Genomic DNA, 56,251 nt, shown 5'->3' with positions numbered 1-56,251 from the left:
CCGAGCGCGAGCAGCCGTTTCGGGAACTGGGTGTCCAGCGCCGCGGAGGCGACGGCGATGGCGACAGCGAGGTCGACGGACGGCTCGGTGATCCGGGCGCCCCCCACTGTCGAGACGTAGACGTCGCGCTGCGACAGCGGGAGTCCGGCCTTTCGCTCCAGCACCGCCAGCACCATCGCCATCCGCGAGGAGTCCAGGCCGTGCGTGGCGCGCTTGGGGGAACCCTGGTTGGGTGAGGGAGCCACGAGGGCCTGTACTTCCGCGAGCAGCGGACGCCTGCCCTCCATCGTCACCGTCACGCACGTGCCGGGCACGGGCTCGCTGTGGACGGTCGTGAACAGGCCGGACGGGTCCGGTACCTCCACGATGCCGCGTTCGTTCATCTCGAAGCACCCCACCTCGTCGGCCGGTCCGAACCGGTTCTTGGTGGCGCGAACCATCCGGAAGCCCGAGTGCCGGTCACCCTCGAAGGTGAGCACGACGTCAACGAGGTGCTCCAGCGTGCGCGGCCCGGCGATGGAGCCGTCCTTGGTGACGTGGCCGACGATGAGCACAGACATGTCCTCGCGCTTGGCCACCCGTGCCAGGGCACCGGTCACCTCCTTGACCTGGGTGGTGCCTCCGGGTGCGCCGTCGGCCTCCGCGGTTGCGATGGTCTGCACCGAATCCACCACCAGCAGGCTGGGGCGTACCGCCTCGACGTGGCCGAGCACGGTACCCAGATCCGTCTCGGAAGCCAGGTAGAGCTCGTCGTGGAGCGCGCCGGTGCGCGTCGCCCGCAGCTTCACCTGCGAGGCCGACTCCTCGCCGGAGATGTAGAGGGTGCGCTCACCCGAGGCCGCCCACTTGGCGGCCACGTCGAGCAGCAGGGTGGACTTGCCCACCCCCGGCTCCCCGGCCAGCAGCACGACGGCGCCCGGCACCAAGCCGTCCCCGAGCACCCTGTCCAGTTCCGCGATGGTGGTCAGGCGACGCTTGGCGTTGTCCGTCGAGACCTGGGAGATGGGCAACGCGGGGGCGGAGGGTGCCGACGAGGACACCTGCCTGAGCTTGGGCGCACCCCGTTCCGCGACGCTGCCCCAGGTCTGGCACTCCCCGCAGCGTCCGACCCAGCGCACGGTGCTCCAGCCGCACTCGGTGCACTGGTATGAATCCTGTTGTTTCGCCACGCTGCGACTCTACGTGCCCGCCCTGACAAGACGCCGGGCTGACTCAGATGCTGACGCGACCCCTGGTGGGTGAGTTGAACGTGACGCGGTTGATCCCGGGATGGCCATTGGGTGCCACCAGGTTGAGCCGGACGCCGTCCAGTTCGTCCCCGACAGGGACGTTCAGCCAGTCCGACAGCCGATCCGCGGAGCCCGAGATCTCGATCTCCTCGAGCTTCACCTCCGCGGGCAGCGCGCTGGGCCGCAGGCTCTCGTCGGAGACCCACTCCAGGAAGTAGGGCAGCTGGGGATCGGCCATCAGGCCCTTGATCCCGATCTGCTTCCACTCGAGCTTGCGGCCGTCCGGGAAGTGCCGCGAACCGGGGACCGAGGAGCGCTCGAGGCGCGCCTCATAGGGGGACAGGTCATCCACGCTGACGACCCAGCCGAGCCAGCCGCCGCCCATCTCGGAGCGGGCGCGCACGGCCTGTCCGAAGGGCGCCTTCTCGGCTGCGGGGTGGTCCAGGACCTCCACGACCTCGATGTAGCGGGCATCCGCGAGGGGGATGATGTGGTTGCGGGTTCCGAACCTGGGATGGAAGCCACCGTCCTTGTAATTGGCACCCAGCTCAGCGGCGAGCCGCTCGGCATCAGCTTTGAGTCCGTCGGGCCCGATTGCAAAGATCAAATGGTCGACATGCATGCGCACATTCTGCCCCCAGCCTGCCCGCATCTCCCAATCCGCGGGTGTCGTGACCCCGGGTACCCGCGAGCGGTGCGCGTGTACTGTTGCAGGGTGTCCACGTCGAAAGTGCTCCTGTCGACCACATCCGTGTATCCGGAGTCGACGGCGAGTGCCTTCGAACTCGCTGCCGCACTCGGTTACGACGGCGTGGAACTCATGGTGGGAATCGACCCGCTCGCCGCCGACGTCGAGGCGGTGGCCAAGCTCTCGGACTACCACGGGGTACGGATCTACTCCGTGCACGCGCCGGTCCTGCTGGTGACGCAGAACGTGTGGGGCACCGACCCTTGGGAGAAGCTGGAGCGCTCCGGCGAGGCCGCCGCGCGCCTCGGCGGGGACACCGTCGTGGTGCACCCGCCCTTCCGCTGGCAGCGTGAGTACGGCAACGGCTTCGTCGACGGGATCCGTCGCCTCAACGACAAGCACGAGGGCGTGACGTTCGCCGTCGAGAACATGTTCCCCTGGCGCACCCCCGGCGGCAGTTTCCAGGCCTACCTCCCGCACTGGGACCCGACGGGGCTGGACTACGACCACCTCACTCTCGACCTGAGCCACGCCTCGACCGCCCGGATGCAGTCCATGCACCTGGTGCACTCGTGGGGGGAGCGGCTCCGCCACGTGCACCTGACCGACGGCCGGGGCTCCTTCAAGGACGAGCACCTCATGCCGGGGGAGGGGGACCAGGACGCCTGGGACGTGCTCGCCGAACTCGGAACCGCAGGTTTCGACGGCCACACCGTGCTCGAGGTATCGACGCGCCGCGCCCGCAGCCGCCACGAGCGCGAAGAGCTGCTGGGCCAGAGTCTCGAGACCTGCCGGAAGGTGCTGGCGAAGGGAGCACGGACGGATGCGTAGGACGCAGAGTGCGGTCAAGAGCCTGATCCGCTCACCCCGCCTCAGCAGGCTGGCCCAGGAGTCGGCCGTGCGGGACCTCGCGCTGCCCTACTTCGCGGGCGAACACCTGGAGGACGCCGTCGCCGCGGCCGCCGACCTGCGCCGGAAGGGACTGTGGGTCAGCTTCGCGCACCTGGCCTCCGAGGAGGCCGAACTGGACACGGCCGTCGAGCTCGGGCGGCTGCTGGAGGCACTCGGCGACGGCGCCCAGGACGCCGAGCTTTCGGTGCGCCCGTCGGACCTGGGGCTCAGGGAGTCGACGCAACTGGCGCGCGAGACCCTCACCGACCTCTGCGTGGAAGCCGCCGACGCCGGAACCAGCGTCACGCTCGAGATGCAGGGGCACGCCGAGTACGCCGAGACCCTGGCCCTCTACCGCACCGTCGCGGCGCACCACCCGAACCTCGGGCTGACCCTGCCGGTGGACATCAGGCGCGCCGAGCGCGACGCCAGGGACCTTGCCCGCGACGCGGCCCGGGTCCGCATCTGCGTCGGCTCATACCCTGCGCCCGCCCAGGTGGCCTACCGTTCCGAGCACGAGAAATCCCTGGCCCTGGTGCGGTGCCTGCGGATCCTGCTCGAGTCGGGGGCCTACACCATGCTGGCCACCCACGACCCCAGGGTGATCAACATCGCCCAGGAGCTCGCCCACCGCAACAACCGCACGCCGCAGGACTTCGAGTTCCAGATGTTGATGGGGGTGCGTCCGCTGGAGCAGCGCCGCCTCGTCGACATCGGACTGAAGTGCCGCACCTACATCCCGTTCGGCCCCGCCTGGTACGAGTACCTCGCCGTCCGGATCGCAGCCCGCCCGCGGACACTGTGGAGCTACGCACGCGCGGTGCTGGACAAGAGATGACCGCGCCAGTCCTCGAACCGACGGGAACCCCGCCGGGCCTGAGCAGACGGATCCGCATCGAGATCCTGGTGGTGCTGGGGATCTCGCTGGGACAGTCGGCCGTGTACTCGGTGCTGTCGATCATCAACAAGCTGACCCGTGAGGTGCCGCTGAACCGGCAGACCACCACCATCAACACCTCCACCACCCCGGACCGCCCCTGGCTGGACCTCGCCTACCAGGTGGCGGGCACGGTCTTCCCCCTGATGCCGGCGCTGCTGGTGCTCTACCTCCTTTGGTCGGTCAACCGACCCGACGGCGGCCCCTTCCGCGCCATGGGCTTCGACCTCCGACGCCCCGGCCGCGACCTCGCCGTCGGTTTCGCCACCTTCGCCGGCATCGGCGTGGCGGGCCTCGCGTTCTACCTGATCGCGCGGGAGATCGGGATCAACACCAGCGTCTCCCCGGCCAACCTCGCTGCCGCCTGGTGGACGGTCCCGATGCTGGTCCTGCGCGCCATCATGAACGGTGTGCTGGAGGAGGTCGTGATGATCGGCTACCTCTTCGTGCGGTGGCAACAGGCCCGGGGCGGGATCCTCACCATCCTGGTGGTCTCGGCCCTTCTCCGTGGCGGCTACCACCTCTACCAGGGCTTCGGCGGCTTCATCGGCAACGCCGTGATGGGCGTGCTGTTCGGCCTGATCTATCTCAGGACCAAGCGGGTCATGCCTCTGGTGATCTGCCACACGCTGCTCGACATCGCGGCCTTCGTCGGCTACGCGCTGTTGGCCCCCTACCTCACCTGGCTGTAGTCCTCCCTCCGGCCGGACGGCGATTCGCCCGCCGCGCCACACGTCGTAGACTCACCCCATGCGTGTTGGAGTATTCGGAGCGACGGGCCAGGTGGGCGCCGTCATGCGGTCCCTGTTGGCGGAGCGGAACTACCCCGTGGAGGAGATGCGCTACTTCGCGTCCTCGCGGTCGGCGGGCAGGACCCTGCCGTGGAAGGGTGCCGAGATCACGGTGGAGGACTGCGCCACCGCAGACTTCTCCGGACTCGACGTCGCCCTGTTCTCCGCAGGCGGCGCCACTTCGAAGGCCTTCGCCGAAAAGGTGGCCGAGGCCGGCGCCACGGTCGTGGACAACTCCTCCGCCTGGCGGATGGATGATCGCGTCCCGCTGATCGTCTCCGAGGTGAACCCCGGGGACGTGGAGCGCGCTGAGATCGGCATCATCGCCAACCCGAACTGCACCACCATGGCCGCGATGCCGGTCATGAAGGCCCTGCACGAGGCCGCGGGGCTGCTCGCCATGCAGGTGACCACCTTCCAGGCCGTCTCCGGCTCGGGCCTGGCCGGCGTGCAGACACTGGCGACCCAGCTCACCGAACTGGAGTCTCCCGAGCGGCTCGCGCATGACGGCTCGCTGTTCCAGCCGTCTGCGCTCGGCCCCTACGTCGAACCGATCGCCTTCAACGTCGTGGCTCTCGCGGGCAATCTGGTCGACGACGGCCAGGGCGAGACCGACGAGGAGAAGAAGCTGCGCAACGAGTCCCGCAAGATCCTGCACCTGCCGGACCTCCGCGTGGCCGGGACCTGCGTGCGCGTCCCGGTGTTCACCGGTCACAGCCTCAGCGTCCACGCCCAGTTCGAGCGCGAGATCACTCCCGAGGAAGCTGCCGAGGTCCTGGCCGCGGCCCCCGGCGTCGCCCTGGCCGACGTGCCCACCCCGCTGAAGGCGGCCGGTGGTGACCTGAGCCTGGTCGGCCGGATCCGGCAGGACCAGTCGCAGGCCGACGGCAGGGGGCTGGTGCTCTTCGTCAGCAGCGACAACCTTCGCAAGGGTGCCGCCCTGAACGCGTTGCAGGTCGCGGAACTGCTCGTCCGATGAGGATCGCCGTCGTGGGTGCCGGAGCCATGGGCGGTGCCCTGCTGCGCGGCTGGATCGCAGGCGGGCAGGATCCCGCCGACGTGCTCGTGGTCGACGCCTACTCGCCCAGGGTGAGCGAGCTGGTCTCGGAACTCGGCGTCACGGGCGCGGAACTCGCCGACGCCGCGGAGGCCGACGTCGTGGTGCTGGCTGTGAAGCCGCACCAGGTCCACACCGTGGCCGTGGCGTTGGGCGCCAACCTCGCACCTGGGACACTCGTCGTCTCGATCGCCGCGGGGGTCCCGCTCGCGAAGCTGGTCGAAGCCCTCCCGGACAGGCAGCCCGTCTTCCGGGTGATGCCGAACACCCCCGCGCTGGTGGGCAAGGGCATGGCCGGCGTGGTGCCGGGCCCGGGCACCACGGCGGCGCAGCAGGTGCTCGTCGTGGGGCTGATGGAGGCCGTCGGGCGCGCCGTCGTGACCGACGAGGACCACATCGACGCCCTCACGGCGCTGTCCGGCTCCGGGCCGGCATACCTCTTCTACGTCGCAGAGGCCATGATCGAGGCCGGAGTGCACCAAGGACTGACCCGCCAGGAGGCCACGGCGCTGGTCAACCAGACGTTCGTCGGTGCCGCGGCGATGCTCGACGACTCCGGCGAGACCGCGACCACGCTGCGGGAACGGGTGACCTCGCCGGGAGGAACGACCGCCGCCGCGTTGCGGACCCTCGATGAGCGTGGCGTCCGATCCGCGTTCCTGGCCGCCGTCGAAGCCTGCAAGCTGCGCGGTCAGGAGATGTCGGGCGCCAGCTGAGCGCCCGGACACAGTCGCCCCGGGGTCCGTTTCGATTGGTCCACCCCGGCGGCGCAGGTTACCATTGGGAGTCTGCCAGTCTCTCTGGCAGCCGACTTCACCTCACCGCGGGCCAACACCCGCGAACCGAAAGGCAAACATGGGCTCTGTCATCAAGAAGCGCCGCAAGCGGATGGCCAAGAAGAAGCACCGCAAGCTGCTGAAGAAGACGCGTATCCAGCGTCGTCGCGCCGGCAAGTAAGTTGCCAGCGCCCTCGCGGGTCCTGCTGCTGACCCGGCCCGGCTGTCACTTGTGTGAAGAAGCCGAGTCGGTGGTCGCAGCGATCTGCGAGGAGGTCGGGGCCGGATGGCGCAAGGTGGACGTCGACTCCGACGACGCCCTGCGTGCCCAATGGACGGACCACGTGCCAGTGACCTTCGCTGATCAGTCGCTGCACGGCAGATGGTTCGTTGACCCTGACAAACTCAGGCAGGCGCTGCTGGACGGGGCTCCACACCCCATGCCTGCGGACTGGCGACCCCCCGCCCCCGGACCGAGTTGAGACCAGGAGATGTCTGTGAGCGAGATCGAAGACACCGACGCGCACGAGAGCGAGCACGTCGATGCCCCCCGGCGCCATGGCTCCTTGACCTTCGTCGGGTCCGGATCGGCTGACATCACGCTCGTCCCCTACGCGGGTGAACGCGCGATAGCCCAGGCCGACCTCGTGGTCGTCGACTCCCCGGACGTGGCCGAGAGCCTCGCCAGTTCAGGCATCCGGACCCACGCCCAGGTCGTCTGCGTGGATTCCGACGAGCCGACGCAGCTGATCCGTGAGGTGGACGCGGGCAAGCGCGTGGTCCGCCTGTCCGCCGGTGACTTCTACGACAGCCATTTCCGGGAGGTGACTCTCCCCGCGGTCCTGGGCGAGCACCGGGTGCGGACCCACCTGATCCCCGGCGTCAGCCGCTGGGTCTCGGCGCTCACCTACGGGGCGGTCGCTCCCACAGCGTCATTCGCCACCCTCGACGCGTCCCGTGGAGTCGGGGGCGAGGATTGGCCGCAGGCCGGCACGTTGGTCGTCTGGACCAACCCCGAGCGCCTGGTGGAGGTCGCCGAGCAGGGGGCGCAACGATTCGGGGCGAGCAGCCCGGTGCTGGTGCTCACGAATCTCGGAACCTCGTCGCAGACCACCCAACTCGCCAAGTGGCGTGAGCTGGCCAACGGCAAGGTCGACGTCGACTCCGAGTGCTACCTCGTCGTCGGGCCCGGCATCGTGGAGGCCGAGCGGCAACGACTCGACTGGTTCGCCTCCAAGCCGCTCTTCGACTGGCGCATCGTGATCCCGCGCACCAAGGACGACCTGGGCGAACTCACCGGTCACCTCGCGCGCTTCGGCGCCACGAGCGAGATCGTGGCCACGATCTCCATCGAACCCCCGCGCACCGAGCAGGCCATGGAGAAGGCCGTCCGCGGCATCGTCGACGGCCGGTACCTGTGGATCGTGTTCACCTCCCCGCACTCCATCGGCGCCATCATGGAGCGGCTGGCCGAGTACGGTCTGGATTCCCGCGCCCTGTCGGGAATCAGTCTGGCCGCCGTCGGCCGCGGCACTGCGGAGGCCCTGCGGAAGTACGGGCTGCGGGCGGACCTGACGCCCGTCGGGGACAACACCGTGGCGGGTCTGGCCCTCGAGTTCCCCGCCTTCGATGACCTGATCGACCCGATCGAGCGCGTCCTGGTGCCAACGGCCGACGTCAGTGTGCAGCCCCTCATCGACGGCCTCGTCCCGCTTGGCTGGGACGTCGAGGAGGTCACCGCCTACAGGACCGTGCGTGCCGCGCCGCCCCCGGCGGACACGAGGGAGGCCATCAAGACCGGCCTGTTCGACGCCGTCGTGTTCACCTCCTCCACCGCCGTGCGCAACATGATCGGCATCGCCGGGAAGCCGCACGCGGCCATGGCCGTTGCGGCCATCGGACCGGCGACCGCCCAGGCGTGCGAGTTGCACGGGCTGAAGGTGGACGTCGTGGCGGAGTCACCCACCTACGAGTCGCTGGCCGAGGGGCTGGCGCGCTTCGCGGAGAACCGCCTGGCGGACCAGATTGCCCGCGGAGTTCCCGTCAAGAAGCCCTCGGAACGTCGGCGCCGTCGGCGCAAGGTCGCGGCCGCGCCGGACGCGTAGGCTGGCAGGGGAACCAAGGAGGTCAAGGTGGCAGACGCGCGCATCGTGCACGTGATGCGGCACGGCCAGGTGCACAATCCCGACGGCGTGCTCTACGGGCGCATCGCCGGCTTCGGGCTCTCCGAGCTCGGCCACCAGATGGCTGCGGAGATCGCCGGGTTCTGGGCAGATGTCCCGCTCACCCACCTGCGCTGCTCCCCGTTGCAGCGTGCCCAGGAGACGCTGGCTCCCACGGCTGCGCTGTTCCCCGACCTTGACATCGTGACCGACGAGCGGCTGATCGAGGCGGCCAACGTCTTCGAGGGCAAGGTCTTCGGTCCCAGCAACCGCGCACTGCGGGATCCGCGCATGATCCGCCACGTCCTCAATCCGCTGCGGCCCAGCTGGGGCGAGCCCTACCGAGACATCGCCGCTCGGATGCGAGCCGCCATCGCGGACGCCGCCGAGGCCGCGGGGGAGGGTGGCCAGGCCCTGGTCGTCAGCCACCAACTCCCGATCTGGATCGCGCGGCAGGAGGCGGAAGGACGCCGCTTCGCACACGACCCGCGCACCCGCAGGTGCACCCTCGCGTCGGTGACGTCGTTCACCATGCGCGGTGGCCGCGTCACCGCGGTCGACTACCGCGAGCCTGTCGCGCACCTGCTGCCCCCCAAGCGCGGCCGCAAGTTCCGGGTCGGCACATGAGGCGCCGGTCCTTCCTCGCCGGCCTGACCTCACTGCCCCTGCTGGCCGCCTGTGCCGCGCCCGATGGGCCTGGCATCGACGACGACACCATCGGGTTCCAGGCCGGCGACGGTTCCGTCGTGATCGTGCCGGCGGCCGAGCGGGAACCGGCTCCCGAGTTGCGTGGTGAAACCCTCGACGGTGAGGAACTCTCGACGGCCGACTTCGCCGGTCAGGTCATGGTCCTCAACGTCTGGGGATCGTGGTGCGCGCCCTGCCGCGCCGAGGCGCCCCACCTGGTGGAAGCGGCAGCACAGTTGCCCGAGGTGGCCTTCATCGGCATCAACACCAGGGACCTGGACCCGGCGCCCGCGAAGGCGTTCGTGCGCGCTTTCAAGGTTCCCTACCCCAACATCTACGACCCGGACGGCGCGCTGCTGCTCAAGTTCGGACAGCTGCCTCCGAAGGCCATCCCCAGCACCCTCGTCATCGACGAGCAGGGGCGCGTGGCCGCGCGGATGCTGGGCGAGATCACCGCCTCGACGCTGACCGGCGTCATCTCCGACGTCAGGGGCGCCGGGTGATCCTGCTCGAGTCCTGGGTGAGCGACGCCCTGTCCTCCTCGCTGCTGCTGGCCATCCCCGTCGCGCTGCTGGCGGGTCTGGTCTCCTTCGTGTCCCCGTGCGTGCTGCCCCTGCTGCCCGGTTACCTTTCCTACGCCTCGGGGCTCGGGGCGTCGGAGATCTCCGAGGGGACGGGGAACCGTCGGCTCCTGGTCCTGGGAACCGCAGGATTCGTGCTGGGGTTCGCCGTCGTGTTCGTCCTCACTGGCGCCTTCATCGGTGGCCTGGGCGGGGTCCTGCTGGCCAACCAACGCCTGATCACCCTGATCGCGGGCCTTCTGATCATCGTCATGGGACTCGGCTTCATCGGCTGGCTGCCCATGCCGGCCCAGTGGCGGCCCAAGGCCCCCAGGATGGGAGCCGCCGCCTCGCCCCTGCTCGGCATGGCCTTCGGCCTGGGTTGGACACCATGCATCGGACCCACCCTGTCGGTGGTCCTCACCCTCGCCCTCACCGAAGGCTCCGCCGCCCGCGGCGGCTTCCTCGCCTTCGTCTATGCCATCGGCCTGGGCCTGCCCTTCCTCGCCTTCGCGGTGGCCTTCACCAAGCTCAACAAGCACTTCGAATGGCTCAAGCGCAACCAGCGCAGGCTGACCGTGGCCGGGGGAATCCTTCTGGTGGCCGTCGGACTGGCGATGGTCTCCGGGCTGTGGGACATCGTCGTGGGCTACCTGCGGCAGTGGGCGTCGTCGTTCGGGACCATCCTGTGAGCCGCGGCGCCACCGAGGCCCGTGCCATGAACGCGCGGGAGTTCCTGCGCTGGTGCTGGACCCAGCTCACCAGCATGCGCACGGCACTGGTGCTGTTGTTCCTCGTGGCGCTCGCCGCGGTTCCCGGGTCGATCTTCCCCCAGAACAACATCTCCCCGGTGGAGGTGTCGCTCTACCAGCGGGACAACCCGGAGCTGAGCGCCGTCCTCACGCCGCTCGGGATGTTCGACGTCTACACCTCGCCGTGGTTCTCGGCCATCTACCTGTTGCTGTTCGTCTCGCTGATCGGCTGCATCCTGCCCCGCGTCGCGCTGTACGCACGAAACGTGGCCAAGCCACCCCCCAAGCTTCCCGCTCGTCCCGAACGCCTCGCCGAGAGCCGCACCGGCCTCGTCGACGACGCACCCGCCGCCATCGCGCGCGCCGACGCGTGGCTGAGGGCCAAGCGCTACCGCACGCTCGTCACTCCCAAGGGTGTGAGCGCCGAGCGCGGCTACTCCCGCGAGGCCGGGAACCTCGTGTTCCACATCGGGCTGCTCGTCCTCCTCGTCGGACTCGCGTGGTCCAGCCTGCTGGGGTTCCACGGCAGCGCCGTCGTCGTCGAGGGCAGGAGCTTCAGCAACGCGATCACCCAGTACGACGAGTTCAGCGCCGGTGCCCTCGTGGACACCGACGCCCTCAACCCCTTCACGGTCAAGGTCGACTCGTTCACCGCCGAGTTCGAGACCGGGGACGTGCAACGCGGGGCGGCCCGGCGGTTCGACACAGACATGACCGTGACCGCGGGGGGCCGGTCCTGGGACCAGCTCATCCAGGTGAACCATCCCCTCACGCTGCCTACGGGGGAGCAGGTCAACGTGATGGGCCACGGCTACGCGGCCCACGTCACCGTCAATGACGGCTTGGGCGACGTCGCCTTCTCCGGCCCCGTGGTGTTCCTGCCGCAGGACGGGAACTTCGCCTCCATCGGCGTGATCAAGGTCCCCGACGCCCGGCCCCAGCGGCTGGCCTTCGAGGCGTTCTTCTTTCCAACCGCCGTGCTCAACGAGCAGGGTCCGCACTCGGTCTTCCCCGACGCCCTGAACCCGGAGCTGTTCATGAACGCGTGGGTGGGGGAGCCCGCTGTGGAAACAGGCATCCCGGAGAGCATCTATGTGCTGGACACCGCGGGCCTGGAACCCATCACCGGCGACGGCGGGGAGGTGCTGCGCATGCGGCTCACCCCCGGCACCGGCATGGAGCTTCCCGACGACCTGGGCACCATCACCTTCGACGGCTGGTCGCGCTGGGTGAAGTTGCAGGTCAGCATCACGCCCGGGAACACCCTGACCCTGATCAGCCTCGCCGTCGCGGTCGCCGGCCTGTGCGTCAGCCTGTTCGTCCGGCCGCGCCGGATGTTCGTCCGCATCGGCGCCGGCCGGGCAGCCATCGGCGGGCTCGACCGCACCGACGCCGCCAGCGGTCTGGACGACGAGGTGGCCGGCCTGAGCGAGGCGGTACTCGGCGTCCCGATTACCGAACCCCCCACCGACGGGGCAGAATGGGCCCGCAGCCCGGTTGGAGTGGAGGAGACCAAGTGACAATGTCAGGAGCCTCGGAGACTGCGATCGTGGTCGCCGCCGTCGGCTACCTCATCGCCTTCGCCCTCCACAGCCTTGAGTGGTCCTCTGCGCGGGGGCTCGCGCCCGTGCGCCCCGTGGACGGGTCCGAGGACAGGGCGAGGGTGCGGGTGGACCTCTACGGACGGCTGGGCATCGCCCTGACCGCCGTCACCGCCATCGTCCACGTCACCGGCGTCGTCCTCCGCGGCGTCGCGGCCAACCGTGCGCCCTGGGGCAACATGTACGAGTTCGTGACCTCGTCCCTGGCGTTCGCCGTTGTCGTCTACCTGCTGGCGGTGTGGCGGCTGGGGGCCCGGTGGCTCGGGCTCGGCGTGACGTTGCTGGGCACCGTCGGCCTGGGGCTCGCGGCCACCGTCTTCTACGTCGACGTCGCCCCGCTGGTGCCCGCACTGCACTCGGTTTGGTTCATCATCCACATCGTGGCCGCCGCCATCGCGGGGGCCGCCTTCAACGTCGGTGCCGTGGCAGCGGTTCTCTACCTCCTCAAGCAGCGGGCGGAGGCCAAGGGCGGACCGATCCGCGGCTACCTGGCACGGCTGCCGCAGGCCAGCAGGCTGGACCTGTTCTCCTACCGGCTGCACGCTTTCGCCTTCCCGCTGTGGACCTTCACCATCGCGGCCGGTGCCATCTGGGCGCAGTACGCCTGGGGCCGGTTCTGGAACTGGGATCCCAAGGAGACCTGGTCCTTCGTGACCTGGGTGATCTACGCCGCCTACCTCCACGCCCGTGCGACGGCGGGCTGGAAGGGTCGCCCCGCGACCGTCATCGCACTGATCGGCGTGGCGTCGTTCTGGTTCAACTTCATCGGCGTGAACCTCCTGTTCAGCGGCTTCCACTCCTATGCGGGGATCTGACCGGGAGTACCCATGGCCGCCCCGGACACCGAGATCGAACTCCTCGTAGAGCTGTACGAGGAGCACGGCACCAGCCTGCACAGGCTGGCGGTGATGCTGGGCGCCGAGGCCGCCTCCGGTCACATCCTTCGCACCGCGCTGCTCTCGCTGGGCAGGCGTGTGAACAGCGTCATCGATCCCCTGGAGCGTCTGGAGTACCTGGAGGAGCAGGTGGTCCACCAGGCCCGCAGTGCGCGTCGTCCGGGGGAAGGACTGCACCTGCCCGACGTCGAGGACCGGCGTCAGCAGGAGATCCTCAACGGCATCAGGGCCCTGCCGATCCGCGACGGCGAGGTGCTGGTGATCAGCCACTACCTCTCGGTCTTCGGCCCGGAGCTGGCGAGCATCCTGCGCATGACGATCCGGGCCACGAACGCGCGCCTCGAGGATGCGCTCGACCGGCTCCGGCTCGTCGTGGGGGACCCCACACCGGGTTCCATGCCGGGAGTCATCGAATCGCTGTCCCAGGAGGTGACCGCCGCACTGCGCGCGTCCGCCCGGGGAGTGCAGCCCTCCGGCACCGACACCCTCGCGGCCGAACTGCTGAGTCTGGGGGACTCGTCCAACCGGGGGGTGTCGGCCTGGCTCGTCGCACCTCTGGTGGCCGCATCGCTGCTGCTCGGGATCTGGCTCGCCACCATGACCGCGCCCGGTCGCGGAGCGGTCCCGGCGCCGTCGGTGTCCGCGAGCGCGACGGCGGACTCGCCCAGCCCGTCGGCCACGGAGTCGCGCTCGTTGCCCGCCCAGGTGCGCGAGGTCCCGGTCTACTACGTCGGCCGCAAGGACGGGCTGCTGTACCGCGAGCTCCGCGATCTTCCCGCGGGTCGCGTGCTGGTCGAGGCGGCACTGGAGGCGACGATGTCGCTCGCCCCCCTGGACCCCGACTACGACTCGGCCTGGGGGGCGGGCTCACTGATCAGTGCCGACGTCACCGGCGACACCCTCACCGTGGACCTGACACCCGAGGCCTTCGAGGGCCTCACCGCCGGTCGCGGTGCGCGGAGCGCGGTCGACCAGATGGTCTACACCGCCAGTGAGCTGGGTGGCAACCCCAACCTGCGGCTCAAGTTCACCTCCGACGGCGGCCCGCCCCCGGAAGCCCTCGGCCAGCCCGAGGACGGATTCGGTCGCAACGGGCTGACGCCGATGGGGGCGGTGTGGGTCTCCTCGCCCAAGAACGCATCGACGTTGGAGGCGGGCCAGGTGGTGGTGGTCGGGACCGTCAAGCCGTCGGCGACGACCCCCGTCGTCAAGATCGTGCGTGACGACGGCGAGGAAGTGGCCAGCGTGACCGCCCAGACCGCAACCACACCCGACGCCGACGGGTGGCGCGTCTGGTCGGTCGTCGTTGCGCTGGAGCCCGGCGGCTATCTCATAACGGCCACCACGGAGCTGACACCACCCGAGACGCAGGAAACCCAGGTCTATCAGGAGACGAAGAGCATCACAGTCGCGTGAGGCCGGTCAGTGGTTGACCACCCAGTTCGCGAGGCGGATCGCCAATGACGAAGGGACGAACCGATTGGCGTGCGCCAGCACCCGGTTGCCCAGGCCGTCGATCACGTAGGGCTGGCGCCGGGCGAGGCCCTCGAAGGTGGTGTTCACCACCTGCTCGGCGCTACGGCGTCTGGTCATCACGCGCGCGTTGCCGGTGTTGGCCCAGAAAGCCGTTTCGGTCGGGCCGGGACAGACGCAGACCACTCGCACTCCGGTGCGCCGGGTCTCGCCCCAGAGGGCTTGGGAGAAGCTGAGCACGTAGGCCTTGGTGGCCGCGTAGGTGGCCATCTCCGGGATGGGCTGGAACGCGGCGGTGCTGGCGACGTTGATGATGGCACCCCGGTCCCGCGACAGCATCTGCGGGAGTACGGCGTGGGCCAGCTCGGTGACGGCCGCGACATTCAGCTGCACCTCGCTGGCGATCCGCTCGCGCTCGAGGTCCACCAATTCGCCGTGGCTGCCGAAACCGGCGTTGTTGACGAGGGTGTGGACGTCGAACTGGTCGAGGCGACTGATCAACTCGAAGCGTTCCTCGGGTACGGTCAGGTCCACTGGCAGGACGAGCGTCGCGACGCCGTACTCCCGCTCGAGTTCGACGGAGAGCGCGAAGAGCTTGTCCTCGCTGCGGGCCACGAGCACGACGTCGGCGCCACGCTGCGCCAGGTACCGTGCATAGGCGTCGCCCAGCCCTGACGAGGCCCCGGTCACCACTGCCCACGAAGTTGTCATGCCCACAGCCTAGTTCTCGGTGCTCGTCACCGAGCGCGGCGTGCGGGAGGGGCCGCCACAGGGTCATGACATGATGGGGTCATGCAGCATTTCGACGTTGCCGTCATCGGCTCGGGGTCCGGGAATTCACTGATCGACGAGCGGTTCCTCGGTCTCGAGGTTGCCCTGGTGGAGCGGGACGAGGTGTTCGGCGGTACCTGCCTGAACCGCGGCTGCATCCCCACCAAGATGTTCGTCGTGCCGGCGGATCTGGCCGCGAGCCCGGCGGAGGCCCGGCGGCTCGGCGTCGACCTCGAGTTCCACCGCGCCAACTGGCCCGCCATCCGGGACCGCATCTTCGGCCGGATCGACCCGATCTCCGCGGGTGGCCTGGAGTGGCGCGAGCGCAGCAGCAACGTCACCGTCTTCCACGGTGAGGCCAGCTTCGTCGACCCGCACACGCTGCGAATCGGCGAGGACACCATCAGCGCAGACCAGATCGTGATCGCCACCGGGTCCCGGCCACGTCCGCTGCAGGTGGAGGTGCCAGAGGCCCTCCGGCCGCTGGTCCACACCTCCGACACCGTGATGCGCATCGACGAGCTCCCTGAAAGGGTGGTCATCATCGGCGCCGGGTACGTCGCGGCCGAGTTCGCACACGTCTTCGCCTCCTTCGGCAGCGAGGTGACCCTCATCAACCGCTCCGACGTCGTCCTGCGCGGTGAGGACCACGAGCTTTCCGCCGCGTTCGCCGAGCAGCTCGGGCAACGCGTCAAGATCCGGCTCAACCAGGTGGTCTCCTCCCTCGAGGAGGGCGACGACGGCGAGGCGCAACTCATCACCACCGACCGCAACGGGGTGGAGTACCTCTATTTCGCGGACCTGGTCCTGAACGCCACCGGCCGGATCCGCAACTCCGACTCCCTGAACCTGGCCGCTGCCGGCGTCGACGTCCGGGCCAACGGCCAGGTCATGGTGGACTCCAACCAGCGCACCAACGTGCCCCACATCTGGGCGTTGGGAGACGTTTCCTCGGACCACCTCCTGAAGCACGTGGCCAACGCCGAGATGCGGACGGTTGCCCACAACCTGCTCAACCCCGACAACCTCGTCGAGACCGACCATCGCTACGTCCCTCATGCCGTCTTCTCAGACCCGCAGGTGGCCTCGGTCGGGGCCACCGAGCAGCAGTTGCGGGAGTGGGGCACCCCGCACGTGATCGCCCGGCAGCGGTTCGCCGACGTCGCCTACGGCTGGGCGCTGGAGGACCGGGGCCACTTCGTCAAGCTCATCGCGGACCCGCGCAACTGGCGCCTGCTCGGCGCCCACATCATGGGACCGCAGGCCTCGACGCTGATCCAGCCGCTGATCCAGGCCATGAGCTTCGACCTGGCTGTGCCGGACATGGCACGTGGCCAGTACTGGATCCATCCCGCCCTCCCGGAGGTCGTCGAGAACGCGCTGCTCGGCCTGCTGTCGGCCTACGAACCCGAGCAGCTGGAGCATCCAGTGGCAGAGAACTTCTGACCCCGCGGCGCATTGCCGGCAGGTAGGGTCGAGGTGTGCGATCGCGAAGTCTGGTCCTGTGCGGCGCCCTGACGAGTCTGTCCGCGCTGGTCCTCGCGGCCTGCGCCCCGGCGCCGCTCACCGGAACCCGGACACCGTCCGAGGAGCCGGTGGCCACCTCGAACGTGCGCGTGGTCACCCCGACGGCCTCCACCCCGGCTCCCAGGACGATGGCTCCCCAGCCCATCAGCTGTGTCAGTGCGGCCGCTGAGCTGCCCCTGCAGGCACAGGTGGGGCAGCTGTACATGGTGGGCGTCTCGACCGCCGGACTGGATGAGGTGACTTCGGCTGCGATCACCCAGACGCAGGTCGGGTCGGTGGTGCTGCTCGGCAACTCGACGGCAGGCTCCGAGGCGATCCTTGAGCTGACCGGCGCCGTCGGCGAGCTCGCTGATCCGGCACTGCCGATCCTGGTCGCCGTGGATCAGGAGGGCGGTGCCGTCCAGCGCCTGCAGGGACCGGGGTTCAGCGACCTCCCCACGGCACTCGACCAGGCGCGATTCGCGGAAGGCGAGCTCGAGAAGGCCGCCAACGAGTGGGGGGAGGAACTCGCGGCGACGGGTGTGCTGTTCAACCTGGCCCCCGTGGCGGACGTGGTCCCAGCCGACAAGCAGGAGAGCAACGCCCCCATCGGCGCGCTCCGGCGCAACTACGGCAACGACGCGGACACGACGTCGGGGAAGGTCGCCGAATTCGTCACCGGGATGACCGATGCCGGCGTTGCCACCTCGCTCAAGCACTTCCCGGGCCTCGGGCAGGTGACAACCAACACGGATTTCGACGTCGCCGTCGACACCGACGTGGCACCGGGGGACTCGGACTGGGCGCCGTTCGTCGCGGGTATCGACGCCGGCGCGAAGTCGGTGATGGTGTCCTCGGGCATCTTCAAGCTCATAGACCCGGCGCAGGAGGGCGTGTTCTCGCCAACCATCATCACGTCCTACCTGCGCGAGCACCTGGCCTTCGACGGCGTGGTGATCGCCGACGACCTGGGCGCGGCGGGCGCCGTCGCCGACACCCCGCCTGCGGACCGGGGAGTCAGGTTCATCACAGCCGGAGGCGACATCGTCATCAATGCCGACCCGGCCATCCTGCAGGAGATGGTCGCGGCCACCGTCGCGAAGGCTCAGGCGGACCCGGCGTTCGCGGAGCAGGTGGCTGCCTCTACCGCGCGCGTGCTGACGTTGAAGGCCTGGCTCGGGCTGGTGCAGTGCTCCTGATGGGGAGGGATTCGCTCAGCCGAAGCGGCCGGTGATGTAGTCCTCGGTGGCCTTCTGGTCCGGGTTGTGGAAGATCTTCTCCGTGTCCCCGAACTCGACGAGCTCGCCGGGCTGCCCCTGTGCCTTCAGGTTGAAGAAGGCGGTCTGGTCAGAGACTCGCGCGGCCTGCTGCATGTTGTGGGTGACGATGACGACGGTGTACTGCTCCTTCAGCTCATGGATGAGCTCCTCGATGGCGAGGGTGGAGATGGGGTCAAGGGCCGAACACGGCTCGTCCATCAGGATCACGTCCGGCGAGACCGCGATGGCGCGGGCGATGCAGAGGCGCTGCTGCTGACCTCCGGAGAGGCTCGACCCCGGGCGCTCGAGACGATCCTTGACCTCGTTCCAGAGGTTGGCGCCGCGCAGGGCCTTCTCGGCCAGCTCGTCGGCCTCCTTGCGGCCCATGCGGGCGTTGTTCAGCTTCACGCCGGCCAGCACGTTGTCCTTGATCGACATCGTCGGGAACGGGTTGGGGCGCTGGAACACCATGCCGACCTGGCGGCGCACGCGGACCGGGTCCACGCTCGGTTCGTACAGGTCGAGCCCGTCCAGCAGCACCTTGCCCTTGACGTAAGCGCCGTCGATGACCTCGTGCATGCGGTTCAGGGAGCGAAGGACGGTGGACTTCCCGCAGCCGGACGAGCCGATGAAGGCGGTCACCGCCCGTGGCTGGATGGTCATGTTGACGTTCTGGACGGCGTGGAACTTCCCGTAGAAGATGTCCACGTCCTGGAGCTCAATGCGTTTCGACATGATTCCTAGTTTTCCTTGTCTGTCTACTGGTCAGCGGCCGGGCTTGGGTGCGAATCGCCAGGAGAACAGGCGGCCCAGCAGGTTGAGGCCCATCACGATGAGGATCAGCACCAGCGCGCCCGCCCAGGCGCGGGCGTAGTAGGGGTCCTGCGGCACTCCCGGCGTCACGTACTGGTAGTACACGAAGACCGGGAGCGTGGTCATGGGGGAATCCATCGGGTTCAGGTTCATCGACGGATTCAGCCCCGCGGTGACCAGCAGTGGGGCGGTCTCGCCAATGACTCGGGCAACGGCCAGGACCGCACCGGTGATGATTCCCGCGATCGAAGTGGGCAGGACCACCTTGAGGATGGTGCGGTACTTGGGCACGCCGAGAGCGTAGGAGGCCTCTCGGAGCTCGTTCGGCACCAGGCGGAGCATCTCCTCCGTGGAGCGCACCACCGTCGGGATCATCAGCACGCTCAGCGCGACGGCGCCGGACAGGCCGATCCGGGTGCCCGGGCCGAAGATGGAGGCGAAGATGGTGTAGGCGAACAGGCCGGCGACGATCGACGGGATGCCCGTCATGACGTCGACGAAGAACCGGATGGCGCGAGCGAGCCGACCGTTGCCGCCGTACTCCTGCAGGAAGATGGCCGTCAGAAGTCCCACGGGCACGGAGATGAGCGTCGCGATCCCCGTGACGATCAGCGTCCCCCAGATGGCGTGCGAGGCGCCACCGCCCTCCCCAATGACGTTTCGCATCGAATAGGTGAAGAACTGCACGTCGAAGCGCTCGAGACCCTTGGAGACCACCTGCCACACGAGCGAGACGAGGGGGGCCAGGGCGAGCAGGAAGAAGGAGGTGACGACGTACTTGGCGAGGCGGTCCTTGGCCCGCCGGGGCCCCTCCACGGCGCCGGACAGCGCGAACATCACGGCAAGGAACAAGACAGCGCCGAGCAGGAGGACGGTGGCGACGTTGGCAAGGTTGAACAGCGCGAGCACCCCTGCGACTACGGCGACGGAAACGACGAGCACCCCCAGCGCGGAGTGCTTCGGCAGCTGTCCCGCGGTCAGGGAGGAGGCTCGGCTGTTCAACGTGTCGGTGGTGGACATCAGTTGGCTCCCGAGAATTCCCTGCGGCGGGAGATTACCCACCGGGCGGCCACGTTGACGATCAGCGTGATGACGAACAGCACCAGGCCGGTGGCGATCAGCTGGTTGACGCCGAGGCCGTAGGCCTCCGGGAACGCCAGGGCGATGTTCGCGGCGATGGTGTTGGGGTTGTCAGAGGTGAGCAGCATGAAGTGGATGGTGGAGCCTGGCGACAGGACCATGGCCACGGCCATGGTCTCACCGAGCGCCCGCCCCAGGCCCAACATGCAGGCCGAGATGATGCCGGGCGTGCCGAAGGGCAGCACCGCCTGCCGGATCATCTCCCACCGCGTGGCGCCGAGGGCGAGCGAAGCTTCTTCGTGCAGGCGCGGGGTCTGGAGGAACACTTCGCGACACAGTGCGGTGATGATGGGCAGCACCATCACCGCCAGCACGAGCGCCGCGGTCAGGATTGTCCGGCCGGTGCCGGAGACCGGCCCGGCGAACAGCGGGATCCAGCCGAGGTTCTCGCTCAGCCACACGAACAGTGGGCGCATCAGCGGCGCGACGGTGTTGATGCCCCACAGACCGAAGACCACTGACGGCACCGCCGCGAGGAGGTCGATGATGTAGCCGAAGGTGGACGCCACCCGCTTTGGTGCGTAATGGGTGAGGAACAGCGCGATTCCGATGGAGACCGGGACCGCGAACAGCATGGCCAGGAAGGCAGCCCACACGGTGCCGAAGGCGTACGGGGCCACATAGGACCAGAACTCGCCGTAGGGCAGGTCCTCGACGTCGGCCGTGAGCGCGGGGATCGACAGTCCGATCAGGAACAGCGCCACGGCGGCGAGAATGGCCAGGATGGCGATGCCGGATCCGGTCGAAAGGCCCTTGAAGAGGGTGTCACCGAACCGCTTCGAGCTGTGCCTGAGTTCGTGGTCCGCGTCGTCGGCCGTGGGTGGTGGGCCTGACGCCTCGGCTCGTGAGGTCCGTGTCGACATGGTGCTCCTGGTGATCGCTGAACTGGCCTGCTTCAGACATGGGAACCGCGCCCGCCCCGGATTCGGAGGCGGGCGCGGTTGGTTTCAGGTTAGGACATCCGTCACGCGATGGCGTCGATAGCTGCCAGAACCTTCTCGGAGAGAGCGTCGGACAGGGGAGCGGAACCCGCACCTGCAGCGGCGACTTCCTGGCCCTCAGGGCTCGCGATGTAACCGAGGTACTCCTTGACCAGGGCACCCTGCTCGTCGTCGGCGTAGTCCGCGCAGGCCAGTGCATAGGCCACCAGGACGATGGGGTAGCCGCCGGCGTTGCGGTCCAGTTCGAGGGCCAGGTCGTGCTCCTCGCGGCCCTCCTCAACGGGGGAGGCCTCGACGGCTGCCGCAGCGTCCTCGGCGGTGGGGCCGAAGAACTCGCCGTCCTTGCCCACCTTGGCGATGGAAAGGCCCTCTGCCTGCGAGGCGTCGGCGTAGCCGATGGCCCCGACACCGTTGGTGACGGCCGCCACGACACCGGAGGTGCCCTTGGCAGCTTCGCCGCCCTGGATCGGCCATTCGCCGTCGGCCTCGTTGGTCCAGACGTCGCCGGCTGCCTTGTTGAGGTAGTCGGTGAAGTTCTCGGTGGTGCCCGAGTCGTCGGAGCGGTGCACCGGGGTGATGGCGAGGTCAGGCAGTTCTGCGCCCTCGTTGAGTTCAGCGATCTCGGGCGCGTTCCAGTTGGTGATGTCACCGGCGAAAATGCCTGCGAGCACGGCCGGGGTGAGGTTGAGTTCCTCGACGCCCTCGACGTTGAAGATCACGGCGATCGGGGAGATGTAGACCGGCAGGTCGTAGGCGATCGACTCGGGGGTGCAGTTGGCGAAGGCGCCGGCGACGTTCTCGTCGGCCTTGAAAGCGCGGTCAGAGCCAGCGAAATCGGCGCCGCCGCCCGTGAAGGCGTCACGGCCTGCGCCGGAGCCATCAGGGGAGTAGAGGACGGTCACGCCGGGGTTGGCGGTCTGGAATTCTGCGATCCAGTTCGTCTGGGCCACGTTCATGGCCGAGGAACCGATGCCGTTCAGGCTGCCCGACAGGTCGGACGGGGCCTCGGACTCGGTCGCATCGGTGGTTGCTTCGGAGTTGCCATCAGTGGCGACCGCGGTGGTGTCTGCGGTGGTTTCCTGATCGGTGGGCTGCTCGTTGGCGGCGCATGCGGAGAGCAGCAGGGCAGCGCTCAGGCCAAGGGCTGCGGACAGACGCAACTTCATTTGTTTCCCTTCCGGGGTTTGACGTACTGGGCGGGCCTCAGGCCCGTGGAACGGACGTTCTACATCCGTGAAGCTATTCCGGGAAGGTGAAGCATCAGCGCACTCTTGGTTAACGGAAGGTGAACTTTCAGCGAGTTCTGTGTCCCGGGTGCGACGAGGGGGTAGTTGTTGTCAGTTCGTTACCTTGCTCGCCCGCAGCCCGCCCCGTGCCGGTCAGGCAGTCGGTTTGAGCACTTCGGAACGCAGGACGGTGCCGTCGGGCAGGAGATGCACCGCCAGCGCCTCGCCCACCACCATCGGGCGCGGCTCCAGACCGAGGCCCCTGTACATGGCGGGCAGCACCGGACGGTGGCCGCACAAGGCAGTGGGGCAGGTGAGCGACGAGGCGAGTTCAGCCATTCGCTGGGCGACCCTCTTGGGGTGCTTCGTCCCCTCCTCCTCGGTGAACAGGTCTATCCCCTCCACCTCCAGCCCGTACTCGTCGGCGTACGGCTTGAGCGTGTCCATGCAGCGGCGGGCCGACGAACTGGTCAGGCGTCCGACGCCGAAGGTCGTCAGCAGTCCGACGAGGTCCTCTGCCTGCCGCCTCCCGCGGCCGGTCAGCCGGCGCTTCTGGTCGGGGCCCGTCCAGTCCTTGCGGAGCATCGCCTTGCCGTGGCGAACCAGCAGCAGGACGTTGGTGTGCGGCTGCTCCACGGCCTCCCGGATGACCGGGCGCTCGTCTTCGTAGGTGACCTTCTCCATGGCCTCATCCACGGGGAACCATTGCGCCTGCTCAACCTCGTCGTCGGGGGCGCGGACAGCCTCGCTGAGCACGCTCGCCCGCCAGTAATGGGTTGCCTTGGGACCCTTCGCGACGTCGTAGCGGACGGTGGGCAGCCGGAGGTCCAGTTTCGCCTGGACGCCTGTCTCCTCCAGGATCTCGCGGACCGCCGTCTCGGGGAGGTACTCGTCCACCTGCCCCTTGCCCTTCGGCAGGGACCAGTCGTCGTACCTGCGGCGGTAGACCAGCAGGACCTGCTGCTCGTCGCCCTGGCGCCGCAGCACCACGCCGCCGGCCGCGATGACCTTCGGCTGCTTGGTCATCGCGCCCGCCGGGACGCAGCCTGCCGGATCAGGGTCGACTGCAGGTCCACCAAGGGGTTGCCGTCGGAGTCGTGGGTGTGGGCCGTCCAGGTGGTGTCCACGAGCTCCCAGTGAACGGTGTCGGGCGCGAAGGCCAGGTCGAACAGCTCTTCGATCCGCCGGACGTGCGAAGGGTTGGTCAGCCCCACGACGGCCTCCACCCGGCGGTCCAGGTTGCGGTGCATCAGGTCGGCCGAACCGATGCCGACCGTTGGCCTGCCGGCGCCCGCGAACCAGAACACGCGGGAGTGCTCCAGGAAGCGTCCAAGGATGGAGCGCACCCTGATGTTCTCGCTCAGGCCCGGGACGCCCGGACGGATGGTGCAGATGCCGCGCACCCACAGATCCACCGGCACCCCCGCCTGGGAGGCCCGGTAGAAGGCGTCGATCAGGGCCTCGTCAACTGCGGAGTTGACCTTGATGCGGATCCCCGCGGGCTTGCCGGCTCGGTGGTTGGCGATCTCCCGGTCGATGTAGGCCAGCAGACCCGACCGGATGCCGTGCGGGGCCACCAGCAGGCGCCGGTAGTTGGTCTCGGCGGTCATGCCCGAGAGGTGGTTGAACAGCCGGGCGACGTCGTCGGTGATGATGGGATTGCTGGTGAGCAACCCCATGTCCTCGTAGGTGCGGGCCGTCTTGGGGTTGTAGTTGCCAGTGCCGATGTGGGCGTAACGCCGCAGCCCGTCGCTCTCGGTCCGGACCACCAGGCACAGCTTGCAGTGGGTCTTGAGCCCGACCATGCCGTAGACGACGTGGACGCCCGCCTGCTCCAGCTTGCGGGCCCAGCCGATGTTGGCCTGCTCGTCGAAACGCGCCTTGATCTCCACCACGGCCAGGACCTGCTTGCCCGCCGCCGCGGCCTCGATCAGGGCGTCGACAATGGGTGAGTCGCCCGATGTCCGGTAGAGGGTCTGCTTGATGGCCAGGACATGGGGGTCCGCCGCCGCCTGTTCGACGAACCTCTGCACGGAGGTGGCGAACGAGTCGTAGGGGTGCTGCACCAGGACGTCGCGCCTCTTGAGGGCCTTGAACATGTCCGCCGGGCTGGCGCTCTCCACCTCGGCGAGGTCCGGATGCGTGATGGGCAGGAAGTTGGGGTAGAGCAGGTCCTCGCGGGAGGTGTCCGCCAGCGCGAACAGCCCGGTGAGGTCAAGCGGCCGCGGCAGGTGGAAGACCTCGTCCGGGTGGATCTCCATCTCCGCCATGAGGAGTTGCAGGATCTTCTCGTCGATGTCCTCCTCCACCTCAAGCCGGACCGGCGGGCGACCCACCTTGCGGCGCAGGAGCTCCTTCTCGAGGGCGAACAGGAGGTTCTCCGCGTCGTCCTCCTCAACCTCGATGTCCTCGTTGCGGGTGACGCGGAAGGTCGTGTAGCTCAGCACCACCCTGCCGGTGAACAGCTGCCCGAGGTGGCGGCCGATGACCTCCTCCAGCGGTACGAACCGGCCCTCGGCGAGCTTGATGAACCGATCGAGGATGGCAGGCACCTTGACGCGCGCGAACTGTTCGGCGCCGGTGGTGGGGTGTTTCAGCAGCACGGCCAGGTTGATGCTCAGCCCGGAGATGTAGGGGAAGGGGTGGGAAGGGTCGACAGCCAGCGGCGTGAGCACGGGGAAGATGCGCTCGGCGAACAGCGTGCGCATCCTGTCCTTCTCCGCAGCGGTCAGTTCCGCCCACGTCAGGATCTCGATCCCCTGGGCCTTCAGTTCGGGCCGCAGCTCGTCCTGGAACACGCGCGACTGCTCGGCCACCAGCTCCGCGGTCCTGCGCAGGATGGCGGAGTGCAGTTCGCCGGGCATCTGGCCCGTCACGGTCCGCACGGCCACACCCGCCTGGATGCGCCGCTTCAGGCCTGCCACGCGCACCATGAAGAACTCATCGAGGTTGCTGGAGAAGATGGCGGCGAACTTCGCGCGCTCGATCAAGGGGACGCGAGGCCCGTCCTTGGCCAGGTCCAGCACCCGGTTGTTGAACTCGAGCCAATCCATCTCGCGATCGGCGAACCGGTCCTCGGGCAGGTAGGGGGCAGGCTGCGTGCTCATGCGTCCTCGCGTCTGTAACTGGTGTCAAGGTTGATCTGTTCAAAGTTAGCCGAACGGTACATCCGCACCACCCGCTGGGCCTCGGCCTCCACGTAGAGGTGCACGGCCTTGCAGCCGATGTCCTCCAGGTGTGCGAGTCCCGTCTCCAGCAGGACCCTGCCCAGGCCGACGCCGCCGTGATCAGGGTGCACGGCCAGCACGTAGACCTCTCCGTTGTCGGCATCGTGGCGCTTCGTCCAGTGGAACCCGGCCACCTCGTCGCCCTGCCTTCCCACGAACAGGCCCTCGGGAGAGAACCATGGTTGCAGGGTGAGTCCGTGGAACTCCTCGACGGTCAGCTTGCCCTGTTCGGGATGGTGGGCGAACGCCGCTGCGTTGACTGCCACCACCTGTTCGGCGTCGGAGTCGTGGTAGGTGGTGATCCGGTACCCCTCCGGGATGGGACCCACGCGCTCTTCCCCCAGGGCGCGCCCCAGCTTGAGCAACCCGCGCGCGGCCACGAGCCCGAGGTGCTCGGCCAGCCCGACGGCGCCCGGCTGGGTCCCGAAGGCCCACACCGAGTAGTCACCGAAATCGTCAAGAGCCGCGCTCAGCAGTCCTGAGCCGAGGCCGCGTCGTCGGTGAGAAGGGCGGACGCCCGCCACGATGGTGGCCTCGCGGGGGTCGGCGACGGCGAACCCGGCGAGCACGTCGTCGGCGAGGGAGATGTAGAAGGTGCCGGGCCGCTCGCCCCGGACCACGAGGGTGGCCGACTCGTTCAGCGGGCCGGTGCCGTCGGCGGTCTCCAGTTCCGCGGCGAGCGCGAGGATGGCGTCGCGAGTGCTGCGGTCAGGTTGGTCTGTCTTGAACATCACGGCCCTCCCGGACGCTGGTGAAGCGGTAGCCGACGTTTCGCACTGTACCGATGTAGGAGTCGTACTGGCCCAGCTTCGCCCGCAACCGGCGCACGTGCACGTCCACGGTCCGGGTGCCCCCGAAGTAGTCGTAGCCCCACACCTGGCTCAGGAGCACCTCGCGGGTGAGGACCCGGCCCGGGTGCTGCATCAGGTAGCGCAGGAGTTCGAACTCCGTGTAGGTGAGGTCGAGAGGCTCGCCGGAAAGGGTGGCATGGTAAGCCGCCTCGTCGATCCGGATGGGCCCGGCCACCAGCACCCGGGAGGCGTCCGCTGAACGCACCAGCAGGCGGATGCGCGCGTCCAGTTCGGAGGGCTCGGCACCGTCGACGACGAAATCGGTGAAGCCCCAGTCCCTGCCGATCAGCGAGATCCCGTTCACCGGAACCAGCAGGAGGATGGGTGCGTCCTCGCGGGCCGAGCGGAGCGTGGCCGTCACAGCTCGTGCCCAGGCGAGGTCCTCGCGGCCGTCGGCAAGCACGACATCGGCGTTGTCGATGCGCTTGAGGGCATCCTCGGAGTTGGCGGCAACGGTGGTGGAGTGGCTCAGCAGGGCGAGGAGTCCGGCGGCGTCGGGACGCTGGGACACGAACAGCACGTTGCCCATGTTCGCCTCCCAACCGGTTCAGACCGTGACAATCCTAATGGATTCACCCCGGCGGCTTCGCCACCGCTGCTGACCGGCGGGCCGGACGGACAGCCGCGTAGCATGTACCCCATGCCCAACCGCCTGCCAGACGAGTTCTTCCGGGAACAGGCGTCCCAGGAATCCGTCGACGTCGGGCAGGAGAAGAGCGACGGCGGCACGGAGCAGTCGTCCGAGGCGGTGACGCCGCGCCGGCCGTTCGGCCGCGGGGTGGCACCCCGTCTGGTGGTCGCCGGTGTGCTCGGAGCGCTGCTGCTCGGGTTCGGGATCGGCCGGCTGCTCATGTTGGGGGGTGACGGCTCGCCGCAGGCGACCGGAAGTGGGTCACCGAGCGTCTCGCAGAGCTCTTCCCCCACGTCATCGACGTCCACCGGCCCGACACTGGTCCCCTACGATGGCCCCGTTCGGAACCTGGCGGTCCTGGACGCGCGCGGGGCCTGCCGTCAGGGCCCCACGAACGAGGGTCCGGACCACCTCCTGGACGGAAATCCCAACACCATCTGGCGTTGCGAGGGCTCCGGGGTCGACGAGGAGCTCACCTTCACCCTCGACCCGTCACAGCCCGTCGTGGGTGTGCGGCTAGTCAACGGCAACACCGTGCGAACCGACGCCTACCTCGCCGAGCGCAGGGTCCTTTCCGTCAAGTGGACGTTCTCCGACGGGTCCTGGACGCTCCAGGGCCTGGCGGCCAACGACCGCCTGCCGCAGGAGGTCAGGTTCCCCCCGGTCAAGGCGGACTGGGTGAAGATGACCATCCTCGACGTCACGGTCACAGGTGCCACGGACCCGGCCAGCGACGCCGTGTCCATCAGCGCCCTGGACTTCCTCACGACTGCCTAGGGTCGCCGCTGCAGGCTCAGTCCGGGTTGGCCGTGTCGATCCAGATGGTGATCGGACCGTCGTTGACCGAGGCAACGTCCATGTGCGCACCGAACCGGCCGCGGTGGACCTCGGCGCCCAGCGCCTCCAGTTCTTCGCACAGGAGTTCCACCAGGGGCTCCGCTTCCGCCGCCGACGCTGCCCTGCTCCACGAGGGGACCCCGCCTTTGCGGGTGGACGCGAACAGCGTGAACTGGCTCACCACGAGGATGGGGGCGCCGGTCTGCGCGGCCGAGCGGGCACCGTCGAGGATGCGCAGCTTGTGGATCTTGCCGGCGAGCTTGGCCGGATGCCCGGGGTCCTCGTCGCGCCCCACGCCGGCCAGTACCAGCAGGCCGGGACGGGGCAGTTCGGCGACGACCTCGCCGTCCACGGTCACCGAAGCCTGGGACACCCGGGTGATCACTGCGCGCATGTCTCCTGTCTACACCAGCGTCGCCGAGGGTCCTCACCGAGAGCAGTAGACTCGGGCAGCGTGGGAATCGTGAGCGTCTGGATCCTGATCGCCTTCAGCTGCGCACTGGCGCTGGCCGCGCTGGTCGGGGTGGGCTTCGCGGTTGCCTCGGCGGTTTCTACATGGAGGCGAGAAGATGCAGATTGACATCGAGGTCCCCGAGGGCCTGAACCCCAAGCTGACGGCGCTCGGTTGGTTGGTGGGCCGCTGGGAGGGCACCGGCAACGGCACCGACCACAACGGCGATGCCTTCACCTTCGAACAGCGCATCGACTTCAGCCACAACGGCGGCGACTACCTGCTGTGCGCCTCGCAGACCTTCCTGCTGGGCGAGGACGGCAAGCCCAGCGCACCGTTGGACATGGAGACCAGCTTCTGGCGGCCTGCCCCGGACGCGAGTGTCGAGGTGGTGATGGCCAACGCGAACGGGTGGACCCAGATCTTCGTCGGGAAGATCCAGGTGACCCGCATCGACCTCCAGACAGACGCCGTCGTCCGCACCTCGGGAGCCGAGGTGACCCATTCCGCCGAGCAGCGGCTCTACGGCAAGGTCGAGGGCGACCTCATGTACGCGATCGACCGCGCCACCACCGAGCATGAGCTCCGCCCGCACATGTGGGCCCGGCTGGCGAGGCAGTAGATGGCCGTCCAGGTGGAGGAGGGCGTCGACGCCGGCCTCGTATGGCACTACGGCAACCCCGTCGCGGAGGCACGTGCGATGGCGGATGGTCACGGCGTGGCTGCGCTGGGGAATCGGGACATCATCGAGGTGTCGGGCCCGGACCGGCTGGACTGGCTCCACAACCTGACAACCCAGCACCTCACGTCGCTGCGTGCCGGCGCGGCAACCAGCATGCTGCTCCTGTCACCCACCGGACACATCGAGCACGTCCTCTACGCCGTCGACGACGGGGAGCGCCTGCTCGGCTGGACCGAGCCCGGCAGGGGTGCGGACCTGGTGGCGTTCCTCGACAGGATGCGGTTCATGCTCCGGGTCGAGGTCTCCCTGCGCAAGGATCTGCAGCTGGCCTGGTTCGGTCACCAGGTGGCAGTCGGGGAAGGCGTCGTGGTCCGCGACAGTGAGCTGGGCGGGTCGGAGGTGTTCCTCCCCGCCGGCACCGCGCTCCCGGAGGCCGGGACGCCCGTCGGCACATGGGCCTTCGAGGCCGCGCGGATCGCCGCCGGGGTGCCGAGGATCTTCGTGGACACCGACCACAAGACCATCCCCAATGAAATCGGGCTGCTGGGAACGCACCTGGACAAGGGGTGCTACCGGGGTCAGGAGACCGTGGCCCGCGTCCACACGCTCGGCCGGCCGCCGCGTCGGCTTGTGCAGTTGCACCTGGACGGTTCCCTGCTGGAACTGCCTGCGCCCGGGGCGCAACTGGAACTGGACGGGCGCGCCGTCGGATTCGTCGGCTCCAGCGCCCGCCACCACGAACTCGGCCCCGTGGCCCTTGGGCTGGTCAAGCGCAACGTGCCCGTCGAGGCCACCCTGCTGGCCGACGGCATCCCGGCGGCGCAGGAGATCCTCGTGGACCCCGAGGTGGGGCTGCACGTGCGGCCGGTCCTCCGGTAGCGCTGCCCGGTCATTTCTCCCGCTTGCCAGTAAGGTCGGGTCTCGTGGAGGACCGACAGGTGGTTGCCGTGGAGAAGCGGCGCAATCACACCATCGACGTCGCCCGCGCCACCTCGGTGCTGATCGTCGTGGTCTTCCACGGGTTCGTCTACCAGGGAGCCATCACGCCCGACGGCCTCGTCGTGGACCAGTGGCACCCGCCGCGCTGGATCTTCTGGTTGTCCTGGTTCCTGATGGCCATGCCCGTGTTCTTCGTGTGCGGCGGGTTCTCCCACGCCCTGATCGTGGACAAGATGAGGGCCCGCGGTACTGGTTACGGACACTTCCTGGCCAACCGCGGCCGGCGTCTCACCGGGGGACTCGGCATCTTCGTGACCTTCTTCGCGATCCTCGGCAGTGTCGCGGCCTGGCTGTGGAGCGTCGAGGTGGCGGTGGAGCTGACTTCGGCGCTGATGAAGCTGCTGTGGTTCATCTCCGTCTACCTGGTGCTGGTGCTGTTCGCCCCGCTGCTGGTGCAGTTGCACGACAGGTTCGGAGGTTGGGTCCTGGTGGTGATGATGGCGGCGATCCTCGTCGTGGACCGCAGCATCATCGTCGATAGGGACACTGGCATCGGCCAGCTGAACATGTTCCTGGTCTGGCCGTTGTGCCACCAGCTGGGAATCGCCTACCAGCGGGGCTGGTTCAGGCACGGAAGGGCATGGCGAGCCTGGTTGACGATCATCCTGGCGGCTCTCGGCATCGTCGTCCTGGTCACCCGGTTCGGCTACCCCGAATCCGCCGTGGGGTTCGGGAACATGCCGGTGGCCAACCACATCCCTCCCACGCTCGCCATGGCTCTGCTGGGGTTCGCGCAGGCCGCGGTCCTGGGGCTGGTGGAACGGGCGGGGTGGTTGAGAACGCTGCCCCCGCGCGTGGAGCGGTTCATCGCAAGGCTGAACGCGCTGATGATGACGGTCTACCTGTGGCACGTGCCGTGCCTGCTGATCGGTGGGGGACTGCTGCTGGTCGTGGCCAGGATGGTGCCCGCGCTCTCGGGGATCCTGGTGTCGCAGCCCATGGTGGTGCTGGTGGGAATCGTGCTCGTGCTGGTCATCTGCCCGCTGATCGGTGCCCTCGAGTACAAGCTCATCCCGCAACTCGGCGTCCGCCAGGACCGGGACGTGGCCATCCTCGCGTTCCTGCTTCTCATTGCCGGTTCCATGCTGGTGTGGCAGTTCGGAACCGTTCTGCACCCGGAGGCATTCAATTCAGCCATCGGCGTGATCGCGATGTGGGTGGGCTCTCTCACGATGGCCGAGGCCTCGCGACCACATGGGGTCAGGAAGGACCGCACGGACTCGCTCAAGCAGGGGACGGCAAGGGCCGGACTGCCACCGAAGGGTGAGCCCGGCCCCTGACTGGTGCCCGGTTTCAGGCGAGCGCTGCGAGGGCGGCGTCGTAGTCGGGCTCGGTGCCGATCTCCGGCAGTTGCTCGGTGTACGCCACGCGACCGTCCTCGTCGATCACGACGACGGCCCGCGACAGGAGCCCTTCCATCGGTCCGCTGACCATGGTGACCCCGTAGTCCTCGCCGAGGGTGTTGCGGAAGTCCGAGGCAAGGACGACGTCCTCGATGCCCTCGGCGCCGCAGAAGCGCTTCTGGGCGAAGGGCAAGTCACGTGAGACACACAGGACCGTGGTGCCCTCCAGGCCGGCAGCGCGTTCGTTGAAGGTGCGCACGCTGGTGGCGCAGACGCCGGTGTCCAGACTGGGAAAGATGTTGAGGACGAGCTTCTGTCCGGCGAAGTCGGACTTCCGGACCGGACCGAGATCGATGCCGACGAGTTCGAAGTCCGGGGCCATGGACCCGACCTCGGGCAGCGAGCTGTGGGTGGTCACCGGATTGCCCTTGAGTGTGATTTCTGTCATGTCCTGATCTTTGCCGATGGTGCCAAACAGGTGGGCTGCCGGTCCGCTGATCGGGCAGCCGGTTTGCCCGGCAGTGCCAGAGTTGGTGACATGAACCAGAACCTGCGGGAGTTCATCGACACCCTCCGCGAGGAGGGTTTCACCGTCGGCGACGTGCACGGGGAGGACCAGGTCCTCATCGACCCGATGGGCAACGCCGTAGAGACCTGGCGGGACAAGTACCCCTACGACCACCTCCTGGGCCGAGAGGAGTACGAGGAGGAGAAGCGTGCGCTGCACATCGAGTTGCTGAAATTCCAGTACTCGGCACAGGACCGCGGCACCAAGCACATCATCCTGTTCGAGGGTCGCGACGCAGCGGGAAAGGGAGGCGCCATCAAGCGCTTCACCGAACACCTCAACCCCAGGTGGGCCCGGGTGGTCGCGCTCGACAAGCCCAATGAGCGTGAGCGGGGGCAGTGGTACTTCCAGCGCTACATCCAGCACCTGCCCACCAACGGGGAGATGGTCCTGTTCGACCGCTCCTGGTACAACCGGGCGGTCGTCGAGCCGGTGATGGGGTTCTGCACCGACGACGAGTACCAGAGCTTCATCCGGCAGGCGCCGCTGTTCGAGGAGATGCTGATCGAGTCCGGCATCACGGTCACGAAGTTGTGGTTCTCAGTCACCCAGCGGGAGCAGCGGACGCGGTTCGCGATCCGCCAGATCGACCCGGTCCGACGGTGGAAGCTCTCGCCGATGGACCTGGAGTCGCTGGATCGGTGGGAGGCCTACACCGAGGCCAAGACGGCGATGCTGAAGCACACCGACACCGAGATCGCCCCGTGGTACCGGATCAAGTCCAACGACAAGAAGCGCGCCCGGCTCAACGCCATGCGGCTGTTCCTGGACCTGCATGACTACGACGACAAGGACTCCTCTGTGATCCGGCCGGTGGACCAACTGATAGTCCAGCGGGGCCGCAGGAACCGTGGGCTGGATGCCGATCTCAGTGACGAGGCCTCGGAGGACTGAGGGTCCTTCGGGTCAGGGCAGATTGCCGAGGGCGGTGATGGCGTCGGCGAGCACCCGAAGGTCGTTGTGGTTGACGCGCTGGGAGTTCGCGGAGGGGCTGATCTCCTCCCGCCTGGCCACTTCGGCATTGTCCAGCCCTGCCAGCAACCCGTCCAGACTCCGGCGCGTGCCCTCGCGCAGGCGCGCGGTGCTCGTCTCCACCAGTCGCAGGCAGGCATCTGCCGACGGCGTGGCGACGGCTCGCTCGTCGCGGACAGCCGTGCGCACGAGGCGGTAGCCCGGGTCGCCTGCCTGCTTGGCGACCCAGTCGATGGCCTCCCGCGCCAGCCACCACGCGCTCCCGTCCTGGATGCCGCGGACCTCGTCGACGACGCGGACCTCCCCTCCGCCCAGACCGAAGCGCAGGTCAGCCTGACCGAGGAGTTCGGTGCGCAGGAGCCAACTGGCGGTGAACGCAGCCCCCAGCGACTGGTAGACGCCCTGCAACTCGTCACCCACCGTGACACGCAGTGGATCGAGTGCTGCGACACGTCCGTTCACTGCTTCGATGGCCCGCAGGACCGCAGCGTGGGTGCGGACGCGGTCCGTGAGCCGAGACCCGACCAGATCGGCGAGCAGACCAACGCATTCAGGCATTACCTTCATCTTGCTCATGTGAAGAGCTTACCTTAACTACCGCCAGATGAAGGCCTTTGGGAGGGCTGCGGAAAGGAGTGTCAGGGTGCCGTGTGACAATAGCGACTCAGGACAGAACCCACCGGGAGTGACGTGTTGGACTTCGTGCTCAAAGGACTGATCGTCCTGACCTGCTTCGTCATCGCCGTCCCGCTGGGGACCGCTCCCGTCAGAACCCTGCTGCGACGCATCGCCAGAGTCCAGGCTCCGCCGGACTCGGAGTCGGTTCCGGGCATCGTGGGCGCCCAGAAGGAACTGCCCGGCGGCTACTGGATCGGGCTGCTGGAACGAGCCGCCCTGTTCGCCTCGGTCCTGTCGGGGTTTCCCGCCGGCATCGCCGTCGTGCTGGGCGTCAAGAGCATCGGCCGGTATCCAGAGCTTCGCACCCCCACTGGCAGCAAGGGCGAGCTCTTCATCATCGGCACCTTCGCGAGCATGCTCTGGGCTGCCGCATTCGCGGGTCTTGCGTACGGATTGGTCCGCCTGTGGTGACCGCGCAGCTACCACCGCAGCTCATCGACGGCCTCCTCGAGCGCTGGTCCGAGCCGCATCGCGCCTACCACTCCACAACCCATCTGGTTGCGGGCCTGCAGGCGCTCGACATCCTGGGTGGGCAGCCACTCGAGCGCATCGCCTTCTGGTTCCACGATGCCGTACACACCAACACCACCCCGGCCGACGAGGAGGCCTCGGCCCGGCTCGCGGGGGAACTGCTGGCCACCCACCTGCCCGCTCCGGATGTGCTCGAGGTGCAACGCCTGATCATGCTGACCACCCACCACCAGCCGGACCCAGAGGATCTGCCGGGCGCACGGCTCTGCGACGCGGACCTCAGCGGCATGGGATCGGAATGGGACCAGTACGTGGACAACATCGCAGGCCTGCGCGCCGAGTTCCCGCAACTCACCACTGATCAGTGGGCCGTCGGCCGCAGCAGGTTCCTGGTCCGGTTCATGCAGCGCGACTGGCTCTTCAGCACCTGGCAGGGCAGGCACCTGTGGGAGGACCAGGCGCGCTCAAACATGATCCGGGAGCTCGCCTGCCTCAACTGAGGCTGGAAGGATGGGTGCATGGACCACATCCAGATCCTCAGTGATGCCGCGCGCCGTCCCGTCGAATCCGCCAGGGCCGTTCTCGACGGGATCGGCCAGGAGACACTGCACGCCATGCCCGGAGGCCGGGGCAACTCCGTCGCCTGGCTGATCTGGCACGCGGCGCGTCAGCAGGACGCGCAGCTCGCCCACCTGAAGGGATCGAGGCAGGTCTGGCAGGACGGGGGCTGGGCCACTCGCCTCGGGGTGGGGCGGGGTGATGACGAGATCGGATTCGGTGACGGTGCTGCGGAAGTCGAGCGCCTGCGGATCGCCGACCCAGCAGAACTGCTCGCCTACCTGAGCGACGTCGTCGAAGCTGCCGTGGACTACATCGCCGGACTCACACCGGCTCAGTTGTCGGAAGTGGTGGACACCTCCTGGGACCCGCCCGTGACCCGCGGCGTCCGGATCATCAGCACCATCGACGACGCCGTCGCCCATGTGGCCCAGGCGGCCTACGCGCGCGGAATCGTAGAGGGGTGGCGCGTCGGCTACTGAGGAGCCGACGCCGAGCGCACTCAGCCCTTCCTGGACCGGTTCTGCTTGGCGCGCTCGTTGGCCGAGAGTGTCACCTTCCGGATCCGGACGATGTCCGGGGTGACCTCGAGGCACTCATCGCCCGCGCAGAACTCCAGCGCCTGCTCCATGGAGAGGTTCTTGGCAGGGATCAGTCGTTCCAGTTCGTCGCCGGTGGAGGAGCGCACGTTGGTGAGCTTCTTCTCCTTGGTGGGATTGACGTCCATGTCCTCGGCCCGGGGGTTCTCGCCCACGATCATGCCCTCGTAGACCTCTGCGCCCGGGCCGACGAACATCGTTCCGCGTTCCTGGAGGTTGAACAGGGCATAGGAAGTGACCACGCCGGTGCGGTCGGCCACCAGAGAGCCGGTAGGGCGGCTGCGGAAGTCACCCGCCCACGGCTCGTAGCCCTCGGCGACGTGGTTCATGATGCCTGTGCCGCGGGTCTCGGTCAGGAACTCGGTGCGAAATCCGATCAGGCCGCGCGCCGGGACGATGAACTCGAGCCGCACCCAGCCGGTGCCGTGGTTGACCATCTGCTCCATTCGGCCGCGCCGCAGCCCCATCAGCTGGGTGACCACACCGACGAAGTCTTCCGGGATGTCGATCGTGAGGCGCTCGATGGGCTCGTGGACCTTGCCGTCGATGATCTGCGTGACCACCTGCGGCTTGCCGACGGTGAGTTCGAAGCTCTCGCGGCGCATCATCTCCACCAGGATCGCCAGCTGGAGTTCGCCTCGGCCCTGGACCTCCCAGGTGTCGGGCCGCTCGGTCGTGTTCACGCGGATCGACACATTGCCGACGAGTTCCTGCTCCAGGCGGTTCTTCACGAGCCGGGCCGTCAGGTTCTTGCCGGACTTGCCGGCCAGCGGCGAGGTGTTGATGCCGATCGTCATCGAGATCGACGGCTGGTCCACATGGATGAGGGGGAGCGGCTTGGGGTTCTCGGGATCTGACAGGGTTTCGCCGATCGTGATCTCAGGGATGCCCGCAATGGCGACGATGTCGCCCGGGCCGGCGCTGTCCGCCGGGACGCGGTCCAGAGCGACGGTCCTGAGCAACTCGGTGAGCTTCACGTTCTGGATGGTCCCGTCGGCCCGGCACCAGGCCACCTGCTGACCGCGCCTGAGTTCACCGGCCACCACGCGCAGCAGCGCCAGTCGCCCGAGGTAGGGCGAGGCGTCGAGGTTGGTCACGTGCGCCTGCAGCGTCGCGCCCTCCTCGTAGGCGGGTGCGGGGACGTGGTCCATGATGGTGTCGAACAGCGGCATCAGGTCCGGCGAGTCGGGCATCTCGCCGTCGGCCGGCTGCGTGAGCGAGGCGCGACCCGCCTTCGCCGAGGCGAAGACGATGGGGAAGTCGAGGGCGTCGCCGGCGTCGTCGTCGAGCAGGTCCATGAACAGGTCGTAGGTGGCTTCGACGACGTGGCTGATCCGGGCGTCGGGGCGGTCGACCTTGTTGATCACGACGATGAGGGGCAGCTTCTTGGCCAGCGCCTTGCGGAGCACGAACCGCGTCTGGGGGAGCGGACCCTCGGAGGAGTCGACGAGCAGCACCACGCCGTCGACCATTTCCAGGCCTCGCTCGACCTCACCGCCGAAGTCCGCGTGCCCGGGGGTGTCGATGATGTTGATGGTGACCTCGTGGCCGTCGGGACGCTTGTGCTGCACGGCGGTGTTCTTCGCGAGGATGGTGATCCCCTTCTCGCGTTCGAGATCCATGGAGTCCATGACCCGGTTGTTGACGTCTGACCCCTCCCGGAAGGCACCCGACTGCCAGAGCATGGCATCGACCATGGTGGTCTTGCCGTGGTCGACGTGGGCGACGATCGCGACGTTGCGCAGGTCGTTGCGGATGGGCATGGGGGCTCCTCAGTATGGGCGACGGGAGGAGTTTACGGCACGCAGGCCCGGCTCCCGCACGCGTCAGAGGCCGCGGATCACCGCGGAGGCAGAACGAAGGCCCCGGTCTCGCCCGGATTGACCGCAATCTCCCACCGGAAACCGTCCGGGTCGGCGAAGTAGCCGGAGTAGCCTCCCCATTCCCGCTGCTGCGCACTGTTGACGCGGGCCCCAAGCGCGGCTGCCTCCCTGAGGACCGCGTCCACCTCTTCGCGCGTGGCGACGTTGTGGCTGAGGGTGATGGGCGCCAGCCCCGGGGCGGGAGCTTCTCCCAGCTCGGCGGCGAAGCCGGCGACCGACCACAAGGACAGGATCAGGCGTTCGGCCACGGGGAGCATGATGACCTCGCCGGCGTCAAGGATCGGTTGCCAGCCCAGCCCCTCGACGTAGAAGGCCCGGCTGACGTCGACGTCGGCCACGGCCAGCGTGATGAAGCTCACTCGCTGTTCCATCCGACCGACCTCCGCTGCTACTGGCCCTCGGGTACGGACCCGGCCGCCCCGGACAGGATCGAGTAGGCCGTTTCGGAGGAGTCGCGCAGGAACTGGGCGCAGCGGGCTTCCTCGTCGTTCTCGCCCAGACGACCCGCGGCGACCCCGAGCGCGTGGACCGCCCTCAGGAACCCCCGGTTCGGTTCGTGCTCCCACGGAATCTGGCCGGCTCCCTTCCAGCCGTTGCGACGCAACTGGTCCAGTCCGCGGTGGTAACCCGTCCGTGCGTAGGCGTAGGCGGCGACGGTGGACCCCAGGTCATCGGAGCGCAGGCAGGTCTCGGCCAGCAGCGCCCAACAGAGGGAGGATGCGGGGTGACGCCCCACGACCTCCAGGAAGTGATCGCGGCCGGACTCCTCGATGTCGAGCAGGGCCGGGTCGTCCGGCAGGTGGACCACCACGTCGGATGCCATCAGGTTGGGGTGCGTCTCCATGGGGCCAGCGTAGTCCCGTTGCCGGACACGGGGACAGGCGCGCCGGGTCAGTGAGCGCCAATCCTCTGTCGCATCCACTCTCGCAAAAGGATCAGTACGGGAAAACGCAGTCCCGCAAGTCCTTTTTCGCGGTTTCACTCTTTCGTGGGCGGGTGGCTATCCGCCTCCGATATCGGTTTGCGCGCAAGAGCGGGGAACGGCCGAATTGGGCCCGCCCTCCGGAATGCCTTTTCCGGGGACGGGCCCAATTGTACGGCCATGGTCGGGGGTCCGGTTCAGTAGGCGCCGGCAGATCCAATGACCGCACGCGCGGTCTTGACCAGGATCATCAAGTCCTGGACCACAGACCAGTTGTCCACGTAGTACAGGTCCAGGCGGACGGTGTCCTCCCACGAGAGGCGCGAGCGCCCCGAGACCTGCCACAGGCCGGTGAGGCCCGGCCTCACCTGCAGGCGGCGTCGGGTGTCGGTGTCGTACTGCTCCACCTCACGCGGCAGCGCAGGGCGGGGCCCGACGAGGCTCATGTCCCCGCGCAGCGCGTTCCACAGCTGCGGCAACTCGTCGAGCGAGAACCTGCGGATGAACTTGCCCACCTTGGTGATCCGCGGGTCGTCGGCCATCTTGAACAGCACCCCGGCGCCCTCGTTCTTGTCCCGCAGTGCGGCCAGCCGGGCCTCTGCGTCGACGCACATGCTGCGGAACTTCAGGCAGTTGAACTCCTCGCCCTTCAAACCGACGCGCCGCTGCCGGAAGATGACCGGGCCACCGTCCTCGAGCTTGACCGCTATGGCCGTGGCCAGGAGGACCGGAGCGAACAGCAGCAGGAGCACCGAGGACGCGAGGACGTCCGAAGCCCTCTTGAACCACCGCAGTGACCTGGTGGCGGTGGGACGCGCCACGTCCACCAGTGGCAGACCTGCGACGGGGCGGAAAACGAGCCGTTCCGCGCTGACGTCGGCCATTGTCGGCGCGACGATCATCTGGACCTGCGACTCCTCCAGCTTCCACGCGAGACGGCGGAAGTCGCTGGGGCTGTCGAAGGACCCCTCTGCGAAGATCACGACCGAAACGTTGCGCGAGGCGATGACGTCCACCAGGTCCTCGATCTGCCCGAGCACAGGAAGCCCGGTGGCGGTTGCCTGGAGGCGCTGGCGCGTGACCGCGCCGACCATCTTGTAGCCCATCCAGCGTTCGCGGTTGAGGACCATGGCGACCTCGTCGACGTGGTGGTCCGAGCCCGCCACGATGACAGGTGTCTGGAACAACTCCATGGCGTGCAGGCGGTGCATCACCCGGCGACGCAGGTAGCGCGCAACGCACAGACCGAGGACGCCTACGCCGATCCAGACCACGAACATCGTTCGCGGGTAGGAGTAGTTCAGCAGGAAGCACATCACTCCGAACACGCCTGCGGCCCACGCTGTCGCGTTGATGGCTCGCTTGTACTCCACGGAGCCCGCGCGCAGGTGCCGCAGAGAGTAGGTGCCCGTCAGTGCGAGCGCGATCAGCCAGCCGACCGAGAGGCCGACGGTGACGAGCACGAGCTCGGGTGTGTAGTGGATCAGGTCGCGGGCCAGGCCCCAGGCGACTGCTGCAGTGAAGCCGACGGTGATCATCAGCAGGTCGACCGCCAGCAGGACCGACCGTTGGGTGCGCGCAGCAAGCACCCAACGCAATTTCCGCGTGGCAGTGGTGGTGGTTGGCTGCAACATGGGCAGCGCATGATTAAGCGTCCGAATGACGGCCATGATTTATCCCCCGATTGATCATGTCCCCGAATTGCCCGGCCTCCGTTGGACGGGCGCCGTGTGTTTCGTTGGAGACCCCAGTATTGCCCTCAGGATTTCTTTCCGCAAGCCCTTCCGATGAGTTCGGCCCCTAGACTTCGCCGCATGAGCCGATCCGTCGGGGGAATCGACCCTCACGTCCTCGTCATCGTCCAGAATCTGCCCATCCAGGTGGATCGCCGGGTGCTCCTGGAGTTCCACGAATTGCTCGCACGGGGCTACCGAGTGAGCCTGATCTGCCCCAAGGGGCCAAGTGACGCGGCGCGCGAGGTGATCGACGGCGCCCGCATCTACAAGTACCGCCCGGCCCCGGAGGCCAAGGGGCTGGCCGGCTACGCCCTGGAATTCGGCTACAGCTGGCTGCGCACCGCGTGGCTGAGTGCCGTCGCGTGGCGCGAGGGTGGCAGGTTTCACGTCATCCAGGCCTGCAACCCACCGGACACCTACTGGCTGCTGGCGCTGCTGTGGCGGATTCGCGGCGTTCGCTTCATCTTCGACCACCACGACCTCAACCCCGAACTCTTCCTCAGCCGGTTCGGCCAGCCGAAGTCGCTGGGGCAGCGGCTGCAGCTCAAGGGGCTGGGGTGGCTGGAGCGGATGACCTTCCGGACGGCTGATCGGGTGATCTCCACAAATGACTCCTACCGCCGTATCGCCATCAGGCGGGGCAGGCGTGAGCCCAGCGAGGTCGACGTCGTGCGCAGCGGCCCGGACACAGTACGGATGCGGCCCATCTACCCGGCCGACCCGGTGCCGGAGGGCGTCACGATGCTCACCTACATCGGCATCATGGGGCCCCAGGACGGCGTGGACCAGGTGCTGGAGCTGGTGGCGGAACTGCGACGGCGTGGACGAGACGACATCCGGGCCACGCTCATGGGGTTCGGTGACTGTCTGGAAGACCTCAAGCGGCAGTGCACCCGGCTGGGGCTCGACGACGTCGTGACCTTCACCGGACGGGTGGACAAGCGGGAGATCGCCGAGCACCTGAGCCGGGCCCACATCGGGATCTGCCCGGACCTGAAGACCCCCCTGAACGATGTCTCCACAATGAACAAGAGCCTGGAGTACATGGCCTACGCGTTGCCCGCCGTCGCCTTCGACCTGGCGGAGACCCGCGTGACCGGCGGAGAGGCCGTTCGTTATGTCCCCTCGGGCGACGTCGTCGCCATGGCCGACGAGGTGGAGCTGCTGATCGAGGACCCTGAACTGCGGACCCGGTTGGGGAGGCTGGCGCGCGAACGGGTGACAGCCCTGTTCGACTGGGCTGGCCAGGCCAAAGTTTTCGGAGACGTGTTCGACGACGTGCTCGGTCGCACCAGGGCAGACGAGGTCTCCCGCAGTCCTGAGCCGGGTGATTCGGACGAGTGGGGACGTACCTACGTACCGCTGTCCGACGAAGCCGAGTTCGACCGCTTCATCCTTGAGCGACGGGCACGGTGACCGGGGTCGGCGCGGTGGGGGAGCGCCTGATCGTCAACTTCCACGGCATCGGTGAGCCAACGCGGGGCGTGCCCGATGATGAGGTGCCCTACTGGTGCCCCATCGACGAATGGCCCCGCTTCGCCGACGCCCTTGCCGAGGTGCCGTCCGACGGCGCCGTGCGCCTCGAGATCACCTTCGATGACGGAAATCTCAGTGACGTGACGCATGCCCTGCCCGCGTTGGTGGACAGGGGACTGCAGGCGAGCTTCTACGTCTGCGCCGGCCGGCTGGGCAAGTCGGGATACGTCGGTCCCGACGAGGTTCGAGAGCTTGGTGTGGCAGGCATGGGGATCGGCAGCCACGGTTGGGATCACGTGGACCTGCGGCGTACGGATGACTCCGCTCTCCTGCGGGAGACCGTCGGCTCCAGGGAGCGGCTGGCAGAGACGGTGGGGGCAGAGGTGGATCAGTTCGCGATCCCGTTCGGCAGTTACGACCGTCGCGTGCTCCGCCACCTGCGCGGTTATCGCGAGGTGTTCACCTCCGACGGAGGGCGCGCGCCCAGTTCGAGCTGGCTGACACCGCGCGCGTCCTACGTGCGGGACTGGCAGCCGGCGGAGATCAGCCGGATGGTGAGAGAGCGTGTCTCGCTGGGGGATCGTGTGGGGCGGCGGTTGAAGACGTTGGTGAAGTCGATGCGCTGACGATCTCCTTGCGCGCCAGCCACCAGACGCTGCCGGCGAGGCCCATGTAGAAGAAGGTGAGACCTGCCACCTGACGGAAGGCGAGGGCGTCAAAGGTAGCGAAGCTGGTGACGATGCCTGCTACCGAAGCTGAGATTGCGGTCCCGAGATGCTTTACCTCGTACGAGCAACCCCGGCGCCACGGTGTCCACGCGAGGAAGACAGCGGTCAAGACCAGGACGCCGAACGACACAGTGCCAACGACCCCGATCTCTAGGAGGAGTACCAGGAGTTGGTTGTCGATGGTCCGGAACACCATGGGGACCCAAGTGAACAGCCCCTGTCCGAAGAGAGGGCTCTCGCCAACGGAGCGCACGACCAGCGGGTAGTCATCCGTGCGGCCCTGAATGCTCGGGTCGCCCTCCAGCCCCGTGAAGAGCGATCGCACTGTTCCGAGCAAACCAGGCAGAACGGCTCTGCCGACGAGGGCCAGCACAGGAGCCGCCAGCAACGCGTACAGTCGCCACCTCCAGGGCCACCCGACGATGAGAATCAGCAGTGCAATTCCGGTGACGACGATGGCTGAGCGAGAGACCGACATCAGGGCGCTGACGCCGATCAGTGCAGTGGGCAACCATCCGCTGATCTTCTCGGAGTGGAGGCTGCGATGCAGCGCGAGCGGCAGGACTGAGGCCATCATCACCCCCAGTTCAATTGGGTGAGCTGACGTAGCCACGATCCGGTTCAGGTCGGATCTGGACAGCGCGTTGCCAAAGTCTGTCAATCCTTGCAGGCCGGGGATCCTGATGAGGCTGGCAACGTTCAGCCCGGTGAAGTACTGCAGGATGCCCATGGCGGCCACAATGGTCGCGGCTCTCACCAACCACGCGACCACCCGGTCCAACTCGCGCCAGCTTCGGACGCCCTCTGATGTGATCAGAAGTATGCCCGCGAACCCGGCCAGCGCCAGTAAGCCCCGGTCGGAGGCACTGGTAATCGTTTCCGTAACCTGACGGACATTGGCCTCCTGCCAGAGCCTGTCCGAGCTCTGGTGGATATCGGCGGGTTGAGACCACCCCTGAAAGTGGCCCCAAGCGTAGCTGACAAGCACCAGCGCAACGAAGCAGCCAAAGGCAACGCGCAGCGGGGTGAGTCCGCGGACCTGTACCAGCCCGGCCAGGGCCGCGCACAACCACCAGAGCAGCCCTGCGATCGCAAAGAGGTTGGCAGGGGTTCCCGGCGCTCCTAGGGGACCGACTATAAGGCGAGTCGGGATGCACAAGAGGGCGATCACGTAGATGATTGCGAACCCGTAAGCGGGCAGGATAGGCCTCGCCTGTTCGGACATCGGACCCTAGGGCCCTTCAGGAGACCGATCCGCCATAGCCGGAGCACCGGCGGTGACGGAGTGAGGTCCATCATGGGTATCGGCATCCGAATCGGTATGGCTCTCCGCTCCAGCTGGCCTGATTTCGTCCTCCAGCCCTTGATCGGCACTGGCTTCCGCGAGCTTGCGCTGCCTGCGCTCCCGCCGTAGGGCACGTAGGCGGTCGATGGCGAAGGCGGCTACCAGCGTCACGATCCCCCCGGCGGCCAAAGCTGCCAGAACAGACCGAGTCCAGTCTCCGCCCAACTGCGACGGGACGTCCTCGGCGGCGTACACGCGCGTGTGGGCAGTCTGTGCGGGGGGCGCCCCCTCCTCCTGCTGAACCTTCAGGAGTTCGTCGTTCATCGCAGTGATCAGCCAGTCCCTGGTCCGCACGACATTGTCCGGCTCGGTGTCCTCGACGCTGATGATAATGATTGGAGTTTCCGGATCGACACCCACCTCGAAGGAGGGCGAGAGCCCTTGGGCGGCCATCTCCTGTCGGAACTGGCGCCCGGTCGAGGCCCCGGACACTATGCGCGCCAGGACGTTGAGCCCGTTTGGCAGGTACAGGAACGGGCTTCCGATCGCATCTGGGCCGCGCGCGTCGGCGGGCAGGAGGAGGAGCATTCGTCCCGTCGCTTGGTACCGGGGCTCCGCAGTCTTGTACAGGTACGCGCATGCGCCGACCGTCAGCGCTACTCCGATAAGCACGACGAGCCACTGTCGAAGTAGGACCCTCAAGGCGCTTCCGACATCCATAACGCGTTCTCCCGTGCGGCTGGAACCAGTGTGCATGGCAGGCTACCAGTGGGCGGCGAGCAGCGACCCTAGTCGGTCGCTGAAGATCCCGATCCGCATCTGTGCCTCTTGTCGGGCCGGGGCCGCCAGTTCGCGAAGTTGTTCCATGTTCTCCAGGTGAGCGATGGTTGCTGCGACGGCCTCGTCGGTGTCCTGTTTAGTCAGGTCAACCACAACTGGGTAGCCTAGATTCCCGAAGAAGCCTGCGAACTTCCTGCTGTAGGCAGCGGGGACTGTCGGGACCCCGGAGGTAAAAGCAGCGATTGTCGCGTGCATGCGGGATCCCACGAATCCGTCGAGGTGGCAGATCCACGACTTCGCATCCACCGGGCTCGTGAACGGCGGGGCCATCAGACAGCGGGGATGAAGTTCCTGCAGTTCCCGCGCCGCTCGGACGTCGTCTTCCAAGTCGGACTCCCATGGGCGGGAAAGGACGTGGGGTACCAGGTGGACTTCGTGGCCTATGGCGAGTAGCGCCTCGACCAGAGCCCCGCAATAGGCGCGGTAGTCTGCGGCCAGACCGAACTGGTTGTCGCCCGTGTAGCCCCCGGCCCAGAGGAGGCCGGAGACGTTGATGCCCACCCTTGTGCGGCCATCATCAGGGAACCCGTGGCGCCCCTCGTCATGGGGCAAGGTGACGGCCACGTCAGTGGCGACATGAATCTCTCGGTCGGTGAGAGTTTCGAGGAAGCCCACCGACAGGTCATCCCGTGTGAACACCAGGGCAGCTCGCCTGACGACGTGCCCGAACCAAGGCTTGCCGAATCGGTTCCTCACTGGTCCGTAGGTCTGTGGCGCGAGCACCAACGGGGTGCCCGTCGCCAGCACCAATTGCTTGTGAAACAGCTTCCGCAGCAACCGCTTGAGCCCGTAAATGTCGGAGAAGCTGTCCCCGCCCGTGAAGTCGACTACGACGTCGCAGGAGCGGATCTGCATGACGGAATCCATCATCTTCAGGAGCTGCTTGTGGCGGAACGGCACGGCCCGCATTCGCTTGTTGTCAATGCCGAGTTCCGCCCGCATCCGCTCCAGTTCTCGGTCCGAATTGACCGAGAAAAGCACGAACTCACACTCACCAGGGATGGCTCTGTCCAGAATCCCCACCACGGAGTACGCGAGCGCCGCCAGCCCAAGGTTCGCCGTGTCAGCCTGGACCCCAAGGAGGCCCACTCGCAGGGGGTCCTTCGATTCTGAGCGGCTGGACCCAGTACGGCCCCAGTCCATGCTCTGGTCCGGTTGGAACCGCGCCCGGAGCGCCGCGATCAGCGTGATCGTGGCGTACACCACCCCCGCCGGGAGCAGGCGCGGGTCGCGCGCCACAACGTCCCGCAACCAGGACCAGCGGTCCGCCTGGCGGACGCGGATCGGCAACTCGCCGCGCCGGGAGGCAGTGCGCATGGCGGCGGAGCCGCGGCGCACCCGAACCAGGCGGCGAACCAACTCCCGCGTGGTGGCAGGTGATTCGACGGTCACCTGGACCTCGCCCACCTCCGTCTTCTCATCGACGTTGAAGAGTGAATCCAGAAAGAGGTCGTCGGCAACCATCAGAGGGAAGGCGCTGAACCGGGCTCGGCCCTCCTCGGAGAGGACGATCATCCCACGCCCGAACAGGCCGTCGCGGAAGACTGGCAGGCGGCGGTGAACGCTGGCCCATGCGCGCACGGGCCATGGTCGGCCTGCGGTGGTCAGTCTGCGGGCGGGCACTGCTGCGAGGATGCCCGGTTCACTCACGGACGCGACGAGGGCGCTGACACCTCCCTTGGGCACGACGATGTCTGCATCCAGATAGATCCGGGGAAAGGACGTCGCCACGGCGTCGCCAGCGTTGAGGGCGACGGGTTTACTGCCCTGCGCCACCTCAACGACGTGCACCCCGGAGCGAGCGCGGGCGACTTCGGCGGTCGAATCCGTGCAGCCATTGGGAACGACGATTATTTCCGCGTCCGGTGAGTCCAGGAGCAAGGCGTCCAACGTCGCACCCAGCAACCCCGCCTCATTGTGGGCGGCTATCACGATACTGACCACGGTTCCCCCAACCGGTCGAGTTCCTCGACAGGAGTGTAATGGGAAATAGTAGAACCGCGTGGTTCGGTCCGGGACCGAACCACGCGGTTCGTATTCAACTTGGGCTACGCGGGCTGGGATCCAGCCAGCGGGGCGAGGTCAGCGGCCGTTGTAGCTGATGGTGCTGCCGTTGTCCCATGTGTTCCCGGACCAGACATTTCCGGGACGGCTCGGGTCAAAGGACTTGATGGTCCCCAGGTTTCCACAGTGGCCGTTATCGCCCTTCTCAAACACGTTTCCAACGAAGCGGATGTCGCGTGCCTGATGTCCGTATGGCTTGCTGCCGTCGTCCCCGGAGGAGCCGCCGTACGCGCATACCGTGGAGCGGCCACCGCCACCGCCATAGAAATAGTTGTTCTCAACCAAGTTGTTCTGGACAGGAGCAAAGTCCCCGTAGCCGGTTAGACCGGCGGAGCATCCCGTACCGCTGCCACGCTGGGCCTCGCACGTGATGGTGTTGTGCCGGAAGACGCCGTTCTGCTCCATGCGGATGCCTGAGAAGTGGGCGTCCCCGCCGGGGTCGCCACCCTGCGAGTGCACCCAGGAGTTCTCGATCACGCAGTTGTACTGGCAGTACATCGACCGACGGCCGCCGGTGACCTCGACACGGTTGGCCTTGAAATTGCCGCGCATCAGGCCGGTGTTCAGATTGTCCCCAATGTGGACCTCTGAGTCGGTGATCGTGAACGAATGGGTGGTATTGCGGGGGTCGCGCAGGTCAACGCTGCCGTTGATCCGGGTGTTGACGATCTGCACGTTGGCTGCCTGGATGCGCAGGGTCCCGGTTACGACCTTGTTCTTGATGACCGTTCCCGGGGCGGTGATCGTGAGTGGGCCCGTGTAGGGGCTCAGGGTCACGCCAGCCGGTACGCCCGTGTTGCTGGCGTTCGGCCATGCCCCCGTGGATGCTGGGGTAGGGGTCGCTGCCGTAGGTGGGGAATAGCTCGTGTCCGCGGACACGGTGGTGGCGCCGAACTGGACGATGTTGTTGAAGACCCACCGGCCGTTCTGGAAAATCTGGGAGCGGCAGCCATTGGCGCCGGTCCAGGCCGTGTCGCATTCCGTCTTCCACTTGCGGCCGGCCTGGTCAGTCCACTGGCGATTGTTGGCCAGAGGGTTGGTCCCCCAGGCATCACGAGGTGCGGGGAGGTAGGTGATGTTGTTGTGCACCCAACGACCGGCCGAGAGGATCTCGGTGAAGCACCGGTCGATGGTTGAGGAGTAGTCCTCGCACCACGTGTGCCACTCGCGCCCGTTGACGCTGTGCTTGCCGGGAGTGGTGTAGACGTCAACAGCTGCTTGGGCTGGTTGGACGGGGAAAAGCGGGGCGAGCGCGGCGAGCGCTGCCAAGATCGTCAGGACGAGGCGACGTCGGCGTGTACCGACAGCGCCCGCCTGATGGCGGGTGTTGTTCATTTGGATTTGACCTCACGTCGGGGGATACGTTAGGGACATTGAAATATTGCTCATGCTGAGCTTAAGAGGTGATCGGGTCAGACCACCAAGCGGGGTGGAGTTACCCAGCAGCGGAGCTGCTGGGTAACTCCCAGGGCTGGGCGGTGCCGCCAGCTCAGCGCCCGGTGTAGCTGATTGTGGTGCCGTCGTCCCAGGTGTTGCCGGACCAGACGTTGCCGGGGCGGTCGGGGTCGAAGGACTTGATGGAACCGAGGTTTCCACAGACACCCGTCTCACCTCTGACGAACACGTTGTCGACGAAGCGGATGTCTTGCGCCAGATGGCCGTAGGGCTTGCTGCCGTCGTCGCCGGAGGATCCGCCGTAGGCGCAGACGGTTGAGCCGCCTCCGCCGCCCCGGAGGAAGATGTTGCCCTCAACGAGGTTGTTCTGCACGGGAGCAAAGTCACCGTACCCCGTCAGACCTGCCGAGCAGCCGGTTCCTTGGCCGCGAAGAGCCTCACAGGTGATGGTGTTGTGGCGGAAGACGCCGTTCTGCTCCATGCGGATTCCGGAGAAGTGCGCATCGCCGCCGGGGTCTCCGCCTTGGTCGTGGACCCAGGAGTTCTCGACGGTGCAGTTGTACTCGCAGTAGACCGAACGGCGCCCACCGGTGATGTCCACGCGGTTGGCGTGGAAGTTGCCGCGCATCAGACCCGTGTTGAGGTTGTCACCGATGTGGATCGAACTGTCGGTGATGGTGAAGGAGTAGTCGTTCGTCTTCGGAGATCGCAGGTCGACGCCACCGTTGATGCGGCTGTTGACGATCTGGACGTTGGAAGCCTGAATTCTCAAGGTTCCTTCCACCAAGGCGTTCCTGATCACGGTGTTGTCGGTGGTGATGGTGAGCGGGCCGGTGTACGGCGTCAGCGTGACGCCATCCGGGACTCCGGTGTTGCTCTCGTTGGGCCATTCGCCATTCTGGGAAGGTGCCGGGGCAGCATCGGGGGTTGTGGGCTCCGGGGTCGGGGTCTGTGTGGGCTCCGGGGTCGGGGTCGGGGTCTGTGTGGGCTCCGGGGTCGGGGTCGGGGTCTGTGTGGGCTCCGGGGTCGGGGTCGCGGTCTGTGTGGGCTCCGGGGTCGGGGTCGCGGTCTGCGTTGGCTCCGGGGTCGGGGTCGCGGTCTGCGTTGGCTCCGGGGTCGGGGTCGCGGTCTGCGTCGGTGCGGCTGTCGCCGTCTGGCTTGGCGCAGGTTGCGGGGTCCATACGGTGTCGCGATCCACGAAGACCACGTCAAGCATGTAACTTGTGCCCCGGCCAGAGGTCGCAGGAAGCACGCTCGTGGCCGCGCGGGTGTAGCTGCCGCCCCACTTGCGCGCATTCAGTGGACCATTGCCCCAGTCCGAGTTGAACACACCGTCGGAGGAGGCGAACTGACCGTCTGAAGCGAGGTACGAGACAACGTACCAGCGGCCCTTGTTGAGGTTCACCGGCTTCGCCAGCGGGGCGGTCTGCCAGCCGGCGGTGGATGAGGCGGGGAAGGTTGTGGTGGCCAACAGCTTGCCGTCCAGTTCCCAGATCGAGGCTTCGTAAGCCCTCTCCTGCTGGGCGCTGCGATAGAACTGGACAGCCGCGATGCTTCCGGTGCGGTCGCTGCTGAACTTCATGCCGAGGTTGATCGACCTGGTGTCCGTGGTGGCGGGGACCCGCGGTTCCAGCGAATCGCTGAAGAGGCCTTCGCCGCTGGAAGGGGTCGCGTTGGCGACGGTGGTCGGGACGGTGATCAAACCGACGAGGAGAGTCAGGGACGCTGCCAGCGCGGCAAATATGCGTCGCATCTGTTGGGACGACTGGGGCTCGGTGCGTATTCGCCGCACCGGTCGTATGTGTATCACTTAGGCTCCTTGCCTGTGGGGGAATTCCTTAGAAACCTTAAGTTATCCCTCAGGCAAGTTCAAAGTCGGGGTCGGTTAGACCTGTGTCTTCTCAGGAATCGGGTTCCTCCTGCAGCGGACGGTCGAACTGGGAGATGTGCGGTGCGATCTCCTCGATGTCGCGTTCCCACCAGCGTTCGGCAAGCAGCCGCTCGATCGTGGCTGGGGAGAACCGGTACCGAACCACACGGCCGGGGTTGCCCACCACGATCGCGTATGGAGGAACGTCCTTGAACACGACAGCGCCCGCCCCGATGACGGCACCGTCGCCGATGTTGTGGACGTTGGATCCGATCACCGCGTTGTGCCCCAGCCAGACGTCGTTGCCGATTGTCAGGCGGGCGTAGTCGCGGACGTGGTCGGTGTAGCCAAGGTTCGAGTTGAAGAAGAACCCGTGCATGCCCTTGAAGTGGGTGGGGTGGTCCAAGGTGGCTGCGAACGCGCTGCGCGCTATGGATGAGTAGCGTCCGACGCTGGTGTTGCGGCCGAAGTTGTGCGGTTCGAAGCATCCCCCGTGGGTGTACATCCCTATGGTCACACCGTGGTACTGCTTGAAGATCTCGCGCAGCGTTTCGGAGTGGATCTCGCCCCCTTCGAGGCGGTTGAGTGCTCGTCGCGTCACCAGACGCCCCATGGAGCCTCTGCCATACAGCCAGATCAGCAGTTTCGAGAGCTTGGTCCGCATCAGTCCTCCTGTTTCACTCCCGCGGCTCGGGCTTGAAGTAACCTCGCGTGATCGCCCGCCTGATCATCCCTACGTACTCCTTCAAGAGGTCCCTCAGGCCGACCTGCGCCGCTGCGGCGCCCAGACGGAAGCCCACGAATCTCGGTGTTGGCAGGGCGAGGGTTCGTAGGGCCAGCAGACGCGAGGCCAGTAGTCGGCGCCGACGTACGAGACCCTGGGCAGCGACCACCCGAGCGTGGTCACTGACGGTGGCCTCGAGGTAGCCATCACGAAGTGCGCTCTCCACGATCTGGCGGCCACGTTCGGTGCGGGCGAGGATGAGTGAGATCCCCTCGGTCCCCTCGGCTCGCCGGTGCCAAGCGTCACCGCCTGTAACGTCGGCCAGTTCACCGAGTCCGTCCGGGCAGAGGTGACAACGTAGCTGGCGCTGCTTGGTGGCGAGCCGACCCCACGACTCGTCGTAGGTGATGCGCGCCTCGCTTCGTCCATCAGTCACCCGGAAGTCGCCCGGCCAGCCCCGGCCGCGGTAGCGCAATTCGCTCAGCTCGTCGGAGTTCTCGAACCCCAGCTCGGCCGCGAGCTTCCGGCTGCCCTCGGAAGCGGGGGTGCCGGCGCAGAAGAAGCTCAGCACCAGCCCCAAGTTGCGGTCCAGTTGTGGGCGGGTCAGACGAAGTCGTGCGACGGCCGCGACGTCACATGGCTTCCCGATGAACACGCACGGCCGCTCGCTCTCCTCGATGGTGCGCAGCGCCTCCACAGGCGATGAGGTCGTGTAGCGGGAACTAGCATTCGAAAGCAGCCCTGCGCGGTCCGTGGTGATGACCGTTCGGTTTCGCCAAGGTTGCTCCGGGTCCATTCCAGTGTGTACGACCAGGGACATGTCCAGCTTCTCCAGCGCATATGCGGCCAGTGCCGTGACCACCCCCCCGGAGGAGCCAGCCCAGCGGATCTCCTTGTCAGTCGCCCAGCCTTCCCAGATCCTCGCCGCGGGACCGACGAGGACCTCATCGCGGTCTGGCTTGTGTTTGCCCCAGTCCGCGGCCCTGACCTGCGACCCGGGACAGGCGTCCGCGATCTGGTCCTTTACGAACAGAGGCAATTGCTTGACACCCACTGGCCGTTTACCCACGTTGGGGAAGTCCACCATCTCCACACCGTGGTTCGCGCCGACGTAGGCGCAGGCGCCGCATCCGGAGCAGAGCCGGCGTTCTATGACCGTATCGATCCTGTGCATTCTTCTTACGGCTCCTACTCGGTTCTGGCAACAGTGGCGACGAGCACGTTCATCAGCAACGCGAGCGAGCCTGGCGTTGGCTGGACCTCACCCCGCACCACATCGTCGAGCCACCTCTCATCGAAAACCCCGGTCTCACGAACCGGGTCGAGGGTGTGTGGGTCTGCGCGCAAGTGCGCGGCCAACTTCGCCGCGACTATGGCACCCCCGGCAGGAGGACGGTGTGCTCTCAGCAGTCGCTGCCTTGCCTTGCGGGCCAGTTTCTCCAGACGCGCAGCCCTGATCCGCACGAGGTTCAGAGCTGCCGGTGCTGCATAGGCCCGAGGCGGAGGGCGGTCATCGAGCGGGAGTGAGGAAAGTTCCTCATCCAGCGTCACCTGGAGCTGGGCCAGGAAGACGGAATCCTGTTTGGAGCGTGGGGACAACCGACCGGCCACCTCGATGAAGCGGTGGTCCAACATCGGATTCGTGATACTGCGTTGGAATGAGACTGCGCTCTCTCCCAGACCCGCCCAGCGCCTCATTCGGTGTAGGTAGAGCGCGTCGGTCGCCGAGAACCACTCCCGGCCGGTCTCCAGGAGGCAAGAGTGGATGAGGTCGATCGAGGTCTCCAAAGCTCGGTGACGGTAATGCGGTGCCAATGCTCGGGGTTCAACCGCCTCATTGGCCAGCATCCGCCACTTTGCGAGCCGTTCGGTGCGCCGGCGCGTGATCGGTTGTGGGCTGACGCGGCCGAAGTAGTAGAAGCCCCGGGCCACCTCGCCCCCCAGACCTGAGAGGCGCTCCCCCTGCTCGAAGAAGATGTCCTCTGCGTAGCCGGTCACCGCTCGGGCTATAGGGTCAGCCATGGCTTCGTTCGCTCGCGCGGTGGCCACGACCCGCTGGAACCAGTCAAGGGGCGAGAGTTCCAACATCCCACGTGGAGAGTGCGACGCATGGCGCATGCCATAACGCGCTGCCAGTTCGCCAGCGATCCGGGCGTCATGGGTCCCAGGGACGTCAAGGGTCATGACCCGAAGGCCTCGGCGACGGGAGCGAGGGATGCAGCTGAGTACGATCCTGGAGTCCTGACCTCCCGTGAGCTGTAGGGTCGGGTCGTCGGTATCGTCCAGATAAATGGCCACCATTTCGCGTAGTGCGTGGGCGGCTACCGCCACCCCCTCGGCCAGCGCGATCGATGCGGGTGCGTGATCCGGTCCAGGGATGGTTTCCAGCCGGATCCCATCCGCGCTCAGCACCAGCGACTCGCCTGGCCCCAGCGCCGTGACACCCTCGAAAAGGGTGAGCTTGCCAAGCTGCCAACCCAACTGACTCTGCAGCAGGAGGCCCTGTTCGTCCAGTCCCCGGCCCAGCATCTGCGACAGCAACAGCGCCGACGTCGACACCGCGCTCCAGCCATCGCCGTCGGCCCGAAAGATGGGACGGAATGCCATGTCGTCGGTCGTGAGCCGCAGTCCCCCTGGCGTGAGACCGAGAGCGCCGAAGGGAGGCAACATCCGCGCCAGCATGCTCAGGTCACCGTCGGCCAACCAATGTGCGATCACCGCCGGATCCTCTCGGCCGCGGGAGGACCGGTTGGTCGTCGTTAGCAGGAGAGGCGAATCGGGAGTTGGCTTGGCCCGGCCTAGCCCCCAGGTGCCCAAGAGGACGCCCGCGAGGTCTACGGTGGGACGGTCGCATCGGGTTTCCAGGATGTCCCTGATGCGCGCGGGCACGCCGCTGCGACCCGGCACGATCGCTACCATCCCGGCCACATGGTTACTCAACACATTCCCTCCCCCCGGGTGTGCTCGTGGCCCCTACTATAGGGATCGCGCTAGGGGGTGTCTGCAGTGTCCCAAGAGTATGTTCGGCCAGATATTGATGCGTTCTCTTTCGGACCCCTTGAAGAGGGGGATCTGGAGGGAATTTCGGACCTGATCACGCGGATGAGCGACGACCGCGGGCTGAGGTTGCGTGACAAGAGTCCCGACTACTACCGCTGGATGTACCTGAAGAACCCGGCTGGCCGGGCGGTAGTCCAATCAGCGCGCCTCGGCGACCGTGTGATTGCTTCTTTCGCCGTTGCGCCGAAGATCTTCCAGGTGGGAGGCGAGCGGGTGACCATCGGCAAGACCATGGACATGTTCACGGATCCCGCTTTCCAGGGCAAGGGCCTCATCAAGCGCTGCACGTGCGCTGCCTTCGAGGGCGCGCTGGCCGCTGGTATGTCCGGCTGGTACGTGACGCCGTCGGTCAATTCCTACCCCATCTTCACCGTGCGCTGGGGCTACCGGGAGGACCTCCGCGTCGTCTACCGGGCTCGCGTCCTCCGGTTCGCGCCCGTCCTCGCCGCCATGATACGGCCCACCGGCCCCGCACGTGTTCTGGGTGAGCTCGTAGACGCTGTTCGACGATTGCTGCCGAGGCGTCCGCCCCGGCTACCTGAAGGATGGCACTTGGAGGAACTGCAGACGTTCGGCAAGGAGGCCGACGAGCTCTGGGACTCCGTCTCGGGTGGCTACCCCGTCGCGATCGTGCGTAACGCCGAATATCTCAACTGGAGATACATCGCGAACCCGGGCGACTACACCATCCTCGGCCTTCGCCAGAACGGAAGACTCGCCGGCATATTGGTCCTCGCGGAGACGCTGCGCCGTGGTGTCCCCGTGGGGGAGATCGTCGACTTCGTTTGTGAGGCCGACGACGAGGCCACATTCGGGACCCTGATCAGTGCCGCGGCGGAGCACTCGCGCGCTCGGGGGCACGCGTTGGTGCAGGCATGGTCGGTGTTTGGGACGGCACTCGATGCGAGGATGCGTCGGGCGGGGCTGCGGTTCAACCGTACCGATGTGAAGTTCCTCACCAGCCCCGGGCTCACCGACCCGCTGCTCGCTGATCCTGATTCGTGGTTGCTCACGCAGGGAGACGGTAACGACGTCTAGCCCTAATCCCAGCCAGGCGTAGTGACCAGACTGCGACGCGTCAACAACCACACGGTGTTGATCGCATTGCCGCGAACCTTGAGACCCGCCTGTTCTCTCCGGGTGGGCCGCGTGAGCCAGAGCGCCCCCCAACCGGTGACTGAAATCATGTTGTGGGCCAGCCGGATGCCGATGTAGATCGTCTGTGCCCACTTGGGGTGGTGCTTGTGCCAGTAGAGCAGGTCGGACTTCTCCATGATGAGGTAGTACTTCACCGGGAACGCCTTTGTGCTTCCTCCCCCGAAGTGAATCGCCTCCGCGGCTGGGTGGAACACGCAGCCCCAGCCGGCGTCGTTGAACCGCTTGCCCCAATCGGTGTCTTCCCCATAGAAGAAGAAGTCCTCGTCCAGGCCTCCGACCTGGTCCAGAGCCTCCTTGCGCACCATGAGGAAGCAACCGGAGAGGACTTCGGCGGGATGTGTGTGGTTGTAGGTGGACAATGGCAGCGAACGGCCCGGCACCAAACCCGTCTCCCTCAGCCACAGGTGGTCGCCCACGGCGTTGCACAGGTTCGGGAACCGGCGGCAGTTCTTGCGGATCGCCATGTCGCGATCGTAGGTCCGGGGTCCGACGAGCGCGACTGTCGGGTGCTTGAGGAGATAGGCCCACAGTTCGTCGATGACTCCGTCGAGCGCGATGACGTCAGTATTCACCAGGCAGACCGCCCTGCCTCTCGCGGCTGCGAATCCGATGTTGTTCGCCTTGGCGAATCCGAGGTTGTCGTGGTTCTCGATCAATGTTACGTGCGGATGGCGCTCTCGCAGTGCGGCCTGCGAGCCGTCGGTGGAGGCGTTGTCGACGACGATGATCTCGATTGCGGTGCGCTTGGTGGCGGCAATCAGCGAGTCGATGGCGTCCACCAGGTACTGCCGGGTGTTCCAGTTCACGATCACTACGGAGACGTCGACGTCCGGCAGGGAGCTCACGACAGCAGCTTAGGGACTCCTATCGCCTTCCGCCGCAGTTCCAGTCCGCGGGATAGCATGGGTCCATGGCTGAGAGCCGCCGCTGGGGAAGTTGCTGGGGGTCGCGGGCCGCCCCAACCCGTTCAGCGCTGATGACAGGACTTGTCCTGATGATGACGTTTGGGGCCTGCGCACCCGAATCACTCGCGCCGGTTCAGGCGCCAGCGGGTCCCGTGGAGGTCAGCACTCCCCAACGTGCTGGCGAAGAAGGGGCCGCACCCGTACAGGTGGATCCCCCTGGACCGGTTGGGCCGCCCTCTGGCGGATGGCCGAACGCCACCAACACTGGGGTCCCCGAGCACACGTCCTTGACACCGTGGACTGGAGATTGCACCATTACGCGGTCGGGCACCGTGATCGATTCAAAGGTCGTGGCCTGCGACCTGCGCATCCGGGCGGCTGACGTTCGGATATCGAACTCCCGGATCCATGGCAGTGTCGTGCTGCGAGACACTGAGTCCGGTTACTCCTTCTCAATCTCCGATAGTGAGGTGATAGTCGGAGACCGCATGGGCACGGGACTGGGAAATGGACATTTCACGGCCCAACGGGTCGAGGTGACCGGTGGTGGACGCTCGGTGTACTGCAGCATCGACTGCACAATTGAACACTCCTGGATCCATGGCCAGGCTGGAGACCGTGACGGGGCAGCACACCTCAGCGGGATTCGGATGGGGGAGAACACCACCGTGCGTTTCAACACGATCATTTGCGAAGGGGCCCGTATCCCGCCTGCCTCGGGCTGTTCAGCTGCGCTCACCGGATATGGCGACTTCCGTCCTATCAAGAACAACCTGATCGAGGGCAACTACTTCCACAGCGGTACCGCTTCTTTCTGCGCATTCGGGGGATCCACGCGGGACAAGCCTTTCAGCGACCAGACCAGTGCGGTCAGATTCATCAACAACGTCTTCGAGCGCGATGAGAACGGCAGTTGCGGGATTCACGCACCAATAGAGGCTTTCGACGCGACCGCACCCGGCAACGTCTGGGAAGGCAACGTATGGAGCGACGGCGAGCCATTGCGACCGCGCAATTGATCCCGCCCCCCAGAGGATCAGACAGGCTCTCCGGGGAGCCCCTTAGCCTCGATCCACCGATCGACTGTGTCCGGTGGGCGGCGTGGGAGAGTGAGAATGCCCTCCTGACCTGGGAAAATGCGACTTGTCTAAGGTCCGCATAACCCGCTCAAGAAGGGCATCT

Annotated in this window: 56 protein-coding genes (1 of these 56 cut by a window edge); 29 read left to right on the top strand and 27 right to left on the bottom strand. The window is 67.2% G+C overall.

Annotated features, from left to right (window positions below; translation table 11 throughout):
• Both radA and LKO27_RS14725 read right to left on the bottom strand, forming a co-directional pair.
• On the bottom strand, positions 1-1,169 hold the 5' portion of the coding sequence (gene radA / locus LKO27_RS14730; RefSeq protein WP_227738274.1) for a DNA repair protein RadA. The gene continues 232 nt to the left of window position 1, outside the view; only the first 1,169 of its 1,401 coding nucleotides appear in the window; it begins with the start codon at positions 1,167-1,169; its stop codon lies beyond the left edge, outside the window.
• Between the two features lie 43 nt (positions 1,170-1,212).
• Positions 1,213-1,851 (bottom strand): VOC family protein, encoded by a 639-nt coding sequence (locus LKO27_RS14725; protein ID WP_227738273.1) that lies wholly within the window; start codon positions 1,849-1,851, stop codon positions 1,213-1,215.
• A 93-nt stretch (positions 1,852-1,944) separates the two neighbouring features.
• Here LKO27_RS14725 and LKO27_RS14720 point away from each other — a divergent pair, with 93 nt between their 5' ends.
• From LKO27_RS14720 to LKO27_RS14655, 14 genes are all read left to right on the top strand, one after another.
• A complete protein-coding gene (locus tag LKO27_RS14720; protein ID WP_227738272.1) occupies positions 1,945-2,748 on the top strand; it encodes a sugar phosphate isomerase/epimerase in 804 nt (267 codons plus the stop codon).
• A complete protein-coding gene (locus LKO27_RS14715) occupies positions 2,741-3,646 on the top strand; it encodes a proline dehydrogenase family protein (protein ID WP_227738271.1) in 906 nt (301 codons plus the stop codon). Before LKO27_RS14720 ends, LKO27_RS14715 begins: the two co-directional genes overlap by 8 nt.
• Positions 3,643-4,437: a CPBP family intramembrane glutamic endopeptidase gene (locus LKO27_RS14710; RefSeq protein ID WP_227738270.1), complete on the top strand. Its 795-nt coding sequence runs from the start codon at positions 3,643-3,645 to the stop codon at positions 4,435-4,437. The genes LKO27_RS14715 and LKO27_RS14710 overlap by 4 nt, the downstream gene beginning before the upstream one ends.
• Positions 4,438-4,495: 58 nt before the next feature.
• Positions 4,496-5,515, top strand: a complete 1,020-nt coding sequence (locus LKO27_RS14705) for an aspartate-semialdehyde dehydrogenase (RefSeq protein WP_227738269.1) — start codon at positions 4,496-4,498, stop codon at positions 5,513-5,515.
• Positions 5,512-6,309 carry a pyrroline-5-carboxylate reductase gene (gene proC, locus LKO27_RS14700; protein WP_227738268.1) on the top strand — a complete coding sequence of 266 codons (798 nt, stop codon included), beginning with the start codon at positions 5,512-5,514 and terminating at the stop codon, positions 6,307-6,309. Before LKO27_RS14705 ends, proC begins: the two co-directional genes overlap by 4 nt.
• A 139-nt stretch (positions 6,310-6,448) precedes the next feature.
• Positions 6,449-6,550: a 30S ribosomal protein bS22 gene (locus LKO27_RS14695; protein ID WP_002550589.1), complete on the top strand. Its 102-nt coding sequence runs from the start codon at positions 6,449-6,451 to the stop codon at positions 6,548-6,550.
• Position 6,551: 1 nt separating this feature from the next.
• Positions 6,552-6,851: a glutaredoxin family protein gene (locus LKO27_RS14690; protein ID WP_227738267.1), complete on the top strand. Its 300-nt coding sequence runs from the start codon at positions 6,552-6,554 to the stop codon at positions 6,849-6,851.
• Positions 6,852-6,866: 15 nt separating this feature from the next.
• On the top strand, positions 6,867-8,474 hold the full coding sequence (locus tag LKO27_RS14685) for a bifunctional uroporphyrinogen-III C-methyltransferase/uroporphyrinogen-III synthase (protein ID WP_227738266.1): 1,608 nt from the start codon (positions 6,867-6,869) through the stop codon (positions 8,472-8,474).
• A 54-nt stretch (positions 8,475-8,528) separates the two neighbouring features.
• Positions 8,529-9,158: a histidine phosphatase family protein gene (locus LKO27_RS14680; RefSeq protein WP_227738285.1), complete on the top strand. Its 630-nt coding sequence runs from the start codon at positions 8,529-8,531 to the stop codon at positions 9,156-9,158.
• Entirely contained in the window at positions 9,155-9,721 is a 567-nt protein-coding gene (locus tag LKO27_RS14675) for a TlpA disulfide reductase family protein (RefSeq protein ID WP_227738265.1), read from the top strand. Before LKO27_RS14680 ends, LKO27_RS14675 begins: the two co-directional genes overlap by 4 nt.
• Positions 9,718-10,470 (top strand): cytochrome c biogenesis CcdA family protein, encoded by a 753-nt coding sequence (locus tag LKO27_RS14670; protein ID WP_370630046.1) that lies wholly within the window; start codon positions 9,718-9,720, stop codon positions 10,468-10,470. The genes LKO27_RS14675 and LKO27_RS14670 overlap by 4 nt, the downstream gene beginning before the upstream one ends.
• Positions 10,440-12,050 carry a cytochrome c biogenesis protein ResB gene (locus tag LKO27_RS14665; protein WP_227738264.1) on the top strand — a complete coding sequence of 537 codons (1,611 nt, stop codon included), beginning with the start codon at positions 10,440-10,442 and terminating at the stop codon, positions 12,048-12,050. The genes LKO27_RS14670 and LKO27_RS14665 overlap by 31 nt, the downstream gene beginning before the upstream one ends.
• Positions 12,047-12,946, top strand: a complete 900-nt coding sequence (ccsB, locus tag LKO27_RS14660; RefSeq protein WP_370630045.1) for a c-type cytochrome biogenesis protein CcsB — start codon at positions 12,047-12,049, stop codon at positions 12,944-12,946. Before LKO27_RS14665 ends, ccsB begins: the two co-directional genes overlap by 4 nt.
• Before the next feature lie 12 nt (positions 12,947-12,958).
• A complete protein-coding gene (locus LKO27_RS14655) occupies positions 12,959-14,443 on the top strand; it encodes a GerMN domain-containing protein (protein WP_227738263.1) in 1,485 nt (494 codons plus the stop codon).
• Positions 14,444-14,449: 6 nt separating this feature from the next.
• Here LKO27_RS14655 and LKO27_RS14650 read toward each other — a convergent pair whose 3' ends face one another.
• Positions 14,450-15,211 (bottom strand): SDR family oxidoreductase, encoded by a 762-nt coding sequence (locus tag LKO27_RS14650; RefSeq protein ID WP_227738262.1) that lies wholly within the window; start codon positions 15,209-15,211, stop codon positions 14,450-14,452.
• A gap of 81 nt (positions 15,212-15,292) precedes the next feature.
• Here LKO27_RS14650 and LKO27_RS14645 point away from each other — a divergent pair, with 81 nt between their 5' ends.
• Both LKO27_RS14645 and LKO27_RS14640 read left to right on the top strand, forming a co-directional pair.
• On the top strand, positions 15,293-16,717 hold the full coding sequence (locus LKO27_RS14645) for a mycothione reductase (RefSeq protein WP_227738261.1): 1,425 nt from the start codon (positions 15,293-15,295) through the stop codon (positions 16,715-16,717).
• A 35-nt stretch (positions 16,718-16,752) separates the two neighbouring features.
• Positions 16,753-17,976 (top strand): glycoside hydrolase family 3 N-terminal domain-containing protein, encoded by a 1,224-nt coding sequence (locus tag LKO27_RS14640; protein WP_227738260.1) that lies wholly within the window; start codon positions 16,753-16,755, stop codon positions 17,974-17,976.
• A gap of 15 nt (positions 17,977-17,991) precedes the next feature.
• On the opposite strand, the gene pstB is transcribed toward LKO27_RS14640, so the two are convergent.
• The 8 genes from pstB to LKO27_RS15430 all read right to left on the bottom strand — a co-directional run bounded on the left by pstB (position 17,992) and on the right by LKO27_RS15430 (position 26,763).
• Entirely contained in the window at positions 17,992-18,771 is a 780-nt protein-coding gene (pstB, locus tag LKO27_RS14635) for a phosphate ABC transporter ATP-binding protein PstB (protein ID WP_227738259.1), read from the bottom strand.
• A gap of 30 nt (positions 18,772-18,801) precedes the next feature.
• Positions 18,802-19,869, bottom strand: a complete 1,068-nt coding sequence (gene pstA, locus LKO27_RS14630) for a phosphate ABC transporter permease PstA (protein WP_227738258.1) — start codon at positions 19,867-19,869, stop codon at positions 18,802-18,804.
• Positions 19,869-20,852 carry a phosphate ABC transporter permease subunit PstC gene (gene pstC, locus LKO27_RS14625; protein WP_227738257.1) on the bottom strand — a complete coding sequence of 328 codons (984 nt, stop codon included), beginning with the start codon at positions 20,850-20,852 and terminating at the stop codon, positions 19,869-19,871. The genes pstA and pstC overlap by 1 nt, the downstream gene beginning before the upstream one ends.
• Before the next feature lie 101 nt (positions 20,853-20,953).
• Positions 20,954-22,096, bottom strand: coding sequence for a phosphate ABC transporter substrate-binding protein PstS (gene pstS, locus LKO27_RS14620; RefSeq protein WP_227738256.1), 1,143 nt, complete (start codon positions 22,094-22,096; stop codon positions 20,954-20,956).
• A 213-nt stretch (positions 22,097-22,309) separates the two neighbouring features.
• Positions 22,310-23,182 (bottom strand): NUDIX domain-containing protein, encoded by an 873-nt coding sequence (locus LKO27_RS14615; protein ID WP_227738255.1) that lies wholly within the window; start codon positions 23,180-23,182, stop codon positions 22,310-22,312.
• Positions 23,179-25,263 (bottom strand): RNA degradosome polyphosphate kinase, encoded by a 2,085-nt coding sequence (locus LKO27_RS14610; protein WP_227738254.1) that lies wholly within the window; start codon positions 25,261-25,263, stop codon positions 23,179-23,181. Before LKO27_RS14610 ends, LKO27_RS14615 begins: the two co-directional genes overlap by 4 nt.
• Positions 25,260-26,114 carry a mycothiol synthase gene (gene mshD / locus LKO27_RS14605; RefSeq protein WP_227738253.1) on the bottom strand — a complete coding sequence of 285 codons (855 nt, stop codon included), beginning with the start codon at positions 26,112-26,114 and terminating at the stop codon, positions 25,260-25,262. The genes LKO27_RS14610 and mshD overlap by 4 nt, the downstream gene beginning before the upstream one ends.
• The gene (locus tag LKO27_RS15430) at positions 26,092-26,763 is read right to left on the bottom strand and encodes a response regulator transcription factor (protein ID WP_304650911.1); all 672 of its coding nucleotides are present in this window, start codon (positions 26,761-26,763) and stop codon (positions 26,092-26,094) included. Before LKO27_RS15430 ends, mshD begins: the two co-directional genes overlap by 23 nt.
• A gap of 111 nt (positions 26,764-26,874) precedes the next feature.
• On the opposite strand from LKO27_RS15430, the gene LKO27_RS14595 reads away from it, so the two are divergent.
• Complete coding sequence (locus LKO27_RS14595; RefSeq protein ID WP_227738252.1) at positions 26,875-27,642, top strand: discoidin domain-containing protein; 768 nt, start codon at positions 26,875-26,877, stop codon at positions 27,640-27,642.
• Between the two features lie 16 nt (positions 27,643-27,658).
• Here LKO27_RS14595 and dtd read toward each other — a convergent pair whose 3' ends face one another.
• Entirely contained in the window at positions 27,659-28,096 is a 438-nt protein-coding gene (gene dtd, locus LKO27_RS14590) for a D-aminoacyl-tRNA deacylase (protein ID WP_227738251.1), read from the bottom strand.
• 60 nt (positions 28,097-28,156) lie between these two features.
• Between dtd and LKO27_RS15375 the strand changes: the two genes are divergently transcribed.
• The 4 genes from LKO27_RS15375 to LKO27_RS14575 are packed head-to-tail and all read left to right on the top strand — an operon-like array spanning position 28,157 to position 31,114.
• Positions 28,157-28,282: a hypothetical protein gene (locus tag LKO27_RS15375; RefSeq protein WP_255622817.1), complete on the top strand. Its 126-nt coding sequence runs from the start codon at positions 28,157-28,159 to the stop codon at positions 28,280-28,282.
• Positions 28,272-28,775, top strand: a complete 504-nt coding sequence (locus LKO27_RS14585) for an FABP family protein (protein WP_227738250.1) — start codon at positions 28,272-28,274, stop codon at positions 28,773-28,775. Before LKO27_RS15375 ends, LKO27_RS14585 begins: the two co-directional genes overlap by 11 nt.
• Entirely contained in the window at positions 28,776-29,714 is a 939-nt protein-coding gene (locus LKO27_RS14580; RefSeq protein WP_227738249.1) for a folate-binding protein YgfZ, read from the top strand.
• Positions 29,715-29,758: 44 nt separating this feature from the next.
• Positions 29,759-31,114: an acyltransferase gene (locus LKO27_RS14575; protein ID WP_227738248.1), complete on the top strand. Its 1,356-nt coding sequence runs from the start codon at positions 29,759-29,761 to the stop codon at positions 31,112-31,114.
• A gap of 13 nt (positions 31,115-31,127) precedes the next feature.
• Here LKO27_RS14575 and tpx read toward each other — a convergent pair whose 3' ends face one another.
• Complete coding sequence (tpx, locus tag LKO27_RS14570) at positions 31,128-31,625, bottom strand: thiol peroxidase (RefSeq protein WP_227738247.1); 498 nt, start codon at positions 31,623-31,625, stop codon at positions 31,128-31,130.
• Positions 31,626-31,715: 90 nt separating this feature from the next.
• Here tpx and ppk2 point away from each other — a divergent pair, with 90 nt between their 5' ends.
• Positions 31,716-32,639, top strand: coding sequence for a polyphosphate kinase 2 (ppk2, locus tag LKO27_RS14565; RefSeq protein ID WP_227738246.1), 924 nt, complete (start codon positions 31,716-31,718; stop codon positions 32,637-32,639).
• 12 nt (positions 32,640-32,651) lie between these two features.
• Here ppk2 and LKO27_RS14560 read toward each other — a convergent pair whose 3' ends face one another.
• On the bottom strand, positions 32,652-33,293 hold the full coding sequence (locus tag LKO27_RS14560; protein ID WP_227738245.1) for a SatD family protein: 642 nt from the start codon (positions 33,291-33,293) through the stop codon (positions 32,652-32,654).
• Positions 33,294-33,407: 114 nt separating this feature from the next.
• On the opposite strand from LKO27_RS14560, the gene LKO27_RS14555 reads away from it, so the two are divergent.
• Genes LKO27_RS14555 through LKO27_RS14545 form a run of 3 tightly spaced genes read left to right on the top strand, consistent with a single transcriptional unit; the run spans position 33,408 to position 34,906 of the window.
• Positions 33,408-33,806, top strand: a complete 399-nt coding sequence (locus LKO27_RS14555) for a hypothetical protein (protein WP_227738244.1) — start codon at positions 33,408-33,410, stop codon at positions 33,804-33,806.
• Positions 33,803-34,366, top strand: coding sequence for a metal-dependent phosphohydrolase (locus LKO27_RS14550; protein ID WP_227738243.1), 564 nt, complete (start codon positions 33,803-33,805; stop codon positions 34,364-34,366). Before LKO27_RS14555 ends, LKO27_RS14550 begins: the two co-directional genes overlap by 4 nt.
• Before the next feature lie 18 nt (positions 34,367-34,384).
• Positions 34,385-34,906 carry a DinB family protein gene (locus LKO27_RS14545; RefSeq protein ID WP_227738242.1) on the top strand — a complete coding sequence of 174 codons (522 nt, stop codon included), beginning with the start codon at positions 34,385-34,387 and terminating at the stop codon, positions 34,904-34,906.
• A 20-nt stretch (positions 34,907-34,926) separates the two neighbouring features.
• On the opposite strand, the gene typA is transcribed toward LKO27_RS14545, so the two are convergent.
• The 4 genes from typA to LKO27_RS14525 all read right to left on the bottom strand — a co-directional run bounded on the left by typA (position 34,927) and on the right by LKO27_RS14525 (position 39,417).
• The gene (gene typA, locus LKO27_RS14540) at positions 34,927-36,786 is read right to left on the bottom strand and encodes a translational GTPase TypA (protein WP_227738241.1); all 1,860 of its coding nucleotides are present in this window, start codon (positions 36,784-36,786) and stop codon (positions 34,927-34,929) included.
• A gap of 77 nt (positions 36,787-36,863) precedes the next feature.
• Positions 36,864-37,265, bottom strand: coding sequence for a VOC family protein (locus tag LKO27_RS14535; protein ID WP_227738240.1), 402 nt, complete (start codon positions 37,263-37,265; stop codon positions 36,864-36,866).
• A gap of 29 nt (positions 37,266-37,294) precedes the next feature.
• A complete protein-coding gene (locus tag LKO27_RS14530) occupies positions 37,295-37,750 on the bottom strand; it encodes a DUF3151 domain-containing protein (RefSeq protein WP_227738239.1) in 456 nt (151 codons plus the stop codon).
• A 275-nt stretch (positions 37,751-38,025) separates the two neighbouring features.
• Complete coding sequence (locus LKO27_RS14525; protein ID WP_227738238.1) at positions 38,026-39,417, bottom strand: sugar transferase; 1,392 nt, start codon at positions 39,415-39,417, stop codon at positions 38,026-38,028.
• A 225-nt stretch (positions 39,418-39,642) separates the two neighbouring features.
• Here LKO27_RS14525 and LKO27_RS14520 point away from each other — a divergent pair, with 225 nt between their 5' ends.
• Positions 39,643-40,980, top strand: coding sequence for a glycosyltransferase family 4 protein (locus tag LKO27_RS14520; protein ID WP_227738237.1), 1,338 nt, complete (start codon positions 39,643-39,645; stop codon positions 40,978-40,980).
• Complete coding sequence (locus LKO27_RS14515) at positions 40,977-41,666, top strand: polysaccharide deacetylase family protein (RefSeq protein ID WP_227738236.1); 690 nt, start codon at positions 40,977-40,979, stop codon at positions 41,664-41,666. Before LKO27_RS14520 ends, LKO27_RS14515 begins: the two co-directional genes overlap by 4 nt.
• On the opposite strand, the gene LKO27_RS14510 is transcribed toward LKO27_RS14515, so the two are convergent.
• From LKO27_RS14510 to LKO27_RS14475, 8 genes are all read right to left on the bottom strand, one after another.
• A complete protein-coding gene (locus LKO27_RS14510; protein ID WP_227738235.1) occupies positions 41,584-42,993 on the bottom strand; it encodes an O-antigen ligase in 1,410 nt (469 codons plus the stop codon). The two genes, LKO27_RS14515 and LKO27_RS14510, sit on opposite strands and share 83 nt — an antisense overlap.
• 6 nt (positions 42,994-42,999) lie before the next feature.
• Positions 43,000-43,773: a hypothetical protein gene (locus LKO27_RS14505; RefSeq protein WP_227738234.1), complete on the bottom strand. Its 774-nt coding sequence runs from the start codon at positions 43,771-43,773 to the stop codon at positions 43,000-43,002.
• A 42-nt stretch (positions 43,774-43,815) separates the two neighbouring features.
• Positions 43,816-45,837 carry a polysaccharide pyruvyl transferase family protein gene (locus tag LKO27_RS15690; RefSeq protein ID WP_227738233.1) on the bottom strand — a complete coding sequence of 674 codons (2,022 nt, stop codon included), beginning with the start codon at positions 45,835-45,837 and terminating at the stop codon, positions 43,816-43,818.
• Positions 45,838-45,975: 138 nt separating this feature from the next.
• On the bottom strand, positions 45,976-47,292 hold the full coding sequence (locus LKO27_RS14495) for a hypothetical protein (protein ID WP_227738232.1): 1,317 nt from the start codon (positions 47,290-47,292) through the stop codon (positions 45,976-45,978).
• Between the two features lie 154 nt (positions 47,293-47,446).
• Positions 47,447-49,105: a DUF4082 domain-containing protein gene (locus LKO27_RS14490; RefSeq protein ID WP_227738231.1), complete on the bottom strand. Its 1,659-nt coding sequence runs from the start codon at positions 49,103-49,105 to the stop codon at positions 47,447-47,449.
• Positions 49,106-49,253: 148 nt separating this feature from the next.
• A complete protein-coding gene (locus LKO27_RS15425; protein ID WP_304650910.1) occupies positions 49,254-49,886 on the bottom strand; it encodes a CatB-related O-acetyltransferase in 633 nt (210 codons plus the stop codon).
• Between the two features lie 13 nt (positions 49,887-49,899).
• Positions 49,900-51,120: a Coenzyme F420 hydrogenase/dehydrogenase, beta subunit C-terminal domain gene (locus LKO27_RS14480; RefSeq protein ID WP_227738230.1), complete on the bottom strand. Its 1,221-nt coding sequence runs from the start codon at positions 51,118-51,120 to the stop codon at positions 49,900-49,902.
• A 14-nt stretch (positions 51,121-51,134) separates the two neighbouring features.
• Positions 51,135-52,664 (bottom strand): asparagine synthase-related protein, encoded by a 1,530-nt coding sequence (locus tag LKO27_RS14475; RefSeq protein WP_227738229.1) that lies wholly within the window; start codon positions 52,662-52,664, stop codon positions 51,135-51,137.
• A gap of 384 nt (positions 52,665-53,048) precedes the next feature.
• On the opposite strand from LKO27_RS14475, the gene LKO27_RS14470 reads away from it, so the two are divergent.
• On the top strand, positions 53,049-54,044 hold the full coding sequence (locus tag LKO27_RS14470; RefSeq protein ID WP_227738228.1) for a hypothetical protein: 996 nt from the start codon (positions 53,049-53,051) through the stop codon (positions 54,042-54,044).
• 2 nt (positions 54,045-54,046) lie between these two features.
• On the opposite strand, the gene LKO27_RS14465 is transcribed toward LKO27_RS14470, so the two are convergent.
• Complete coding sequence (locus LKO27_RS14465; protein WP_227738227.1) at positions 54,047-55,009, bottom strand: glycosyltransferase family 2 protein; 963 nt, start codon at positions 55,007-55,009, stop codon at positions 54,047-54,049.
• 548 nt (positions 55,010-55,557) lie between these two features.
• On the opposite strand from LKO27_RS14465, the gene LKO27_RS14460 reads away from it, so the two are divergent.
• On the top strand, positions 55,558-56,088 hold the full coding sequence (locus LKO27_RS14460) for a hypothetical protein (RefSeq protein WP_227738226.1): 531 nt from the start codon (positions 55,558-55,560) through the stop codon (positions 56,086-56,088).
• The last annotated feature ends 163 nt before the right edge of the window (positions 56,089-56,251 follow it).

The organism is Tessaracoccus sp. OS52 (genome assembly GCF_020687685.1).
GTDB lineage: Bacteria > Actinomycetota > Actinomycetes > Propionibacteriales > Propionibacteriaceae > Arachnia.
Note: the sequence above shows the minus strand (reverse complement) of the source record. Positions and strands in the feature narration are given on the sequence as shown.

Excerpts from the sequence above, each read along its gene's own strand:
- LKO27_RS14520 (WP_227738237.1), top strand. The coding sequence starts at position 39,643 with ATGAGCCGATCCGTCGGGGGAATCGACCCTCACGTCCTCGTCATCGTC.
- LKO27_RS14470 (WP_227738228.1), top strand. The coding sequence starts at position 53,049 with ATGAGCGACGACCGCGGGCTGAGGTTGCGTGACAAGAGTCCCGACTAC.
- LKO27_RS14490 (WP_227738231.1), bottom strand. The coding sequence starts at position 49,105 with ATGCGACGCATATTTGCCGCGCTGGCAGCGTCCCTGACTCTCCTCGTC.
- LKO27_RS14510 (WP_227738235.1), bottom strand. The coding sequence starts at position 42,993 with ATGTCCGAACAGGCGAGGCCTATCCTGCCCGCTTACGGGTTCGCAATC.
- tpx (WP_227738247.1), bottom strand. The coding sequence starts at position 31,625 with ATGACAGAAATCACACTCAAGGGCAATCCGGTGACCACCCACAGCTCG.
- LKO27_RS14530 (WP_227738239.1), bottom strand. The coding sequence starts at position 37,750 with ATGGAGACGCACCCCAACCTGATGGCATCCGACGTGGTGGTCCACCTG.
- LKO27_RS14650 (WP_227738262.1), bottom strand. The coding sequence starts at position 15,211 with ATGACAACTTCGTGGGCAGTGGTGACCGGGGCCTCGTCAGGGCTGGGC.
- dtd (WP_227738251.1), bottom strand. The coding sequence starts at position 28,096 with ATGCGCGCAGTGATCACCCGGGTGTCCCAGGCTTCGGTGACCGTGGAC.
- pstC (WP_227738257.1), bottom strand. The coding sequence starts at position 20,852 with ATGTCGACACGGACCTCACGAGCCGAGGCGTCAGGCCCACCACCCACG.
- LKO27_RS14505 (WP_227738234.1), bottom strand. The coding sequence starts at position 43,773 with ATGGATGTCGGAAGCGCCTTGAGGGTCCTACTTCGACAGTGGCTCGTC.
- LKO27_RS14675 (WP_227738265.1), top strand. The coding sequence starts at position 9,155 with ATGAGGCGCCGGTCCTTCCTCGCCGGCCTGACCTCACTGCCCCTGCTG.
- LKO27_RS14495 (WP_227738232.1), bottom strand. The coding sequence starts at position 47,292 with ATGAACAACACCCGCCATCAGGCGGGCGCTGTCGGTACACGCCGACGT.
- LKO27_RS14710 (WP_227738270.1), top strand. The coding sequence starts at position 3,643 with ATGACCGCGCCAGTCCTCGAACCGACGGGAACCCCGCCGGGCCTGAGC.
- pstS (WP_227738256.1), bottom strand. The coding sequence starts at position 22,096 with ATGAAGTTGCGTCTGTCCGCAGCCCTTGGCCTGAGCGCTGCCCTGCTG.
- LKO27_RS14680 (WP_227738285.1), top strand. The coding sequence starts at position 8,529 with ATGCGGCACGGCCAGGTGCACAATCCCGACGGCGTGCTCTACGGGCGC.
- LKO27_RS14585 (WP_227738250.1), top strand. The coding sequence starts at position 28,272 with ATGCAGATTGACATCGAGGTCCCCGAGGGCCTGAACCCCAAGCTGACG.
- LKO27_RS14655 (WP_227738263.1), top strand. The coding sequence starts at position 12,959 with ATGGCCGCCCCGGACACCGAGATCGAACTCCTCGTAGAGCTGTACGAG.
- LKO27_RS14480 (WP_227738230.1), bottom strand. The coding sequence starts at position 51,120 with ATGCACAGGATCGATACGGTCATAGAACGCCGGCTCTGCTCCGGATGC.
- mshD (WP_227738253.1), bottom strand. The coding sequence starts at position 26,114 with ATGTTCAAGACAGACCAACCTGACCGCAGCACTCGCGACGCCATCCTC.
- LKO27_RS14615 (WP_227738255.1), bottom strand. The coding sequence starts at position 23,182 with ATGACCAAGCAGCCGAAGGTCATCGCGGCCGGCGGCGTGGTGCTGCGG.
- LKO27_RS14545 (WP_227738242.1), top strand. The coding sequence starts at position 34,385 with ATGGACCACATCCAGATCCTCAGTGATGCCGCGCGCCGTCCCGTCGAA.
- LKO27_RS14715 (WP_227738271.1), top strand. The coding sequence starts at position 2,741 with ATGCGTAGGACGCAGAGTGCGGTCAAGAGCCTGATCCGCTCACCCCGC.
- LKO27_RS14610 (WP_227738254.1), bottom strand. The coding sequence starts at position 25,263 with ATGAGCACGCAGCCTGCCCCCTACCTGCCCGAGGACCGGTTCGCCGAT.
- LKO27_RS14460 (WP_227738226.1), top strand. The coding sequence starts at position 55,558 with ATGGGCACGGGACTGGGAAATGGACATTTCACGGCCCAACGGGTCGAG.
- LKO27_RS14595 (WP_227738252.1), top strand. The coding sequence starts at position 26,875 with ATGCCCAACCGCCTGCCAGACGAGTTCTTCCGGGAACAGGCGTCCCAG.
- LKO27_RS14695 (WP_002550589.1), top strand. The coding sequence starts at position 6,449 with ATGGGCTCTGTCATCAAGAAGCGCCGCAAGCGGATGGCCAAGAAGAAG.
- LKO27_RS15430 (WP_304650911.1), bottom strand. The coding sequence starts at position 26,763 with ATGGGCAACGTGCTGTTCGTGTCCCAGCGTCCCGACGCCGCCGGACTC.
- pstA (WP_227738258.1), bottom strand. The coding sequence starts at position 19,869 with ATGTCCACCACCGACACGTTGAACAGCCGAGCCTCCTCCCTGACCGCG.
- LKO27_RS15425 (WP_304650910.1), bottom strand. The coding sequence starts at position 49,886 with ATGCGGACCAAGCTCTCGAAACTGCTGATCTGGCTGTATGGCAGAGGC.
- pstB (WP_227738259.1), bottom strand. The coding sequence starts at position 18,771 with ATGTCGAAACGCATTGAGCTCCAGGACGTGGACATCTTCTACGGGAAG.
- LKO27_RS14580 (WP_227738249.1), top strand. The coding sequence starts at position 28,776 with ATGGCCGTCCAGGTGGAGGAGGGCGTCGACGCCGGCCTCGTATGGCAC.
- LKO27_RS14560 (WP_227738245.1), bottom strand. The coding sequence starts at position 33,293 with ATGAGCAAGATGAAGGTAATGCCTGAATGCGTTGGTCTGCTCGCCGAT.
- LKO27_RS14705 (WP_227738269.1), top strand. The coding sequence starts at position 4,496 with ATGCGTGTTGGAGTATTCGGAGCGACGGGCCAGGTGGGCGCCGTCATG.
- typA (WP_227738241.1), bottom strand. The coding sequence starts at position 36,786 with ATGCCCATCCGCAACGACCTGCGCAACGTCGCGATCGTCGCCCACGTC.
- LKO27_RS14645 (WP_227738261.1), top strand. The coding sequence starts at position 15,293 with ATGCAGCATTTCGACGTTGCCGTCATCGGCTCGGGGTCCGGGAATTCA.
- proC (WP_227738268.1), top strand. The coding sequence starts at position 5,512 with ATGAGGATCGCCGTCGTGGGTGCCGGAGCCATGGGCGGTGCCCTGCTG.
- ppk2 (WP_227738246.1), top strand. The coding sequence starts at position 31,716 with ATGAACCAGAACCTGCGGGAGTTCATCGACACCCTCCGCGAGGAGGGT.
- LKO27_RS14725 (WP_227738273.1), bottom strand. The coding sequence starts at position 1,851 with ATGCATGTCGACCATTTGATCTTTGCAATCGGGCCCGACGGACTCAAA.